The sequence below is a fragment of the Rothia sp. CCM 9419 genome, assembly GCF_048512815.1.
Classification (GTDB): Bacteria; Actinomycetota; Actinomycetes; order Actinomycetales; family Micrococcaceae; genus Rothia.
In genome coordinates, this window is record NZ_JBLXXY010000005.1 from 1 (window position 1) to 57,671 (window position 57,671).

Here is a 57,671-nt window from a genome sequence, read left to right on the forward strand (position 1 = left end):
GGGTCCCCAACTTCTCGTGGCCCCCCCCCCCACCCCCCCCTTTTTTGGAGCGTTAGTTGTTTTGACGTTTATGCGTTAGGAGTGTTTACGTCTGCTTCTTCTTCACGACCGGGGGTTCGTAGATTCCATTTACGGATAACGAAACGGAAGGTGAAGTAGTAGATAACGGCGTAGCACAAACCGATAGGGATAATCCAGATGGAGTTTTGCGAAATACCGAAGTTGAGGAGGTAGTCGATGGCTCCTGCAGAGAATCCGAATCCGGCATGGATACCTAATGCGTTGGTCAGCATCATGGCCGTTCCGGTAAAGACTGCGTGGATAACGTAGAGTGGCCAAGCAACGAACATGAAGGAGAATTCAAGAGGTTCGGTAATACCGGTGAGGAGTGCGGTGATACCGGTGGAGAGCATAACGCCTCCGATGAGTTTCTTCTGTGATGGTTTTGCTTCTTGCCAGATGGCTAGTGCTGCTGCTGGTAGTGCGAACATCATGATGGGGAAGAATCCTGTCATGAAGACACCAGCAGTAGGGTCACCAGCGAAGAATCGGTTAAGGTCGCCTTGTACACCGTTGTAATCGCCGATGAGGAACCAGACGATGGAGTTAAGGATGTGGTGGAGACCAACGGGAATGAGCATACGGTTCAGGAAGCCGTAAATACCAGAGCCGATAATCGCGTTTGCGTAAACGGCTTCACCGACGCTCTTAAGAACTGCGTCAAAAGCAGGGTATAGGAGGCTCATAAGCACACCAAGGACGATGGCGGCGAAGGAGGTGAGGATTGGGACAAGTCGACGTCCGCCAAAGAATCCGAGCCAGTCGGGGAGTTTGGTGCGGTGGAATTTTTGCCAGAGTAGTGCTGCGGTAATACCAATAACGATACCGCCAAGAACACCGTAGTTAATTTTTTCTTGTTCGGCGCCTTCAGCTGCTGCTCCAAGCATGATAGGAGACATTGCGGTGAAGACGTTGTTAAGGACGACGTATCCGACAGCTGCTGCTAGCGCGGTAGATCCGTCACCTTTTTTCGCAAACCCGAAGCTAATGCCAATAGCAAAGAGGAGAGGCAAATTTTCGAAGAGTGCTCCACCTGCAGCGCCGATGACGCTTGCTACATCTTGCATACCAGGAAGTGCGCCGAGAAGGTCTTTTTGTCCGAGGCGTAGAAGAAGGGCAGCTGCTGGAAGCGCTGCGATGGGAAGCATAAGAGAACGCCCAAAACGCTGTAAGACTTTCATGGATTTTCCGTCTTTCAGACTTTTTCGTTCCGTTGTCGCCGGGGTCGACATGGGTCCTCCTTGATAGGGGGTAGGGAGTTATTGATGTGTGTATGACCTCTGGTACTGTTTATAACCAGTGATATAAGATACTATAGTTCATGATGAAGAACCTGCCAAGAGAATATCGAGGATAAAGTTCTTAGATCACCCATAACCACTCCAACCTCAGTTAGGAAAACATCATGTTTGATGCAGAAAAAATTCTAGAAGCACTCGGCGGAGCAGATAACGTCGAAGAAATTGAAGGTTGCATCACCCGCCTTCGCGTAGAAGTTGACGACGCCGAAGCCGTAAACCAAGACGCCCTCAAAGCAATGGGAGTTCACGGAGTCGTCGTTCTTGGATCAGCAGTTCAGGTTGTTGTAGGACCAGTAGCCGACACCTTGGCAGAAGACATTCAAGACCTTCTCTAAACCCCATATACATAAACCTCCAGAAGAAGGAGACTTACCATGACACAGCTCCTCGACGTCTATGCGCCATGCGCTGGCGAACTCAAAAGCCTCTCAGACGTACCAGATGAGGTATTTTCCCAAAAAATTGTTGGCGAAGGCATCGCCATCGAACCGACAATTGAAGACGACGAAACCTTCGAGGTTAAGGCCCCGTTTGACGGCGCGATTCTCAAACTCATGCCTCACGCATTTGTCATCGCAGCTTCAACAGGGGAAGCGTTACTCGTTCACGTCGGTATTGACACCGTAGAGTTTGCAGGTGAAGGCTTTGAACACTTTGTTCAAGAAAAAGACAGCGTTACACGCGGGCAAAAACTTATGAAGGTTGATGCCAGCGCCCTCAAAGAAGCAAAATCTTTGATGTGCCCAGTCGTCGCGCTTAAACCTACACAATGCACGCTGGTTCCAGTAGAAAACTCTACGCTCTCTACAGAAACCGTCGTTTTACAGTTGTCTTCCTAGAACTATTCTTCGAGAATACTCTTATGTTGAAACATGAACGCGTCCGTGCGCAGTTAGAAGAGCTCATACACTCCAACTATCGTTCTGGAGATTGCCTCCCCGGAGAGCGTTTTCTCGAGCAAAAGTTTGGGGTCTCTCGAATTACCGTTCGACGTGCTATCTCTGAACTTGTCCAAGCTGGGCTATTAGTAAGAGTTCACGGTAAAGGCACTTTTGTCTCGCACGGACGCGTTCAATCACATCTACACCTCGCATCTTTCCACGAGGACATACGCAACGCAGGGATGACACCTGGCACCAAAGTCATTGACGCGTATTGGGAAGAACCACCAGAGAATCTTCAAAAATTCTTCCCACAAACACAACGCTTGCTCCACCTTAAACGTCTTCGCTTAGGAAATGGGCTTCCTGTCTCTGTTGATCAAAGTTGGATTCCAGAAGATATTGCTCAACCCTTTGTTCATAGCGACCTTACGTCTTCTCTCTATGAGCTCTTCTCGAGTTCTGGCACCCCAGTAGTTGGAGCGCAACAAACGGTTGAAGCAGGCAAACCGTCAGAAGATTTAGCTCACCTTTTAGAGATATCACCTCGCGAACCGGTACTCATCTTTCACCGGTATTCCTATACGCTCATTGATGACATAAAGTTTCCGATAGAACATACTGTATCTACATATCGTGCAGACCGATACCGTCTATCCATGCATGTAGAGAGCTCTTCCTCGACCTGCTCTGCACGCTAAAGTTATCACCGATATATATTTCAGAACTTATCCAAACGACAGGGAAATCACAGCTACGACAGCCCCAAGAGTCCTCACGCGCCAGTATGATGTAAAAAGACTGAAATATTAAGAAGTGCAACGCGTCTTTTCGTAGTCACATTTCTACTGTTAACTTCATGTACCACTTCTACCGATTGAGAACTATGTCCAAAAAATTTATTACCTGTGCAGCTCTCACAGGACTTCTTGCCCTCAGCGCTTGTGGCGCTCAAAATAGCACGGCTTCCTCTGCGGCCTCTAGCTCGACTCCTAGCAGCACGCCCAGCGCGACCCCATCAGCTACGGCAACCCCAACACCATCAGCAACACCTTCGGCGACCCCCACACCTAGTGAAAAGCCAACACCAACCCCTACCGTAGTTGAAGAAAAACCAGCCGAACCTGAGACAACAGAACCTGCTCAAGAAGAAACACCTGAAGGGCCAACCCCTGAAGAACTAGCTTACGAACAGGCTAAAAAAGATGCAGAAGCTGCCGGTTTCCAAGCGATTAACGCCATCATCGAAGATATGTATTCGCAAGGCCTTGCCGGCTCTGCAGCAGCTAAGAAAAATCTTTCCGACAAAGTCTCCACAGCGTTATCTAATGACATCAAGTCTCGCGCTAACGCCAAAACACCTTACCGTGAGCTACTAGAACACACTCCTGAAGAGAAGCTCATCCCCATCCTTGAGGATGTTAAGAACACTGCCCCCTACGCATCTCGTGTAGACACCACCGGCATGAATACCGCTGACCAGCTTGCACTTTTCATGCTTTTGGCAGATGTGAGCAACGGCGTCAACGACAGCAACTACCGCTACTATGATTTCCAAGCTGCAGATAACACCGAAGTAGACTTCAACGGCGATAACAAAGTCACGCTCAGCAACATCACCAGCAAGGCTAACGACGTTAACGCACGCTTTGTCGATATGTCTAACCCCGAAGAGAACTATAATTTCTCGCTGATTAGAACGGATCAGGGCTGGCAGCTCGAAGGACCAGTCATGCTGGACTATTTCACCGAGCAAATTCACCGCTAAAATATATTTTTATATTACGAAAGCACTCATACCCGACGTTTTCCCTTCTCATTAGGGAGAATACTACTCGGGTGTGAGTGCTTTAGTATTTCTCATAACGTGGGGTCCAATTGTCCTATCCATAGGCTAAAATGATACTCGGCTCACATATTTATTTACGTACACTCAAGGAGTGCTCACCCCAATGGCCCGTATTGTCGTCGACGTTATGCTCAAACCAGAAATCCTTGACCCTCAAGGTAAAGCCATCGCCAACGAACTACCCCGTATCGGACTCACCCAATTCACAGATGTCCGACAAGGGAAACGCTTTGAACTATCCGTCTCCGGCGAAGTTACTGAAGAACTCCTCCAACAGGCTCAACAAGCTGCTCAGGAGCTACTTTCAAACCCCGTCATCGAAGATGTTGTCAACGTTTCGGTAGTGGAGGACTAAACAAACATGGTTGAGTCTCTTAGCGCACACGAAACACCCCTCATCGGAGATTTCACAACACCTGCACCAGAAGAACAACTCAAAGACGTTCGCGTAGGCGTTATCACATTCCCTGGAACACTTGACGACAGAGACGCTATGCGAGCAGTAACACTCGCCGGTGGAACACCCGTACCGCTGTGGCACGATGAAGCCAACCTACATCAGGTTGACGCAGTCATCGTTCCCGGCGGTTTTTCATATGGAGACTACCTGCGCGCTGGCGCCATCGCAGCGAAAGCCGCCGTCATGGAAAAAGTTATCGACGCCGCACAATCCACACAGGCACTACCCGTGCTAGGTATCTGCAACGGCTTCCAGATTCTCACCGAATCACACCTACTACCAGGGTCCATGATTAAAAATGATCATCGAAAGTTTATCTGCCGAGACCAAACACTACGAATCGAAAATAACACCACCCCATGGACACGGCATTATGAGGCCGGTCAAGAAATAGTGGTCCCACTCAAAAACCAAGATGGTCAATACGTTGCAGACCCTAAAACTCTTGAAGAACTAGAAAACCAAGGACGTATCGTCTTCCGCTATGTTGACGTAAACCCCAACGGTTCACGTAACAACATCGCTGGTATCTGCAACGAACGAGGTAACGTCGTTGGACTCATGCCACACCCCGAACACGCTGTAGAACCAGGTTTTGGGCCCTCCTCCTCCGGTGATGGAAGCCGCACCCTACGTGGTGGCGCTGACGGGCTAGGGGTCTTCTCCTCCGTTTTGAGCACACTCGTTACACACCCTTAGTTCAGTTTCTTACCCATCGCAGAGAAGTCTTCTTCGATGGTTTACCACAAGGATCTACCTACTCATGAGCGATAAGCAATTCAACCTAGACACCGTAGAAAATGCTGCGGCAACCCCCAATACACAACTGCCGTGGGCTGAACTTGGTCTCAAAGAAAACGAGTTCAACGACATCGTTGCACTCCTTGGACGACGCCCCACCGCAGCAGAATTAGCCATGTATTCTGTTATGTGGTCTGAACATTGTTCCTATAAATCTTCCAAGATTCACCTTAAACAATTCGGACAAAAAGTCACCGAAGAAATGACCCAAGACCTCATGGTTGGTATGGGAGAAAACGCCGGTGTGACAAACATCGGCAATGGTTGGGCAGTCACCTTCAAAATTGAGTCGCATAACCATCCTTCCTATGTCGAACCATATCAAGGTGCAGCAACCGGTATTGGCGGTATCGTCCGTGACATTATTTCAATGGGTGCCCGACCTGTAGCTGTCATGGATCCACTACGTTTTGGCGCTATTGACCACCCCGACACTCAACGAGTTCTACCAGGTGTTGTCTCAGGTATCGGCGGATACGGCAACTCTTTGGGGCTACCTAATATCGGTGGCGAAGTAGAATTCGACTCCTGTTACCAAGCAAACCCCCTAGTCAACGCTCTTGCTGTTGGCATTATGCGCCATGAAGATATCCGCCTCGCTAATGCTTCTGGTGTAGGCAATAAAGTGATTCTCTTCGGCGCACGCACCGGTGGAGACGGTATTGGTGGGGCATCGGTACTCGCCTCAGAATCTTTTGACGACACTAAACCCTCAAAACGACCAGCAGTTCAGGTAGGAGACCCTTTCGCCGAGAAAGTACTCATCGAATGTTGCCTAGAACTTTTCAAAGGCTCTGTCGTTGAAGGCATTCAAGACCTTGGCGCAGCCGGTATTTCTTGTGCAACAAGCGAACTCGCATCCAATGGTGAAGGCGGCATGCACGTAGACCTCACAAAAGTTCTATTACGTGATCCGACCCTCACCCCAGGAGAGATTCTCATGTCAGAATCTCAAGAGCGCATGATGGCCGTTGTCACCCCAGAAAATCTAGAACGTTTTGAGCAGATTATGCACAAATGGGACGTTGAGTACTCAATTCTAGGTGAGGTAACCGATACTGGTCGCCTCATCATTGAATGGGACGGCGAAATCATTGTCGATGTAGACCCTAAAACTGTTGCCCATGATGGGCCTACCTATGAACGCCCCTATGCCCGCCCTGATTGGCAAGACGAAGTACAGTCCCAACACTTTACAGGCTCTGCGGAGGACGCTCAACGCCCCACCCAAGAGAACCTTGCCGAAGCCATTATTGACTTCATGGCAAGCCCTAATATGTGTTCAAAGAGTTGGATTACAAACCAATACGACCGGTATGTTCAGGGTAATACAGCGTTATCGCAACCTGATGATTCTGGTGTCATTCGTGTTGATGAGCAGACCGGTGCAGGTGTTGCCCTAGCAACAGATTCTTCTCCACGATTTAGCTATCTTGACCCTTATACAGGCTCACAAATCGCTCTAGCAGAAGCATATCGTAACGTATGCACTGTAGGCGCTCGCCCTGTTGCTGTTTCAGATTGCCTCAACTTCGGATCCCCAGAAGACCCTGATATTATGTGGCAGTTCGTAGAATCAGTCCGCGGACTGGCCGATGGTTGTCAAGAACTAGGCGTCCCCGTGACCGGAGGAAACGTCTCCCTCTACAACCAGACTTCTGGGCAAGCTATCAAACCAACCCCCGTTATTGCCATGATGGGCGTCATGGACGACGTAACCCGTCGTGTGCCTTCTGGGTGGCAACAAGAACATGATGGGCAAGCAATCTACCTTCTTGGCACCACCCGTGATGAATTAGATGGTTCTGAGTGGGCGCGGTATTGCGGACACCTTGGTGGCATGCCTCCTCAAGTTAATCTAGCTCAAGAAAAACTTTTAGGTGACATGCTGGTGAACATGTCTCGTGATGGCATGATTGACGCTGCCCACGATGTCTCCTCTGGTGGTATTGCTGCCGCTGTAGCTGAAGCCTGCTTACGTTTTAATGTTGGCGCTCGTATTGGTCTTAGTGAAGTTGCTGAACGAGATGGCGTCGATTTGTTTACGACGCTGTTCTCGGAATCTACCGGACGTGTTATTGTGTCTGTTCCGCGCTCCGAAGAAGTACGTTTCAAAGATATGTGCACGGCACGAAATTATCCTTTTGCACGTATCGGCGTCGTTGATGCGGCTTCTGAAAATCTTGATTTTCAGCAGGTTGTTGTTCCACTCAATCAGCTACGTGAACGTTGGGAAAATACCATGCCACAGTATTTTGGCGAGGTAGCTCAAGGCTAGATACTAGCTACCTAAAAAATATAGGATGAGGGGTGCTCACGTCTTTTGAGGTGAGCACCCCTCAGCTATATGTTCTCTATACGGCAAGAAGCTTAACGTCTTCTGCGTCAGCATCAATTTCCACGACAATGTTTTGTTCGTCTAGAGGTATTGTTGCTACATGGCGGAGATAGAATGTTCCGGATTCTGGAACCTCATGGTATTTCCTTGATTCCCCAATCCTAGACATAACTTTACTTCCAGGTGTTGCATTTACTTGTGCGCTTAGTTCACGCGTAGAACCAGATACGTTTTGACGATACTTAGAATGGGTAATGGTCGTTCTGAAGGGATTCCCAGACGAAATTGGAAGAATGTTATCACGGTAACATATCGAACGATCAGCGACTCCTAATCCTGAAACAGTTAGAACCATAAGTGCGCCTTGATCACGCAGCTGAGCAATATATTCGAGTGTCTTCTTGAAGTCTGTAAAAGACATCTTTTTCTCTTGTCCAACAGAATTCATATGCCACATTAAAACCACCCCCATCTTCCATTCAACAGCTCTATTGATGAGGTCTCGTGCTCTCAAAAAATTATAGGAGTCTAGGGAGTAATGTGTCTGGCCATCTCGCATAATTCCATCAAGAGGGCGAAAATAACTATTTCGTAGATACCCGGATGCTAAACCATGATTTTCGAGGATAAGTTTTCCAGCATAACTATCCCCCCATTTTTCAGGGGAATCTGAAGGCATATGGCCTTCGTACTTTATGCTGTCCCCACCAGGAGGAGCAAAACAGTCTATGGGGATACGTGGCATTTGTCTCCGCAGTTTATTACGGCCACCAAGAATCTCGTAGCGTAGCTTCTCATGAGGGGCATCGGTATGAGTCACTCCGTGGTTCCAGACTTCTCCACCATGGTGAATAACGTAATTCTGGATACTTTCAAAAGTATCTTTTTCTTTAGAATTCTCACCCACTCGGTTTGAGGTAGTAACTCGTGTAAAAGGGAAAGCATATTTCTCGAGGAGAGATAGTGCCATCTCTTTGAACTCTAAAGCTCCATCGTCAAAGCGAAGAGCAATAGCAGCTCTCCCACCAGTTCCTATCTTTCCTCCTTTACGGGCACTAATATTCTGTTGAAGAATAAGATGTTTACCTGATAAACTCAACGATTCTTTAGGTATGACGGTCTTTGCACCCGTATGTTCCTCTTCAGTAAAATACTTTTCCCAAGAGTTCCAACGTATTTTGGGTTGTGGAAGTTTTCCTTTTTTATAGCTATTTAGCGCTGTCCACCCAATAATTTTTGGTTTTTTCTGCTCGCCGAATCGTGCGTACACCTTATTCTTTTTAGATACGACAGTGAGCCTTTGAAAAAGTACTTTCCCAAAATCAAATACTTCTACAATCGAGTCTTTATAGGCCTCTTGAAAGTTTGGCAAACCTCTACAACTTTGCTGTTGTACAAGGTATATTCCTTCACGATTCATAGCGTCAAGGTCATCTACATATTCCATATATTTCCATCCTCATATATTGAGGGATTAGAACATCAGGTGTTCTAATCCTTTCCCATAAAAACGTAGCGGAGATTGTGCCAATAACTCGCGGTCTTCAACATTCCACGCATGAGAGCTGGCATCGCCACTGCGCATTTGCAAGAAGTTAAACCTATCCGAAGAGTAAATCACTCCCCCATCTTGATGCACAGACGATAAGAAGCCCGTATCTTCACCCCGATTTCCAGCAGGAAATGGGTGTTCAAGAAATACTTCGCGAGTGCCTGTAATGGTTGGCCCCATCACGAAGTTCGTGTATTTATGCTCGCGTTCTGGGTTGCGTAGCAACGTCGCGTTATGCGCCTGAAGATGCATATAGTGTGCCTGTTTACCGACGATGTCTGCACCAGAATAAGCAAGAGCAAAAAGCATATCTTGAAGATAGTGTTCACCGTAGAGGTCGTCATCGTCGACTTTTGTGATAATTTTTCCATCTGCGCTACGCACTAGTTGGTTTAAACATTCTCCCAGAGAGAGCGTTGAGTCTGCTCGTAGTATTTGCAGTTCTATTCCGTAGTCGCGTGCTTTAGCTTGAAGCTGTGGTGTTGGTACGTCAAACCCGTGAGTGAGTAGGTTAAGTTGTACTGGAACTGGCGAAAAGCTAGCAACAGTTTTAAATACGTGGTCGATATGTCCGGGTCTGTTCGTTGAAACAATAACGGTTGTCTCAGGTAGTTGGTGTGGGTGTTGTTGAGGTGTTTTCCCAGCAGCTTGCAATACTTGCATAGCACGGTGAGTGTAGGTGTGTGCAGACCAGATTTTTCGTTGTGCAAGGTGCACCGTACGGTCATTGAGCTCTGGAGAGTTTACCAGTGCTTTGAGCATATATTCTGCTTGTTTTTGGGTAGTCGCGATAGGTACTTCTTCATCGGTAAAGAAGCGCGGTATAGCCTCTGAATGAGTCGTTAGTACGGGCGTTCCAGAAGCTGTAATTTCAAAAACTCGTCGGGCACACATACTCGGTGAGTCAGTAACAGAGTTGACGTTTAGAAAGACTTTATACGCCTTATACGCGGTTAACATTTTTGCGTACGAAAGTGATCCAACTATTTTTTGGCTAAAAGGTTCAGGAAACTGGTAGTTTGGGTCGTCGTTGAGGAATCGCGAAAAAATTTCTAGCCCGTGATCCATCGTAGGGCTAACCGCATATGCGGCGCCAAGGAGCATGTCCATTTGTTCACGACGTTCTGGGTATTTATGAGCAAAATACATTCCGGCGAAGGCAATATCTCGTTCGTGGAATCCGTGTGGAGGTCGGGCAGGGTTATGGATCGCTTTTTGTGCGGCAAAGGCGAGCGCAGAGATGTTACGGTGCCCTAGCCGTTTTTGATATTCAGGAATTTTCCGTTCATCTGAGGTGAATACATAATCAAATAATCGTGCGGTAGGAAGAAAATCTTCAAAGTGTGGGGGGTCTTCTTTATTCCAAAAGATGGTGGGAATATGATGCGCCTTGCAATAGTTGATGATGTCTTTTAACGCTGTTGAGGGAGCATTTTTTCCGGTCAGTTGGTATTGCCAGGCGCCGTTATTACCTGCCCATGCTGATTCGACAAAAAGTAAATCTATTCCCGTGTTAAGTTGTTCTTCCCATGTGCTGGGGTCTAGCGCAACGGTATTAAATTCGTAGCCCCATGCTGCAGCTGAAAAATCATCGAGGATGACGGCTACACGATATTCGTTGAAGGTGGGAGTGCGTTCTATAGGACTGGAAAACTCTGGAAAGTCGAGTCTTAGGTGTTGATTCTTCCCTGAAAAGAGTGTTTTCAGCGGGGAGGAGCGAGTAATATGGGGTCGAGCGTCAGCACCTTTAACAACGTGTTGTCTGGTGGTGAAAGCTCGAAGCTGTTTGCGCCCGCCAGTGCGTAAATGCCAGGCAGCTCGTCTAACGTAATTAATCGCTTCAATAAGGTGGGAAGAGGACGACATTGGTTTTCTCTTAGTGACGGTTCTACACTTTATAACAATCTGCTACTAATGTAGCTTGTACTAGTTTTTCATAGAAGTTAGGGAACAAGACGCTGAACAGTACACCGATTCGCACTTTTATCTATGGTTCTTGCGTTTCGCGGGATACCTTTGAACTGGTGCCTGCTCAAGATTATAAGATTCTCAATTATGTTGCTCGTCAATCTGTTATTGCGATGAGTCGAGATGCTAGTGAGCTTTTCCCTTCTGGTGTGTCGTTCTCGTCTAAGTTTCAACAACGCATGGTTGAAGGCGATTGGCAAGGTAACGCTTGGCAAGAGATCACCAGCAATAAGGATAATATTGACCTGCTCATCTGGGATATTTTTGATGAGCGCCATGGCGCATATCGTTTTGATAATGGTGCAACGGTGACGCGTTCCAGTGACTTGTTAGGTTCAGAATTGACAGAGCATGTGTCGCAAGCTTTCCTCTTTGTTTTTGGTACAGACCGGCACTTTAATTTCTGGAAGTATTGTGTCGGTTACTTCGTCAAAAGCCTTAAGAATGCCCGCCTTTTCGACAAGACCGTTGTCATTAAAGTTCCTTGGGCTGAATATTTTGATTCTGGAGAGTCAACGCCATCAAGTATGGGAACTTCAGCTAAAGAAGCAAATAACCTATACGCCCGTTACTATGATTTCTTAGAGTCGTTAGGGTTCCATATGGTTGATTTGAGCGATTATCCTGTGCGCGCAGAGCCCCTCCACCAATGGGGTAAGGCACCATTTCATTACACTTTGGATGTTTATCAGGAAATCATCCGTCAGCTTCAAGAACTAGGGTTCTTGCCTCATCCTGAGAAGAGGAGCCAAGAGTGAACGCCCCTAAAACACGGCGCAGTTTTTCGTCTTGGTTATGGGGCTCTTTCCAAGATACTGACGAGCATGAGTACCAATCAGAACGTGGCTTTCCGGTACCTTATGTACCGTTAGGGCGTCTAGTTCATCGTTCCAACGAAGAAAACATTAAACGTGATTCTGATTCTTTAACTCAGATGATTTTTGGACAGAATCTTCGTCATGCTCCCGAGTGGTGGAAAGGTGCTACTGCTGTCGGTATTGTCAGTAGAGAATTACAAGAAACCTTTTCTGAAGAGTTAGTGAGCTTGTCTCCAGGGTGGTCTTATGGGGTGTTGAACGCTCTTTCTCCTAGTTTTTTTGTGATTGAAACTCGTGCCTTTGAAACAGGCCTATGGGCTTGTGCATTATCGCCTGGGAGTGAGCATCTTTTTGATGAAATATCTACGTTGACGAACCTCTCTCAGCGCAAACTTATTACCGTTATCCTCATTGATAATGCAGAGCTTGATGTTCGGCCAGCGCGCTCTTTTACATTAGCTAGTTCTTTGTCACGGTTACGTAGAGCAACCCCTGGTTCATTAGATTCTTTGGCCAATAACGATCCTTATGCGATACCTTTATCTGGGTTTTTATCTCGCCTTGACCAGTATCTTACGCAGGAGGTGTAGTGTGCTATGGATATTCTAATTGTTTTAGGAAACACTTCTGCACAGAAGACGATGACACAGATGTCTCGTGATCTTGCCGCAGCTTTAGAACGGCATCATATTTCTTATAAGATTCAGCGTTATGAAGGAAGCACTCAAGGTATTGGGCAGTGGATTCGACAGCATAGTATCCAGGAGCAAGCTCAGGCTGTTATTTGTGTTGGGTATACGTTGTGTTTTTACGCAGCACAAGATGCTTCTCTTGATGTGCCTCTAATGTGTGCGCTGCCTGATATACCTGGCACAGCAAATGCTCTTTTCGATGATGCTACTGATAAGTTAGAGACTATCGCCTCCGTTTCGGACCTTCTCTTCGTTGCAGACGAGACGTCACGCTCTCTTTTGGAATATGTTGTTCCAGGCGTTTCTGGTCGGGTACGTTTATGTTCAGATGTGCGCACTATTCGTTCGTTGCTCAAGGAAACTCGTACTTCTCAGAGCAACCACCGCATTTTAGTCAGTAGTCATGATTTTCGTTTTATTTCTGATGCGGTCTATATGCTTCAGCGTATTCCAGGTGTGGAAGTACGTCGGCAACAGTGGCAGTTGAGTTCGGAGACTCCTCCCGTTGATGATAGGAGCGCAGATTCTTTAGAATGGGCAGATACTATTCTGTGTGAGTGGGCAGGACGTAACGCGGTCTGGTATTCGCATCATAAACGTCAAGGACAACGACTCTTTGTTCGTCTCCATGGTTTTGAAAGTCGTTCTGAATGGATAGAGCAGTTAAATCTTTCTGCAGTAGATAAAGTATTTACAGTATCTGAGTTTTATCGTGAATCTCTTATTAATGAGTTAGGATGGTTGCCTTCTCAGGTTGCTGTTATTAATAACAGTATTAGCTACCATTCTTTTGACCGTGTTAAAGATCCTCATGCTGAGTTCCATCTTGGAATGTTAGGGTACACCCCATTGTTGAAACGCCCTCATCTTGCCGTCCGTATTTTACGTCAGCTTCTTGAATGGGATTCTCGTTTTATTCTGCATTTTCGAGGGGAGTCTCCGTGGAATAAGTCATGGATTTGGCAAAATAGCCCGCAAGAAGCCGATGGCTATCGTCAGCTATATCGTCTGATTGGGGATGATCCATTACTTAGAGAGCACATTGTTTTTGAGCCTTCTGGTGCTAACGTTGAATCGTGGTTTACGAAAATTGGTTGGATTTTGTCCCTCAGTGAACGTGAGACGTTCCATCTTGCCGCGGCTGAGGGCATGGCTTCGGGTGCGGTACCTCTCTTTTTACAGCGTACCGGTGTAACCGAAATTTTTGGTGCCCATTGGGTCTTTGAGAAGCCTGAAGATATTGCGTCTTTCATCTATCACACAGTTCAAGCTGGAACATGGCAAGAGCAAAGTGATAAAGCCTCATCATATGCTGCACGGTTCGACTATGTTCAGTCCAATCACCTATGGCGTAAGGTGCTTCTTGGTGAGTAATCCGCTCTTTGACGTCATCATTCCAGCTTCTCACGCCCATGAGACTCTTTCTCGTGCAGTAGATTCGGCATTAGCCAGTGACCTCGTCGGGCAGGTACTGATTGTGGTTGATGGCGGTGAACAAACTGCACAGGTTGCTTGTCGTCTTGGAGTAGAGCAAAATCGTGTCCAAGTGTTGTATACGGGAGAAGACTATAGCCCAGCCTGTCGTGGGGTAAGTGTTGCTCGCAATATTGGGTTAGAGCACGCTCGTTCTGAATGGGTGACTTTTCTTGACGCCGATGATGCATACGATAGTAACTATTTTGAAGCAATCAAAGATTTTCTCGATTATAGTAGTCATCCGCCATCTATCATTCATACTCGCCCGTTAAGGGTGCTTAACCAGCAGGTAGAGGATACACATCCCTTGCGGTATCGTTTTGCTTCTGGTGATTGTTTGGTTTCTTTAGAAGACGATCCTCACATGATTGGTCTTTCAGCAGTGTGCGCTGTTTTCCCTCTACAAGGTCTTAGGGATTATAGTATGCAGTTCAACCCTGAACTTAGGTTTTCTGAAGACGCCGATTTTATTGTTCGGTATCTTCTACAAGCACAAGGGCTAGTAGGTTTTAGTTCCCACGCCCGATACCTCTATTCGGTCGGTTCTTCAGGTTCTCTCAGCACTCGTGCTTGGAGTATGCCTGAGAAGTATCATCTTCCGTTTATTCACGCCTATTACCAGTGGATTAAGCAATGCTCAGGTCAGTTACCTATTTGGCTTCAGAACGTCCTCATCTATGAGCTAAGTTGGTATATTCAAGCTGACAGAGAGGTTTTTCATCCTTCATTAGAGCTTACCTCGACAGTACGTCAGAGCTGTGCTAAGCATATTCGACAGGTCGCTCGTTATCTTTCTGCTCAAACCATAGAAAATTATGCTCTAACACCGCTAAGCCTAGACCGAAGAATGATGTTGTTAGCATGTTCTGAGTCCGTTCGAACTGACAACATACTTAATGGTTATGTCATTCGTTATCAGCAACGCCCATGGCAGAAGAGTCGCAAATATACGTATTTTTTTGTGGGCAGTCTGAGACAGGAAGAATTTTTGACGTCCGATGGATTCCGACTCTTTTCCGAACACAGTACATGGGTTAGTCACACGCTATACGATACGGAGTTTGCACGAGAACGTATCCTTTGGTTTTCTGATTTGGTGTCTCAAGCGCTAGTTCATCATGAAGTCTATGAGGTATCTCCCTATAGGGGATTACCGCAGTTGCCTCGATTAGCTCAAAAGCAAGAGGCAGCACCAGCTGTTATAGATGCTAAAACGGATTCTCAGAAGGTGTCGCTTCGTAGAACTCTTTATAAGTTGCGTCAGAAGTTTTGGCATCTGAGGAAATCTATTACTCATCAGGGTTCTGTTCTTGAAGATACCGCCCAGATACCGTTGTGGCTTTATATGGATAGGGCGCATCGCGCTGGAGATAATGCAGAAGTTTTCTACCAATATGCTCAGCATCATGCACCGCAGGTTCAGCACGTCTTTGTGTTGAGTTATTCTTCCCCTGATTGGGCGCGTTTGGAGGAGCTAGGGTATCACCTTGTTGCGGTAGAAAGTGAAGAGTATGTTCGGTATGTGCGACAAGCACAATTCTTATTTCTAAGTGATATTAGCGATGGGCAAGTTGTATCTGCCATTCAAAAGTTAGGTCAGCACCAGTGTTTAGTGTTCTTGCAGCATGGTGTTATTCGACATCAGATTTGGCGTTGGCTTAATCCTCGTCGTATTGATTTGATGGTAACCAGCACGATTGAAGAAAATGAGCTTCTGCTGGCAGAAGGTTCTCATTACACCATTAGCGCTCCTGAAGTCATCGCTTCTGGGTTGCCTCGTTTTGATAGGTTAAATCATCTTATTCAGCAGCAAACTCACCGGAATATTGTGCTGATTTCCCCTACATGGGATAGCAGTTTATGTGCTCATGGTAGTGGGCAAGATCTTCAAGATTGGGTTAATCACTGGACAGCAGATTGGTTGCCACAAAAATTTTATGACGAGCGCGGTGTGGAGCTTCATCCTGTATTTTTTGTGCATCCAAATATGGAGTCTGCCATCAATAAGTATCATATCGATTTTCCGGTAGAGACTTGTTATGGTCATCAATTTCATGAGTTTCTTGCTCGTTCTTGTGCTGTCATAACAGATCGCTCCTCCATTGCTGAAGACAGTTGGTTTGCGGGTGTTCCTGTTATTCGAGTACTAGAACCTACCGAAGCAGCGCTACCCCATCGTCGGTTGAAGAACGTTCCTCAAGAGCAGGGCCCTGTTGTTGATGGGTTAAGAGAAGTTCCAAGGTTATTGCTTTCAATACATCAGTTATATCGGGGCCCACATAATAATTTGGAGAGACATTCATGCAAAGTTTTATTGAGAACTATTCTTAATAACTATGCTCAATTTTCAATTCCTTCATAAAATCAATTCTTCAGAACTGTAAGGAAGGTAGGATATTCCTTTTTTATCACTTAGACTGGTGTTTACGCATAAACATTTCCCCATATACGTTTCTACGAGGTATCCATGCCGGCAGGCGCCAATCTTCTTACCGTTATTGTCGAATCTCCCAATGGTTTAGATAAAGAATCTGAACTATATCGACGGCTTGTTTCAGCACACCTATTTTGGGAAGACAGATATTCGATAGAAATTGTTGAGGACCTCCTCAACACTGCAACCATTAAGGCTCTCTGCTCAAGAATCAACAGCAAATACATAGTGTTCATGAAAGACACACACCGTATTTCTCTTGAATACATGCCAACCTTGTTAGAGACCCTCGACGAGAAAACCGAATACCTCGTCGAACCAAAAATTTACATGGGAGAAGTGCCGGCGCTCACCTCACGCACCAAAATAGATAACAACTATTTCTATAACCGAGATACCGACGTCTTTGGTATTGCCTACAACACAAAACGCCTTGCCGAATTATTAGAAATAGTCTCCGATTTAGACCGTTCCAGCCTATACATCACCTATCGCCTATACTGGTCCATTAATTCAGCACCACGCATCGATACCGGATATTCCGTATCTTCTGTGACAAAAGTAGCTATCGGAATCGTCCCCGAACAAACCATTGACAGAATGGTTCCACTAATTTCTACTACCTGCCAAGAACTACGTCTTTATATTCTGCGGCTACTCATTCTTTCTCTTCGTGGGCTTCGCGGATCCAAGAAGAGCACCTTATCTATCGGACATATCCGCGAACTCATACGCTTCTTTGGGCTTGAAGAACTCTCAAGTTTCGCAGAGGCGTTAAACCCCTTTGAACTAGGAATGTTCAACTGGTTTGCAGATCCGAATAACTCTCGCTACCTCTTCAAACAGCTCACTGAACGAGACGCTTATTTAGAGTTCCCTTCAGAGGAAGAACGAGATGAATCGTACTATCATTTGTACTCCATCGAGTTCCCAGAACAGACTGTAGAAATTGGGCGTTCTTACCTTTCCAAAGAGTTGCGTGTTGGACGTGAACGCCCCGGATCTTATGACTTCTACTCACGCCCTATTCGTCCTAACTCGACCATCATTTTCTATGACCGCCCCATGCAAGCGGACGATAACGCCGAACACCTCTACGATTATTTCACCAAGAATTATCCAGAATATAACAACGTATATTTTGCGCTGAATAAAAAGTCTCCGGATTGGGAGCGTCTCGAAGAAAAAGGATTCAAGCTTATCCCCTTCTTCAGTGATGAGTTCTATGAGAAATTCCTCATCTCAGATCTTGTCGTAGCTTCACAGATTTATAACATTAGCTACCGCGGGAAAACCCTACAAAATTCACGGTTTGTGTACCTACAGCACGGTATTCAGCTCAACGACATGACCGACTGGATTTTGTCTAAGCACTTTGACATTTTTGTTGCTACCGGAAAGATTGAAGCAGATTATCTGAGCAAGCTTGCAGCAGTAGAAACACTCAATTCTGGCATTCCTCGTCTAGAGACATTAGCTCAGAACATGAAAGACCCCGAACATCTTTTATTCATGCCAACATGGCGTTTTAATTTGCAAACTGCCACTACCGAAAGTTTCATCGAGTCAGACTATTTCAAGTCAATTAACGGTATTATGACAAACCCGAAGTTACTTGAATATCTCGAAAAACACGATAAGAAACTCCTCGTTCAGTTGCACCCGAACACTGAACGACGTGCAGATTGCTTTGAATTCTCTGAACGTGTTGTGCTCTCAGATTTGAGCTATAGCGAGGCTATCGCATCAGCAGAGATGGTCTTTACCGATTATAGTTCCGTCGTTCTTGACGCCGCTTTTGTTGGTATTCCTATCGCATACTATCAGTGGGATCTTGATGATTTCTTTGAAGAGCAGCCTTATGAGTCACGTCTTGATTATGAGAAAGATGGCTTAGGTCCGGTCTTCAAACATTCCGAAGATATTTTGAACTATATTCTCAACGAAACATATCTTCAGCCTTCAGAAGAGTATGAACGTCGCCGTGCGGTGTTCTTTGAAGGAGTCTCAGTAGATCGTATTAGCTCAACAATTATTGAAAGGATGCTGGAACTTTAAGATGGCTCCTCAACAAGATCTTCAACAACCTCAAGAGCCTGAGTCTGAAATTCAGAACTCTCAAGAACCTGAGTTCGAAACTCAAGATTCCCCAAAAACTCAACCTAAACCGCAGAAATCTCAAGAACTTGCAACTATATCTCAAGGTAGTTCTGCACAGGTTGAGAAGAAGACCGCCACGCAAAAAGTTAAAAATTGTGCGCAGAATGCTGTCACAAAGGTATCTTTAACGTTCAACAAAAAACGTGCTCGTAATGCCATCAAGAAAGTAGCCTTCTCACCCAAGAGCCGAGATTTTGCGCGAGTTATCAATAAATATGCTCGACGCAATGAAAAAATTGCTGATTTGCTCCTTGAAAAGGGTGCACACGACCGTTTAGAACGGCTCGGTTCCGAACGTTTAGAAGCCGGAAAATACTTTGCAAAACTCACCATCAAAAATTGGGAAGAGTATCGAGACCAAAAGTTTAGACTCTACCAAAACGGTAAAGTCGTCTACGGTAATCAGATTGAGCCACCAGCTCGTGGCTTCCCCTTAGAGTACCGAAATATTATCGTTACCTCCCGCGATATTGCTAATTTCTCGCTCAGTATTGATGCCCCGTTCACTCTTGCTATTAGTGAAGGTGCTTTCACCACAGAACAACAAGTCAAATACGATATACAATATGGGGTCGAGCAGCACGATAACGTTTTCTACTCTTTGCGTGGAAATACAACAAACCCTTCAAAAATTCTGATTACGTTCCCTGGATTTGGTCCTTCTACAACCCGTGTTTCTTATGCAGTGAGTTACCTTAAAGCACTCAGCGATCAAGATCTCAGCGATACTCTGATGATTTGTTTCCAAGACCGCTACATGGTTTCAGGAACATACATGATGTGCGATAGCAGCCGAAGGGCACTGTACCCCAAGGTCAAAAAAATCCTTGATAATTTCAAAGATAAATACGGTATCGAGGATAACAAGATGCTGTTCTTCGGGGCGTCTAAAGGTGGCTCTATTGCTATCCACTACGCTCAAGAATACCCTCAGGCAACGCTTTTGCTTGCAGTTCCTCAGATGAACCTGCCTTACTATATGAACAAGCCGTTCTTCCGGTATAACCTTTATGGTACGTTCCGTGAAAATCTTGATCAGGCACCAGATATTGGCAAGTTACAGCAGCCAGAAGACCTACTTCGCTCCTATCTTGAGCAAAAACGCACTATCCACTATTTCTATACCACCTCGGATGAGCTGAGCAACCACTCCCTCATTGAACTTGTGCGAGGAGTGCCTAAACTCACCAAGTACCGTATCAACGGTAAACATGGAGAAGTTGCCCGTATCGCGCTACCATCCATTTTGAATATTATCCGAGATTTCTTAGGCACCGGTACAGAACGTTCTATCGCATGTGAAGATGTCCGAACCTTCCATGACGAGCAGTTCCTTTACTCTCAGCTACGTATTGAGTCTGGCCTTCCAGAAAGCGCTAGCTCAGACACTGAAACAAACTGGTTTATTGAAGCTGATGACGAAGGAACAAAACTTCGTGTCTTACTCACAAGCCACTCCTACGACTTTGTAAAGTACACAAAGCCGGCTCAGCGTCTCTACGCAGCTTATGACCCTATCGAAAAATTCGATAAGATAGTAGGTCTCAATACCGACGGAACCCGCTATATAGGAACATTTCCTGAGCGGCTTACCCGTGCAGAAGACCAAATACAAGAGCCTGTCTTTAATGGTGCTCCTAAACTATCTATCGATACACAAGGAAACATCGAACAATACACGATTATCAACGGCGCTAACCTCGGTCGTTTCCAATATAGGGCACACATTATTAATCATGATGGTGTACTTGCAGAGGTTCACATTGTTGATGATATTAACCGTGCGTCTTATGTTCGTGAGTCTTCTTTCCAAGAGACCACTCCAACGAAATCTCTTACCGTTGTAGAGTCCTTAGATGACTTCACTTTCGTTCAGCTCTTTGCATTACGCACCGTCATCACTTCCGGTTGTGAACGTTTACGAATAGTCTTACATAGTGCTCACGCAGATGCTGAAATTGTTAAGAGCCTCGTAAAAACAGACTGGATTAAGGTTCAGGTTGTTGTTGTACGCCCAGTAGAGAACCTTGATATTGATCGTCGCCCATTCGCGAACTGGATTAAAAAACGTCGTCTCAATGTATTAGGTAGTGCACAACGTCAACGCACACTATTGACAGAGACACCTTATCAGAAGACGGTGCTTCCACGACGACGAGCAATAACGCCCGACAAGATTAGTGTTTCAGCAAGTAGCACATCACAAGCTACCGCAAAGAAAAAAGCCAAGAAAACTGTTTCAAAGGCTACCGTTCAAAGTAGTACTGTAGAAACTCTCCCTGAGAGCACTCCCGTAGACACAATGCCTTCTGGCGTGCTTCACAAAGTTTCATACGAACAGCCACCATCAGCTACACATCAGGAGACCAATACGACATCCTCCCCAGACGTCGAGTCCTCCCCCACACAAAAAGCTGAAACACCCCAAGAAAACCCCACCCCAAAAAATAAGAAAACGCGTGGTTCTGCGAGTCATAAGAAAAAGGGGAATCTACTCGCCCGCAAGCGCCGTCGATAGGAATGACGACACATGCACGTTCTAAAAGCTATATCTGAATACACAGATCAAGATGGAAACCGAATTATCTATTCCGGTGAAAAACCACTTGATAACAAAATATCTATCACTTTTCGAGGCAAGAATAATACTCTCGTCGTACACGAAAAGGCACGAATCCGTCTCGTAAACATCCAATTCGACCAAAATAACGGTCGATGCGAAATTGGTGCCAACGACGGTTCAGTAGCACCTTTCAGCGCAAATATTCGTATTGGAGAAGATTCTTCTGCCCTCATCGGTGATAACGTATCAACAACAACCCCCGTACAAATTTCTGCGGTAGAAGGCACAACAGTACGTATCGGTAACGACGTGATGATTGCTGGTAGCGTTAAAGTACGAGGTGATGATGGACATCCAATTTTTGATGTACGCACCAACCAAAGAATTAACACCGCAAAAGATATCACTATCAAAAACCACGTATGGCTGGGAATAGAATCCTACATTATGGGAGGTGCTGATATTAGCGACGGTTGCGTCGTTGGAGCACGTTCCATCGTAAATAAGGCTTTTCCTAATAACTGTATTATCGCGGGTTCTCCAGCAAAAATTATTCGACGTAACATCGCATGGGAACGTCCCCATCTGTCAATGGCATCTCCTGCTTACAAAGATTCTGGAGATACCGTAGAAAAAAGCGATTACTGGAATATCACCGTTGATCTTTAACCCGCAAGCTCACCTTGGGAGTTCTCATGTCTAACCATTCAGTCACCTTTGTCGGCTTGGGGTATATTGGTCTACCTACCGCGGTGATTATGGCAAACCATGGGTTAGACGTGCATGGTTTCGATATTAACGAACAAGCTGTTGATGCTATCAACAGTGGTGAGCTCACTATTGTTGAACCAGGTTTAAAGCAGAAACTCCGTCAGGCACTAGACTCTGGTTGTTTCCGTGCCAGTACAGAGCCTCGGCATAGCGATACTTTTGTGATTGCGGTACCGACGCCTTGTACTGAGACGAAGGAAGGCGATCTTTCGTATATTTTTAGTGCTGGTGAAAAGATTGCTCCGTTATTACGCGGTGGAGAACTCATCATTTTAGAGTCTACGTCCCCACCTCAGACAACGCAGAAATTGGCGCAATATATTCTGTCGTTACGCCCAGATTTATGCGCAGATGGGGCTCCTAATCCTCAGGGGTTGCCTGTCATATATTTTGCACACTGTCCTGAAAGAATTTTGCCGGGGCGTGCGCTAGAAGAATTAGTAACGAATGACCGTATTATCGGAGGACAGTCTCCTCGTGCTATTGAAAAGGCCTGCGAGCTTTACCGGACTTTTTGCACCGGAGAGCTCTTAGAGACTGACGATGTTACTGCGGAGTTAGCTAAGCTTACCGAAAACTCTTTCCGTGATGTCAATATTGCTTTTGCTAATGAGCTATCGCTGATTGCAGAGTCCTTAGGTGTTGATGTCTGGGAGCTTATTGATTTAGCTAACCATCATCCGCGGGTGAATATTTTGCAGCCTGGGCCAGGTGTTGGTGGTCATTGCATTGCGGTAGACCCATGGTTTATTGTCTCTTCTGACCCCAAAAATTCGCCACTGATTCGTACCGCTCGTGAGGTGAACGATAGAAAACCGCAATGGGTTATTGAACAGGTGAAGTCAGCTGTGGCACGTGTAGATTCTGCCCGTATCGCGGTGCTGGGGCTATCTTTTAAAGCTGATATTGATGATTTACGTGAATCTGCTGCTCTAAAAATTGCTCAGCAGTTAGCACAAGAGCTTCCCCATAGTTCTTTGACTGTGGTCGAACCCCATATTTCGGAGCTTCCATCTGTGTTAAGAGACTATCCTCAAGTACATTTGGCTTCTTTAGAGGATGCTTTAGCGGATGCGAATATTGTGCTGTTATTAGTGGATCATCAGGCTTTCTCTTTAGTACCTGCGTGTGCTCTTGCCGGTAAAGAAGTCATTGATACTAAGGGATTTTGGAGATAGCGATTACGAGGTGCTGGGCATTAGTTGATGGTGAATTCTTCACAGTCTGTGCGTAGCCCGAAGAACTTCTCTAGCGCGTGGATAATACGTTTGCTTGCAGCACCGTCGCCGTAGGGGTTTACCGCCACTGACATCTGCCGATAAGCTTCTGGGTCGTCTAGGAGTCGTGCAGTTTCAGAAATAATATTGTCGGTGCGTGTACCTACAAGTTTTACAGTGCCCGCAGTAATAGCTTCAGGACGTTCAGTGTTCTCACGAAGGACGAGTACAGGAATGCCGATGCTAGGAGCTTCTTCTTGTAGACCGCCGGAGTCTGTGAGTACGAGTGTTGAGGCGCGCAGTAAAGCCGTAAACTCTTGGTACGGTAAAGCGTCTAGAACAATAATATTCTTGATACCGGCAAATATCGGTAGCAGGCTCCCCCGAATTTTAGGGTTCATATGTGCGGGGAAAACGAAACGATGCTCGGGATATTTTTGAGCTAAGTAGGCGATGGCTTGCCCGATTCGTTCCATCGGTTCGCCAAGGTTTTCTCGACGGTGAGCAGTAATGAGCACAATAGGTGAGGTGTCGTTGAGAAGTTCTTGCATCTCTTGTGAGAATTCTTCGGGACGAGCTTCTTCTTGAGAGAGCAAAGCGTCGATAACCGAGTTACCCGTTACAAGAATATCGTTAGGTTTAAAGTTTTCGGCAAGAAGGTTATTTTTAGAGCCCTCAGTTGGTGCTAAGTGCAAGCTAGATATTTGGCTGATTAGTTTACGGTTTCCTTCTTCAGGAAAAGGTGATGTGATATTTCCTGAGCGAAGGCCAGCTTCTAGGTGGATGACTGGTATCTGGTGGTTGAACGCAGCTAAAGCAGAGTATAAGGCGGTGCCGGTGTCTCCTTGTACCAGTAGAATGTCTGGTTTTTCTTGGGCACAGAGTTTACCGATTTGATCAAGGATTTTGACAGCGGTGTCGTTAAGACCTTGGTTCTCTTGCATGATATCTAGGCTATAGTCTGGTTCAAGCCCTAGGACAGTGTTAACTTGTTCTAGCATTTGGCGATGTTGCCCAGTAGAAACTACGAGAACATTAAAATGTTCTGAGGTTTTGAGCTGGTGAATGACCGGAGCAACTTTGATTGCTTCGGGGCGGGTACCATAGACGACCATCACGGTATATTTGCCAGATACTTTTTTCATGGTTTTCTTCTCTTAGTCACTCAAGAATGTTCTTCTTATTCTGAGTTCTTGACGTGTCCTTCTCGTCCTAGTTCTTTTGCATCGTATAGTAGTCGGGCTGCTTTACGTTCGTCGCCTTGGGCGATGTTATGGGCGAACCAACGATACTTTCTGGCTACTTCTCGAGCGTCACCGTCCATGACGAGTTCGCCAAAATCGAGCCAGATTGCGCGAGTACACATATTTTCGATGGTTTGAGCAGCATGGCTGACGAGGAATACGGTGCCGGCTTGGTCTAGGAGTTCTTTCATCGCTTGAGCTGAACGATCTGCAAAAGATGCGTCACCGGTTGAGAGGGCCTCGTCGATGAGAGTGATGCGCGGACGATTCGCTAACATGATGGCGAAGCGGAGACGGGCTGCCATACCTGAAGAGTAGGTTCGCATCGGACGGTTAATAGCTTCTCCGATACCTGCTAATTCCATGATTTGGGTTTTTGCATCAGGTAGTTCGGCAGGGGTAAGCCCCATCGCAAGACAGCCTAGCTCAATATTTTCTTCGCCAGAGAGGTCGTTGTTGAGCACACCGTGAACACCGATGAGCGAGGGCGGAGAAGATGCGTATACTTCGCCGCTGGTGGGTGTTTCTAGTCCGGCGATGAGGCGTAGGAGGGAGCTTTTTCCAGAGCCGTTACGCCCTACGATACCGATGAACTCTCCTTCATGGGCGACGAAGGAAAGTGGTTGCAGTGCGTGCACAATCTTTTTAGGGGCAGATTGAGTGATACGGCTTCTACCTGCTGAGACAACGTAGTCTAGAGAGACATTGTTTACAAGTACGTTCGGTGTTTTTGTGCCGAAGACGAGTTCGCTGAGATCAGTTGTTGAGTTCACGACCGTACACCTCCTCTGCATGCCAGAATGTGAAGAAACCAATGAGCAGTAATCCGATGCTCCATGCGCCAAGAGATCCCCAGTGATATAACGTTCCGAGAGAATGATCCATGAGGATATGGCGGTATAGGTCTAAGAAAATATAGATGGGGTTTGATTGGATAATGTGCGTTATGACGGGGTGGTGAATGAATCGTTCGATGGGGAAGATTACTGCTGAACCATACAATAAGAAACGTGTCAGGACGTTAATTACTTGAGATATATCGGGTATGACGTAAGCGATACGAGCAATAATGAGCCCTAGACCAAGGTTGAAAAGAACGTTGAGTAAGAATGCGGGGATAAAGAGTAACCATGTCCATGAGGGGATGACGTGTGGTGGGATGAGCACGATACCGATAATCATGACGATGATAACGGGTATGCTCGAGAGCGCTTCACGAAGCGCTAAGGAGATAGGCACAGTCAGTCTAGGGAAAGAGAACGCCCTCATCATTGAGCGGTTTTGTGACATAACGGTGGAGCTAGTCACGAGTGCTCGTGAGAAGTATTGGAACATTAGCACCCCAATGATGATGTATGCGTTGTAGTTGTGCATACCGCGTGAGGTGTTGAGGATAAGACCAAAAAGAACCCAGAAGAAGATGACGTCAAAGACGGGTTTAATCACGAGCCACCAAGAGCCGAGACGGTGTTGGCGGTTCTGCATTCGGACTTTAGCGCGGGAGTCTTTCCACATGTAGGCGCGACGTTCCCAGGTTTGTCGTAGGTAGACGATGGGACTTTTACGGACACCTACTCGGTAGAGTTTTCCAGACTCGATATAACGTCGGTATTCTTCTACGGATGGATTTAACGGTGAACTCGGCGTGTATTGGGGTTTTTGTTTACTCATGTTGAGAACCCCCTACTATTTTGTGGTATACCTCTGTCATTCGTTCAGCGTTACTCTTCCATGTTCGTGTCCGTGCGAATTCTCTGCCTTGACGTGCTAATTCTGCTCTTAGGGGCGGATTATTCTTGAGGTCAATAATGGCTTCTGCCAAAGATTGGCAATTTTCTACTAAAAACAGTTTACCTGTCGGCGCTGTTACTGTGTTGTTGATAAGCTCTGCTAACGGTGGAATATCGCTACATAGTACTGGGCGTTTGAGCGCCATCGCCTCAATGGGTTTGAGTGGTGTGACAGAACGGCATACTCTTGTGTTTTTTCGAGGAACAACGAAGAGGTCTAACCCTTGATGCGCAATCATCGCTTTATCGGGTGTTATTTTACCGAGAAATACGGTGTGTTCTTGAAGGTTGAGTTCTTTCACGAGAGAACGCAGAGAGGGCTGCGCTGCTCCGCTTCCAGCAAGAAGCACTCGGATGTCTTCTCCTTGAGATCGTGCAATAGCTACTGCTCGAAGAAGAACGTCGAAGCCTTCATAGTCGACGAGGGAGCTTACCGAACCGACCCAGAAGCCTTCGGGGGGAAGCCCTAAGAGCTTGCGTGCTTGTGTTGAACTGAGATTTTGTTCAAAGAGTTCTTCTCGGACGGCGTTAGGGATAACGGTAATTTTTTCAGCGGGAATACCGCGTTCGATGATGAGGTTTTTCATCACGTTGCTGAGTGTCACGATATGGTGGGCTTCATGCATGAGTTGTGTTTCTCGTGCTTGGATGCTTGTGAAACGTTGACTCTGCTCGGCGTCTTTTTGCTGTTGTGGGGTTTTCTTTTGGGAGACCCACGTTTGTTCCATCATTCCTCGTACCTCATAGACCCACGGAATGTTTAGTTCTTGGGAGAGGGCTTTGGCAACGATAGCGTTGGGGTAGTTTGTGGTGGTGTGAATGAGGTTAATTTTTTCTTGTTGAACAATCTGACGGGCATAGTTTGCCCATTGGGTTAGTCGCTGGGCGTGGGTTTTTGCCAGTTTGAGGGGCAACGTACGCTGGTAGGTCACTTCCTCTACATGCACTGTTGGTGTTGCGTTCCATGTTCCAACCATGACGGGGTATCCGGTGCGGGTGAGCGCATGAATAGTCACTCCAGCATGGATGAGGGCGTTGAGTAGGCGTTGAGTGCGTAGAGTGTACCCAGATTGTGTTGCTGGCAGGGAGTTGGTAATGAGGTGTAGTGCGTTAATTTTTTGCCCGTTGGCTGAGGGCATTGTTCGTTGTGGCACATGTTGTGTGCTGCCATTTAGTGGAAGCTGATAGTTGGACTCTAGCAGGTTTTTTTCTGATTCTAGGCGGTGAGCGTATGAGTGTGCTCCTGCAGTGTGTGCGAGGTTAATAGCTTCATCGATTGCTCCGTTATCCCATGCACTGCGGGCACGAGTTTTTGCCGGTATTTTTGGGTCTTTCCAGTGGATGAGTCCGTAGTGGATGGCAGTTTCTGCGGCGATTCTTTGCTGAGTTTTTTGCCATCGTGAGGTGGTGTGTGTAGTGAGTAGTTCTTGTGCTTCGGCAGGAAAATCTTTTCCGAGGAGGTAGGCTCCTAGGGCGTGTGTTCCGGCTCCGGGTAGTTGTGTTAAGAGTTTGCCGATGCGTTCAGAAAGTTGTGCTGGCGCTAAACGAGCAATGTTAATCCCTAGTAGTAGGGGGTCGTCGTTGAGGTGTCTGCCGATAACTTGGCAGGTCATCAAGGTATTGCGCGCGAAGTCTCGTAGGGGCGGTAAGGTCATTTTCTTATGTGAGTTCTGGTTCATGGGGGTGTTTTAGCCGGTACGGTGTTGTTGGCAAAAGTCTAAGGCTTTTTGATAGAGCTTTGCCATGGTGTTGTAGCTGTACCGTTCTTTGAGAAGTTTTACTCCAGATTCTCCGACGATAAGGTCTTCTGGGTGTGCGTTGAGGTCGGCGAGAGCGTCTGCTAAAGCTGAGGAGTTTTGTGGTGGTATCACGGTGGCAACGCCGCTTTGTTCGAGGAGTTTTGCGGCGCTACCGTCGACAAGGGCGATAATTCGTCGTCGAGTTGCTAGTAGTTCAAAGATTTTTGAGGGTATTGTCCATGCGAATGGTTTTGTTTTACGAAGTGATACGAGGTGCACATCTGCCCATGCGTATGCTTCCCCTAGTTCTTCTCGAGGTATAGGGGGAATAAACTGAACCTTAAGGTTTTCTGTTGTGGCGAGTTGTTTCAGGGCAGGGATTTCGGCGCCTTCTCCGATGATACGTAAGATAAAACGTTGCTCTGGTCTTTTGTGTTCGAGTATTTTGAGCGCGTCAAGGACGACGCTCAGACCTTGGCTACGTCCCACGGTACCGAGGTATTGAATACGGAGTTCGTGACGGTGCCGTTCTGTTAGTTGGAGAGGTTGAGCCTGCTCAAATTCTTGAGGTTCGGCCCCGTTCGGAACAACGAATACTGGGTGTATTCCACGTTCTTTGAGCACGTCACTAAAGTGTTCGGTGGTGACGACAACAGCGTCTGCTTGACGTTGGCAGTATGTGATGGTGGCATGAATACTGCGTTTAATGAGGTGACGGTACCATGGAAGTTTTCTGGTCTGAGATGTGATGTCTCCGGTAATGATGTCTGGCCAAGCATCACGCATCTCTGCAATATGTTCAACACCCCATAGTTTGGACACAACAACCCCTGCAAAAAGACTCGGGATGCCAGGAACGGTCGAAATAACAACGTCAAAGGGCTGGTCTATGCTGTTTTCTGAGTTTCGCCATCTACGCAATACGTATTGCACTCGTTGCACGGCACAATAACCTACTGTTCCTGCGGCGGTAATTATTTGGTCTAGGGTTCGTGGTATTGAGTGGTATCCGTGCAGAAGATACGGCATACGAATCAGGGTTTCACCGTGTCTTCCGCTGGCACGGCGGAAGACCTTACTGCTGTTTTTGCGGAGGCTTTGAGTACTTGTTTTATCGGGATAATGCGGAGGTGGGCAACACACAGTGACGCTGTGACCGTCTTGCATCCAGCGTTGGATAAGGGCTGACCAGCGACGCTGAGGTGCGCCAAGTTCTGGCTCATAGTGGTGCGTGATAAGGAGTATGTTCATGTGTGTTGCGCTGTCTGCAGGCATAAGTTGGGGAGCCCGCATTTTTAGCTACTTTTTAGGTTACCCTATAAGACAAAAGAGAGGACAGACATGTCTTATCCATGTCTGTCCTATCGTAGAGTCTATCTAGCAAACATTTGCTGTCGCTTATAGATGGCTGTTTCAGCGAAGAAGGTATGAGATTTAGGCATCCATAGTGCAACGATAATGACGATTGAAGTAATAAATACTAAGACCTGAATGACGGTGTCGAAAGGTTCGGTGCTTGTTATGTCAGAAAATTCTGAGAGGAATGGTTGCATCAGACTTACGAAGAAGAGCCCAACCAGAGATACGAAAATACTCAGACCAGATAGTACCGTCATGACGATTCGCGCCCAGTTAGCGCCCTTAGTGATGAGAATAGCGAGCAGGATATAGAAACCTAGCATTGCGAGACTATACACGGTGCTGACGAGCTTGGCAGCAAATTCTAGGGTTTCATCACCAATTCCGGTATCTGCTGAGGTCAAGAAGAGAGTGTAGATATTGGAGATGAGAGAGAGCCCCACCAGAACGTAAATAGCGGATGCCGCAATTTTGATGGTTTGTGGTGCTACTGGTTTTGTTCGTTCTTGCCCGCCGGTATACCCCATGTATTGAGAGTATGGGGTGGGTTGTTGCCCAGCATAGGGTTGGGAGGCTTGTGGTGTGTACTGAGGTGTTTGGTAGTTCCCCTCAGTGCGAGGGGTATAACCGTTATTTTCTGTCATCGTTGTCTTACCCTTCACAGAGTTTTATGGTGCCTATCTCATACTATCTCAGCTAGTATCAGTGTGCACTCATGAGTTTTCAGGTACCGGATTTCTACTGGTCAGAGACGAAGATTCCGCGTGAGCGGTCTTTGTGTACTTCTTCTGCGGAGAAGACTTTTCCACTCATGCAGATGTAGACTCCGGGGCTCAGTAGATTCATTGCGCCCACTGCCATACCGAAGTTAAAGCCTGCATCAGAACTGCGCATAGAAGCTGGTTGCATGGCACCGCATAGGACAATAACTTTGTTTTCTCGTTGTGCGTATTGGTGGATGTATCGTGCGGTCTCTGGCATGGTGTCGGTTCCATGGGTAATGATGATATGGTCGTCCGTGACTTTTTCAAGGGCGTTCACGAGTACTGCACGATGTGAGTCTTCCATGTCGAGTGAGTCAAGACGGAGTACGGATTCAAGAGTGAATTCGATGTCGGTCAGTACCGGCGCTAATAGTTGTGGGACGGAAGGGTCCCCGATCTCTAGTTCGCCTTGGAGGGAATACACCTTGTCAATGGTTCCTCCGGTGGCAAGAACAGTAATCCTGTCGATTTTATTGATGGTCATAAGGTTTGTTCATCTCCTTGAGATATATCGTCGTTGATGGTCTCTGCCGCACAGCGTTGTTGGGGCAGTGACTATGATTCTATAGCTAAAACTTGGTGCTATTCGTGTTCTATGAGGTGGCGGTTGAGTTCAATAACCGTAGTTTTTCAGAGAGTTCTGCGGTGGCTCGTTCAATACGGCTATTTGTGCGGTGCGAGTCTTCCGCTGAGGGGTTGAGCGAAGTGTTCGTTGTGTAGATTCCGGTAGGTACAAGGTCAGCTTGAAGGTATCTGAATAACGGTATGAGGCTGTACTCAACCATGAGTGAGTGTTTCCAGCTTCCTCCCACCGCAGCAACGATGGTTGGGGTTCGAGCAATGTCACCGAGTTCGGTCATATCCCAGAACATTTTGAAAAGACCAGAATAGCTGGCGTTAAAGACTGGTGTAATAGCGATAATAGCCGAGGCTGAGCGGACTCTTTCAAGCGCTTCTGCTAGGTCATCTGAGGGGAATCCATCTGAGATGAAGTCTGCCATGTCCATGGCATATTGGCCTAGGTATAGTTCATGAAACTCTCGTGAGCGAGCATGATGCTCGTGTTCTGTGGTGAGGCCTTGACGTATTTTTTCTGCGAGCATCGCTGAAGCAGAATGACGTGACCCGGAGCCGATAACGATAAGGATTTTTTCTGTACTACGCACAACCATAGACACTATCCTAAGTCTCTATTGTGTGTAATGGCTCAAAGAATACGCAATCGGGGGTGCGCACCGTATCAAAGATGCACACCCCCGTTTGTGTCACTGCAATGTTAGATAGTATCGCCAGTTTCTTCTAAGAGACGCTGACGAAGCTCTCGACGTTGAGCTTGAGCGTCAGGGTCTGGTAGAGGAACGGCAGCCAGCAGACGCTGAGTGTATGCTTCACGTGGGTGACGAAGAATCTGCTCACGAGAACCTTGCTCTACGATTTCGCCACGACGCATAACGCAAATACGGTCTGCAAGAGCGTCAATGACAGCAAGGTCGTGAGTGACGAATAGGCAGGCGAAGCCCATTTCTGCTTGAAGTTCTTGGAAGAGCTCCAGTACGCGTGCCTGAACTGAAACGTCAAGAGCAGAAGTCGGCTCATCTGCGATGAGCAGTTTGGGTTTCAAGGAGAGTGCACGCGCGATACCAACACGCTGTTTCTGACCTCCAGAAAGTTCGTGTGGGTAACGGTTACGGTATGAACGAGGCAACTCAACACGGTCGAGGAGCGCTTCAATACGTTTTTGTAATTCAGCGCCTTTAGCAACACCTGCCAGTTGCATGGGTTCACCGATGGATTCGCCAATGGGCAAACGTGGGTTCAAAGAAGATGAAGGATCTTGGAAGACCATACCAACTTCGCGACGGACCTTAGCAAGCTGAGCACGGGTTGGTTTGGTGATATCTTCACCGTTGACGGTAAGTTTTCCTTCTGCAACGTCCAAGAATCCAACGGTTGCACGACCAATCGTAGATTTGCCGGAGCCTGATTCACCAACAAGACCGACGACTTCTCCAGCATGAACGGTAAGATTTGCGTTAGAAACTGCACGGAACGGTCCAACGCGTCCTTGTTTTGGGTATTCCAAAGAGACGTTCTCAAGGCTGAGGATGACTTCACCGGTAGGTTGAGGAGCGACTTTTTCGAGTACCTCTGTTGCTGGGCGAATCTGTTCGGCGGCGTCGTCGATAGCTTCATTGACGTCGATTTCGTTACCGCCAAGATGTAGCACAGCATCTAAAAGTGCCTGAGTGTATTCATGTTGAGGGTTATTGAACACCTCATGGATTTCGCCTGACTCAACGATGACACCACGACGCATCACAGCAACACGGTCAGCGAGGTCTGCAACAACACCCATATCGTGAGTAATCAAGATAATTGCTGAGTGAAGTTTTTTCTGCAGGTTGCGCATGAGCTGAAGAATTTCTGCTTGGACTGTTACGTCAAGAGCAGTTGTCGGCTCATCTGCAATCAGAAGTTTAGGGTCGGTCGAGAGTGATTGCGCAATCATGGCACGTTGACGCTGACCACCAGACATCTGGTGAGGATAAGAGTTAAATGCTTTGACGGGGTCTGGCATTTCTACCATTTCAAGCATTTTGAGTGCTTCAGCTTTTGCTTCAGCAGGAGAGATGTCCTTGTGAAGACGTAGAGTTTCGACGATTTGGTCGCCGACGGTCATGACAGGGTTCATCGCTGTCATCGGTTCTTGGAAGATGACGGCGATGTCGTTACCGCGAACGCTTAGTAGTTCACCGTTGCTCAGCCCAATGAGTTCACGACCATTGAGTTTAACGGAACCGGTGACTTTGGCATTTTTTGGGAGTAGCCCAATCATGCCCATTGAGGAAACAGATTTACCGGAGCCGGATTCACCAACGATGGCGAGGACTTCTCCGGGGTGAACCTCATAGTTGAGGTTCATGGCAGCAGGAACCCATTGTTTATCGACACCGAAGTCTACGGAGAGGTCTCGGACGACGAGGACAGGCTCACTGCCTTGACGTGTTGTAGCTGGCTGTGTAGTCATTGGTACTATCCCAACTGTAAAAAAATTTATGGTGTTCTAAAGCGGCAGATCAAAAAGATCAGAACGAAAGCTGAATAAGAATGAGAAGATAGCCTGTATGGCTTCACAATATTTGCACCAACCACCGGTAGTTATTCGTTCTAAGATGTCGTACGTTTATCTAGCTATTGCTATTTTTGGTGCGTTGAGCATCTTAGCTGCTTGGACAAAGACTGGACGAACAGACCTTTTAGTTCGTTCTATCCTGCCTCTGTTCTTTGCTGTCTATGCTACCTGGTATGTGATGTACTACCCCAAAGTGGTTATCGATGTGGAAGATGTTGTGGTAGTTAATCCCTTTGTGACTCACCGCGTTAACTACTCTTGCCTTATCGATGTTTCTACACGCTATGCGTTGACTCTCGTCACCGCTGAAAAAAGTTACTCTTCCTTTGCCGTAAGTGGTTCTGGAATGGCTCATTCTTTCAAAGCTCATCGTTCGGAGTCACAAGGATTGCCCGCCATTACTCCCCAACAAGACGGGGCGATTCGTCCTAGTGACTTACCTTCGACTCTCTCTGGCGCTACTGCACGTATGATTCGTGGGTATTGGCAAGAGCTTGTCGAAGATGGTGCGCTCGAACAGGTAGAACCTGTAGCTTCTAGCGTTCGTGATACCCGCGGAATCATCATTATGTGTGTTCTTGGGGGTCTCACGCTTATTCAGCTGTTCACTCTGTAATTATCAATTCTCACGCCGTTGGTGGTTAGCTCAGGTGTTTTTATCTGAGCTAACCACGAGGCGTCTAGTTATCTCGTGTTTCTTTACGGATAACTTCTTGGTCGTGTTCACGGGTCTCGTCGTCTGAGAGAGGACCAGAACCTTGGAATCCGCCTGATTGCATTTGCAAGGATTCTCCAGCGATACCCAAACCGTTTTCGGCTGAGTGCGCTACACGCTCTTTAGCTTTGCGTGGGTTGAATTTCTTTTGACGCGGGTCAAAGGCATCGCGTAGGCCGTCGCCGATGAAGTTGATGCACAAAGAAATTGCGAGAATAAACAAGCCGGGGAACCAGAAGAGCCATGGGCGGGTTGCAAAAGCAGTTTGGTTCTCGGAGATAAGGCTACCTAGGGACCAGTCAGGTGCTTTAACGCCGAAGCCCAAGAAGCTCAAAGCGGTTTCGGTCAGAATTGCTGAGGACATCAGCAAGGAGATGTTTACGGTAATAACGCCGACGGTGTTAGGCAGGATGTGTTTGAAGATAATACGAGTATCAGATGCACCTGCTAGACGTGCAGCATCCACGAACTCACGTTCTCGTAAGGACAGAAACTCTGCACGGACAAGACGGGCAAGAGAGCTCCAGAAGAAGAAGCCGACAACCACACCTAAGGCGATGATTGCGGTTCGTCCATTGAAGTGGGTTCCTGCAATTTTACCGAGCACTGCGCTGATGAGCAGAAGCGGAATGATAATGATGACGTCGGTAAAGCGCATGATAATGGCTTCAACCCAACCACGATAGTAGCCGGCGAGTCCGCCAAGCACTACACCGATAACACCAGCAAGGATGCTAATAATCATCACAACAAGGAAGGTGTTTTGGATGCCGCGCATCGTCATTGCGAAAAGGTCGCGGCCGGTAGCGTCCTGACCGAACCAATGTTCGGAGCTAGGAGCTGCACCATTGACGATAGGGTGCATGTCGGTGTATCCGGTATTCCACCATCCGGGGATTGGTCCGATTCCAAGTGAAGACCAAGAAAGGAGCAAGATGCCGATAATGATGATGAGTGAAACGACAGCGCCGGTGTTACCGAAGAAGCGTTTACGAACAATTTGTCCCTGAGTTTTTCCCAAGGTTTCGCGCTGGGTGATGTCGATGCTTGCCTCAACTTCGCGTAGTGCTGCAGTTTCGGTTGTCGGTTCTTTACCAGCATTAAAATCAACGTTTTTAGTTGTCATGCTTTCACCCTTACTCGCGGGTCGAGGATTGAGTAGACGAGGTCTGCAATGAGGTTGAAGACAAGCGCCATAATTGCGGTCACGATGAATACGCCCATGACGGGGTTAGGGTCGACTTGAGCAAGACCGTCAAGGAATAGTGTTCCCATACCTTTGAATGCGAAGATACGTTCGGTAATTGCTGCGCCGCCGATAATAGAGCCGAAGTCCAAGGCGACGATGGTTGCTAGAGGAATGAGCGCATTCCGGAAAGCGTGCTTCATGACAACGCCACGTTCGGAGACACCTTTAGCACGTGCTGTGCGGATGTAGTCTTGGTTCATGATTTCGAGCATGGACGCACGAGAGTAGCGAGAGTAGCTTGCTAACGAGATGAGCGTTAGTGCAACGGTCGGAAGCAAGATGTGCGTCATGGTGTCAAGGTTAAGAATCCAGAAGTCACCGGTAAGGTTTGCGGTTGACGCATTTGCGGTGGGAATGGGGCGTCCACGGATACGGGAGTTACTGATGTAGTCCGGCCATGCTTGCATGAAGCGGTCTGTGAAGATTAACAGTGCCATGAGGAAAGCGGTTAGTCCGCCTACTCGCATATTTTGTCCGCGGTCGTATCCGCCAGCGACAAAGCCGAATCCGACACCGAGCAAGGTAAAGCACACGGCGATGATGAAGACCATCAAGAATGTTGCTTGGTTGAGAAGTGTCTGAAGCGGGAAGTAAACGATAAGTCCTAGTGCTACTGCTGCAATACCGCTATAGAGGGCACGGCGGTTTCTAATGCCGGAGACAAGAATTGTCATAACGTATGCGCAGAGTAGTCCAAGTACTGCTAGGAATGGAATGCCTAGTCCGGGGTGCAAGAACCAGTCGGTTACGGAGACGAAGAAAATGATGCCGAAGGTCAGCACGGCACCGAAGACGCCGAGGCTGATACGTGTTTTGAGTTTTCCGTAGGAGGCTGAGTACCAGAAGAGTCCGGCAACGAGAGAGATGAGCAGGTTGCTCATCAAAGATACTTGCGGGTCGGCAAGGAAGTCGTTGAAGCCAATCGCGAGGATTTCTTTGAGTAGTACTGCAATCCAGAAAGATGGCAAGGAGAAGAACAGGAAGCTTGCAAAGGTAATGGTGTAGTCAAGTCCTGAGTACTGGCGTAATGCTGAAACGATACCTAGGCTGATACCGATAAGAATTGCTAGGACGGTGGCAGCAAGAACCAAAATTAGTGTTTGGTAGATAGCGTTTGAGAGTAACTGTGTAACGGGTGTACCCGAGAGGTTTGTTCCGAAGTCACATTGTCCGATAAGGCACTTGGAGACGCCAGTAATCCATAGAACGTAACGGACAGGAATTGGCTTATCGAGGTTCAGCGCTTCAGTACGCTGAGCGATAAGAAGGTCTTTGTTAGGGCTGTTACTGGTACGTAGCTCTGCCAAAGGATCGCCAGACAGAGCGGTGAGTGTAAAGACTAGAAAGGAAGCGGCAAGTAGGATAAAGACCGCTGTTATTAGTCTCCTCACGGTATAGGTCAACATGATGATTCCTGAAGGGGTGAGTCAATGTGGGGAGAGTTTAAACGCACGGCGTGGATGCCCAAAAAGATGAGCATCCACGCCGCCGTTGGCGTATAGCACTCAGTGCTGAGCGCTATACAAGGAACGCTGCACCTGGGATAGTTGTGCTTTTATTACTTGATATCCCAGTCAACGATGTTCCAGGTTGCAGGGTACTGACCGGGTTTAGGATCGATACCTGAAATGGACTTGTTGTAAGCAACAAGGCTTGGGCTCTGGAAGAGAGGTAGGCCGTAGCCATCTTTGAAGAGCTCGCCGTCAGCTTGGATGAGAACCTTCTGGATCTCTTCGTTATCGACGGTGCTCATCACTTTCTTAGCGTCTTCGTCAACGGTTGCGTTGGAGTAACCGGTGAAGTTAGATCCGCCGTCGGTTGCGAAGATCTGTCCGAGGGATTCGTGGCCTACGCCAGGGGAAACCCAACCGAAGATAGAAGCGTCGTAGTAGCCTTCTGGGCCCTTAGAAAGTTCGCTAGCCCACTGCTCAGAGCCAAGAGATTCAACCTTGAAGCCTGCCTTACCAGCTGCTTCTTTAATCATCTGGAAGGTGTTTTCGCGGTTGCTGTTCTTGTTGTTGTAAAGAATCTTCACGGTAGGTGTTGCACCGTTGAGAAGTTCTTTAGCCTTAGCAATGTTTGCTTCAGGGTCGGTAGTGGGGTATTCGCTGGAGTTGTTCTGCTTAACAGCTTCTTCGTATGCTTTGCCCTGAGATACAACGAATAGTTCGGAGTTAAGAACTACTGCGTCTGGCTGCATAGGCTTGATGAGCTTGTCAACAACGTCCTGACGAGGGATGGTGAGCAAGAATGCTTTACGAACGTTCTCGTCTTTGAAGACATCAGAGTGGAAGTTCAAGTCGAGGTGATCGTAGGAGAGGTCTGGAGCAACGTGAGTTTCTGCGTTGTCCAAAGCCTTAGCCTGAGAGACAGTATCAATAGATGCCTGCGGAGTGATAACGTCCACGTCGCCGTTCTTCAATGCCTGAATCTGAGCTGCAGCATCGGGAAGAATCTTGAGGGTAATTTCGGAGATAGCAGGCTTCTTAGGACCTTGGTAGTTTTCGTTTGCTACGAGGGTAACAGACTGGTTTTCGACAACAGCGTCAAGCTTGTATGGGCCGTTGCATACAATGAGGTCTTCGCTTGGCATGGTGGTGGTGTTGAAGCCGGTGTTCCATGCGTCTGCGATTTTACGTAGGTCTGCGTTCTCTTCACCGGGCTTAGCGTTCTTGATAACCTCTACGAGCTTATCTTCGTCCATGCCTGCGAGTTTAGCTACAACGTGAGCGGGGGTAGCGACTATGTCGTATGCAACCTCCCAGTCAGCAAATTTCTGTGGGTAGGTGAAGGTAATGGTCTTTCCGTTGTCAGAGAGAGCGGGAACGCCAGCATTGCCTAGACCAGCGGTGTCGCCAGCATAGGAGAAGTAGGTGAGGTCTTTTTCGGAGTCATCGAAGTGTCCGGAAAGAACAGCCCATGCCAAGAGGAGGTCGCCTTCACCGATTTCGTTACCGTCAGACCACTTCATGTCGTCTTTAACGGTGTACTTAACTTCCATGCCGTCGCCTTTATCGGATTCCTCATAGGTTCCGAACCAGTCGTTATGTACAACCTCAAGCTTATTGTTGATGGAGTAGAAACCGGAGGTGGTCATGTTAGCAATCATGCCGTTGGTGTCGACGTTACCGTCAGCAGAATTGCTATTGAGGGAGCTGAAGGTGTTCACGATTGCCATTGAGACAGATTTTGAACCCTTATCCCCGGAAGATGAGCTTGCGTTGTTTCCGGTGCTTGCACAAGAGGATAGTGCAAGAGCGGATACGGCTGCAAAGCCGATGATGGAGGATCTACGTGAAATGCGCATTCCTTCTCCTTTTTCAATATGAGATGTTGTGTGCGACTACCAGAGCTCATCGTAGATGAACGACAGGCAACCTAAGTGACTGGAAACACATGTAAGTTTCATTGTAAACAAAACTTAACCAGTTGTACATGAAGATACCCTAAAACGAATCTTTATTCATATGATGAGAAAAAGCTAAATAAAGGTAAAATTTTTATTACCAAACACAAGCAACCCTCTTTAACCCTAAATAATCAAACCAATAAATATCACTTGACTAGGTTTTATATGGGTTACATCAATAATTAGTTATTTTCTTCGTAAAAGATTTATGTTCTTTTTAAGTGCCGTTTAACACCCTCTCCAAGCCCAAAAAATAATATGGAATTAACATACAAACAGGCGTGGTGTACACATAGTGGACACTTAAAACACAGAAGCCGGCGAGGAAACACCCCACCGGCTTCATACAGCAAACCTTACATCTTATTACGATAATCAGCAGTTTCGCCACTAGCCTCAGCACGCACAGCACAAAGATTATGCGCAATCAGCTCCTCAGGATTCACCGGACGTCCACCCGCCGAATGAGGAGTAATCACCAAATTCTTCGTACCCCATAGAGGAGAATCCGAAGGCAAAGGCTCTTGCTTCACCACATCAACCGCAGCACCAGCAATAGCACCGCTCTCCAACGCCGCAATCAACGCATCCTCATCAACAGTGACACCGCGACCAACATTCACCACAAATGCACGAGAAGGCAACAACGCCAAACGCTGTTCGTTCAACGCATTCTCCGTCTCAGCAGCAGCCGGAAGAATCATCACCAAAATATCAGTCTGAGGCAAGTACTGTTCAATATCATCAACAGCAATCACGGGAAAACCAGCTCGTTCACCAGCAGAACGCGCCACACCCTGCACCTGAGCACCAAAGGCCTGAAATAAGCGGGCTGTGCTCTGACCGATAGATCCAAAACCCCAAATCAAAACACGAGCGCCCAAAAGAGTTGTGACTTTATCCGCAGGATGAAGCTCCTGAGGACCACCTAACTCCCCCGCCCAACGAGAATTATCTTGCTCCTCAGAAAGCAACGGCAAGAAACGCACAAAATTTAATGTCAAAGCCAGCGCATGCTCAGCAACGGTCAAAGAATGCAAGCCAATACCAGAACAGATAACCGCTTCATCACGGAAACCAGCTGCACGAGCCTGGTCAGGCCCAGCAAGAAGAGCCTGAACCAACTTCACCTGAGATAAATTCTTCGCTGCATCTTGCAACTGTTCATTAGTATTACCCCAGCTAATCATGACATCGGCATCATAGTGCTCTGCAGGTAAAAGCTCAGTAGGGTCATAAGAAACTAGCGTATCTTCTGCCTGAAGACCAAGCTTCTGAGCGTCCAAAGGAATAATAGTAGGAGCAAGGATTTTCATATCAAATCTTCCATATCACGAGAACATTAAACATGCCCTAAGGCACTCTTCTTAGATTATGTCCTAGAGCACACAGAATAAAAATATCAACACCCAAATTACGACAAATACATCCACCCAACACACATACCCCCGAAGAAATATAAGAAAATACACTCTTCTCATCTGAAAAACTTTCTATAAAATAAATCTCGTGGACCCTCTTAACATCTTTGGACTAGCCCATCTACCTACGTGGTTAGCGTTAACACTCTTCATCCTCGATATCACCTTGCGTATTATCGCAATCTGTTGGCTACCCTATAACCGCAAACCCGTGGTTGCTCTCGGCTGGCTCATGGCAATATTCCTCGTCCCATATATCGGGTTTGTTGCCTTCTTGCTCTTTGGATCTTCCCGACTACCACGACACCGAAGAATCCGACAACGCACCATCAACGACATGATGAAAGAGATACTCGCATCCAAAAATGCTGATGAAGAATCCCGTTCCATCCTCGGATCCCATGGAGAACTTCCTGAACCAGCACGAGTAGCAGCGAACCTCAACTACAAGCTCGGAGCGCTCCCCCTCGTCGGTGGCAACACTTTCACACTCATCAAAGATAACCACCAAGCTATCCGACAGATGACAGAAGAAATCAACCGGGCAGAACGATACGTACACTTCGAGTTTTATATTGCCGCCTACGACAACACCACCAAACCGCTATGGGATGCGCTTCTTGCAGCACACCAGCGCGGAGTACTGGTCAAAATCATGATCGACCATTGGGGCTCTCGAAAATACCCCAATTGGAAAAAACTCTGCAAACTCCTTGATGACTCCGGAATCAACTGGCAGCTCATGTTGCCCTTGAAACCATTCCAAGGTAAATGGCAACGACCAGACCTGCGTAACCACCGCAAAATCGTCATTGTTGACGGTCGTATCGCATTCTCCGGCTCACAAAACGCTATCGACCGTTCCTACAATCTATCTGCCAACCTCAAAAAAGGACTCGTCTGGCAAGACCTTACATTCTCATGCACAGGCCCCGTTGTTGAAGAACTTAACGCCGTCTTCATCTCAGACTGGTACTCCGAAACACGAGAACTACCACTGAACGAAATCGAAACAGCTATTCCCCGTGTGCACAGCGGAATGTTGGCACAAATTGTTCCATCGGGCCCCGGATTCGAAACGGAAAACAATCTACGCCTCATCAACTACCTCATTTACAATGCAGAACGACGCATCGTCGTCTGCTCCCCCTACTTCGTCCCAGAAGAAACACTCTTACAAGCACTCACCAACGCAGCACTATCAAAAATTGATGTCACCCTCATCGTCTGCGAAAAAGGAGACCAGTTCCTACCCAACATGGCTCAACGCTCCTACTACGAGAAACTTCTCCATGCCGGAGTCACCATCAAACAATACCCCGGGCCAACCGTATTGCACTCAAAATACATGTTTGTAGACGACCACCTCACGTTCATCGGCTCATCCAACATGGATCCGCGCTCATTTGCGCTCAACCTCGAAGTATCCACCTTCATCGTTGATACAGGAATGGTTAAAGAGTTAGAAAGTATCTCTGAAGAATACATCTCTCAATGCAAAACCCTCCGATACGACGAATGGGTTGCCCGCCCCAACCGTATCAAGGTCGTAGAAAATATCTGTAGGCTCTGGTCATCGCTCCTTTAAAAGATGAGGGTTCTCTCTGATATACCCCCTACACCAAAGAGAACCCTCACACGGCGAATCATGACCAGAAGAAAAACTCTTATAAACGCTCTGCCTGATTCTGAGCCAAGCTCAAAAACTGACGGGCAGGAGTGTCAGCAGCGTTAGGACCACCAGCAAAAGCGCCACGATATGCTGCCGCAGGATGACGCTCATTCACACGTGTATGCCCCACACCAAAAAGATTCTCACGCAATGTATGCCCCTCATACTCCGTACGATACCGGCCCCGCTTTTGAAGCTCAGGAACAACAAACTCCACAAAATCCTCAAAAGAACCAGGCGAAACATGATACGCAAGGTTAATACCGTCTAAATCACCCTCATCAATCCAGCGTTCCAGCTCATCAGCAACAGTCTGAGCAGAACCAATAATCACATCGCCCATACCACCAATAGCGCAATGACGAGCAATATCAGCACGAGTCCACTTCTTCGTCTGAGACTGCAAAGTAAAAGGCGTCAAAAAGGATTGGATGGACTCCGTCTTGACATACTCAAGAATCTCGTCCTCATCAAATAGTGAAAGATCAACACCAGACCAGCCACCAACAATTCCTTGAGAAGACTCTATATCCACATATTTCACATAATCCTGATACTTCTGCTGTGCCTTCTCGTCAGTTTCATCAACTACCACCGAAAGCATGGCAAGAATCTTCACGTCATCACGGCGGCGTCCGGAACGCTCAGCCTCATCACGGATACGAGAGGTCACATGCCTGGTCAAATCTGGACGTAAAGCAGAAATGAAAATCGCTTCGGCATGTTTTCCAGAAAAAGCCTGACCGCGAGAAGACGCACCAGCCTGAAAAATTACGGGAGTACGCTGAACAGACGGCTCGGTCAAAGAAATTCCAGGAACTTGAAAATACTTGCCTTGATGCAAAATAGGATGAATTTTCTCAGGATCTGCAAAAATTCCGCGCTGACGGTCACGTAGCACCGCTCCGTCTTCCCAAGAGCCTTCCCATAACTTATAACAGACGTCGAGAAATTCGTCAGCAATTTCGTATCGTTCATCATGCTCAATCTGACCGGCAAGCCCCTGATTCTCTGCCGCAGATTGAAGATAAGAAGTCACTACGTTAAAACCAACACGACCACCCGTTAAATGATCTAACGTTGCATAAGAACGAGCCAAAGTATAAGGCTGGTTATACGTCACGGCAGCTGTCACCCCAAAACCAAGATGTTCCGTGACCGCTGCCATCGCCGAAATCTGTAAGAACGGATCACCTACCGGCACCTGTGCACCATCACGAAGTACGGGTGCAACAGAATCCTTATACACGTCGTATACGCCCACCACATCAGCGATAAAGACCGCGTCAAAAAGCCCTTTTTCGCACACCTGAGCTAAATCTGTCCAATATTTAATGGTGTTATATTCATCGGCTCGCGAGCGCGGATGACGCCATAAGCCGAAGCTTTGGTGGCTTGTTGTGGTCATATCAAACGCGTTGACAACGATACGTTTTTTAGAAGAAGACGGTGTCGTAGTAGGTTGTTCTGTCGTGGCGGTATGAGTTGCCATAAGTTTTTTCCTTTGCGTTCTTAGAGGAGAGAGCACTCCTCTATGAGGCGTGGCATATTGAGAACCATATTTTTCGGTGTTGATATGCCCGACGCATAGGCGCCGTATTTGCCGTTGTGATTATTTTGAGCCGGATCTTCATCTGGGGCACCCCGCTACGGGAAGAGGGTTGCCGTCCAACAAGCCAGAGCTTGACGTTGGAACTCGTGATCGCTGGGTTTAGCTTATAAAAAGTTCTTCTTGGTACCCAAGAGCTTCAGTGTTTATTGCGGTGGGTGACGTTCGCTAAGGAATATGACTCTATGCAACGTGATGTGTTCATCTGCTGGCAATGGAAAGTAACGTCTAGATGAATGTGTACGGAAGGTATTACGGTAGAACTCGTCTAAACCATCCAGAGCGGCTGAGAGACCTGGCTCTAAGACGTCGCAGCAACCTCGCTTATGCGGTGGTGCTAATGCCAGAAACGATGGGAGTATCGATGTCGTATTGTTCGTCTTTTTCTTATTCAGACCCTCGAAATCAGGTGCAGAATCCGGCAGATGTTTCGGATCAAGAACGTATTGATTTTTGGGCAAGGCAGGCGCGAGAACGTCTTAGTTGGGGAAAGCTATGGGATGAGGATAAAACGCATGAGTTTATTCCTCCTCGTTTAGTAGACGTTCGTGAAGATGGTGTTCAAGAATTTTCTGTTCCAACGATTAAGTGGTTTGAGGGTGGTCAGCTCAACGTTGCCTATAACTGTGTGGACAGGCATGTAGAGCAAGGTTTTGGCGATAAGGTTGCGCTTTTCTTTGAGGGTGAACCTGGTGATCGTGAAGCTATCACTTATGCTCAGTTGCAACGCCGTGTGGCTCAGGCGGCACATGGTTTAGAGCGTTTGGGTGTGGTTAAGGGTGATCGTGTTGTTGTTTATTTGCCGGTGATTCCTGAAACTATTATTTTTACTCTTGCCTGTGCGCGTATTGGGGCGATTCATTCTCTTGTTTTTGGCGGTTTTTCGGCGGAGGCTTTGAAGTTTCGGGTAGAAGATACTGGTGCCAAGGTATTAATTACAACTGATGGTCAGAATCGTCGGGGTAAGGTTGTTCCGGTCAAGTCGATAGCGGATGAGGCGTGTTCGTCTGAGAATAATATTGAGCATGTGGTGGTGGTGAACCGTACCTCAGCTACCGAGCAGGAAAGACAGAGTGTTCCGTGGTGTTTGGGGCGAGATGTTTGGTATCACGATTTGATTGAGGGTGTTCCAGATACACATGATTATTCATTGCATGATGCTGAAGATCCGTTATTTATTATTTATACGTCGGGGACAACGGGCCAGCCTAAGGGTCTTGTTCATACTATGGGCGGGTATTTGACGCAGACGGCGTATTCTCATGCGTTACTTTATGATTTGTTGCCTGATGTTGTTGATGCTGATGGTGTGCTTCGTCCTGATGAGTTAGCTACTTGTAATGATCGGCAAAAAGTTGCGGATACTGTTCATTGGTGCACAGCCGATTTGGCGTGGGTGACAGCTCATACTTATGAGATATATGGGCCGTTGGTCAATGGCGTGAGTCAAGTAATTTTTGAAGGTACACCTGATACTCCTACTTTTGAACGGCATTTTGAAGTGATTGAACGCTATGGTGTCACAAACTATTACACGGCACCAACGTTGATTCGTTCGTTGATGGGGGCTTTCCCGCATGGCCCAGAGTCGGGAAAGTATGATTTTTCGTCGGTTCGTCTTTTGGGTTCTGTGGGTGAGTCGATTAATCCACAAGCTTGGTATTGGTTACGTGAGCATATTGGTTCTGGTCGTGCTTCCTTTATTGATACGTGGTGGCAGTCTGAGACGGGTTCAACGATCTGTTCTCCTCGCCCGCATGATCCTCAGTTTGCGCCTGAGGGAACTTTTGAGCAGGGTACTCCAGGTATAGCTGTCAAACCAGGTTCTGCTACTCGTGCTATTCCGGGGGTTTCTGTGCGTGTTGTTGATGAGCACGGTGAGCCGGTTCAGACGGGGGCTCAAGGGTTCATTGTGGTTGATAAAGTGGGCCCTTCGATGGCTCGTACTGTGTGGAAAAATCCTCAGCGTTATCTTGATTCTTATTGGAGACATTATGGGGAGCGTGGCTGGTTTTTAGCTGGAGATGGCGCAAAGCAAGATGAGGACGGGGATATTTATATTCTGGGCAGGATTGATGATGTTATTAATATTTCGGGTCATCGTCTTTCGACAATTGAAATTGAGTCAGCTTTAGTGCGTCATGAGGCTGTGGTTGAGGCTGGTGTTTGTCCTATTGAGGATGAGTTGACGGGGCATCAAGCAGTAGCTTTTGTGACGCTTAGTGATGAGGGTAAGGCGTTGTCTTCTTCTGAGCTACGTGAGGTGTTGGAGTTGCATATTCGTTCTGAGATTGGACCTATTGCAAAACCTAAAGATGTGGTGGCGGTTGCTGAGATTCCTAAGACTCGTTCAGGGAAGATTACTCGTCGTTTGTTGTCTCAGTTGTATGAGGGGAAACCTCTAGGAGATACGTCGTCTTTGCAAAATGATGAGGTGTTGCGGGATATCGCTCAGGTTTTGGCGTGCTCATAAGACTGGGTAAAAAATTCGTGGTTATTTTAGGGTACGTATTCACTCAATAACATCACACTATTGTTTCCTTATTATTTGTATGGTTAGAATCTTGCATAGTAGGACATCTACGAAAGGTACTATCATGGAAAATATCCTTACTATCCGCTTTGAAGATGATGCTATTGCGTATAAGGCGCTATCTGAGCTTCGTTCTAATGCCCCAACGTACCGCGTTTTAGTGGGTGGAGTTGTTGTTGTAGAGAACGGAAAAGTTACAGCCAAAGACGGTTTTAACTATGATTCTTCTGTTCAAAGCAACTGGGCTTTCGGCGGAATTATTGGTGCCGCTATCGGTATGTGGGGTGGCCCAATTGGGCTTCTCCTTTACGGTGGTGCTGGAGCATTAGCAGGCTCCATGATTGATTCCACTGGTGCGGTTAAGGAAGCAAGACTATTTGATAAAGTCACTCGTTCTCTAGCAGTGGATGGAACAGTACTTGTTCTTCTGGCTCAAGAATCAGATGATCTTCTTGATAAATATCTGCAAGGTCTTGGCGCGGTAGATGTTCAGCGAGATAGTGTTGCTGAAGTTCAGGCCTCTATTTTGCAGGCGGAGAAGGCTCGTAAAGAGCTTGAGAAACAAGCTCAGAAAGAACTTCACGAGCAGAAGCGTGAAGAGTTCCGCCAGAAAGCTCACGAGAAGCATGAAGAGGTTAAAGAGAAATTCCATCATTTCTTCTCTCATACTTCTCATGACAAAGATTCTGCTAAGAGTAGCGAATAATCCTCAATAATTTTGATGATAGAAGAAGGCGGCTTACCATACGTGGTGAGTCGCCTTCTCGCCGTATACCACCTGTACTGGTGGTCTGTACATGCTGTAGCATGTATCGGTATTTATTGAAGTCATTCTATCGATATGAAACATCAGAAAGAGGCATGCGTATGCAGGTATGGGATCCAAGCGTGCTCTTTAGAGTGGTTGATGTAGCAGCAGTTGTTGCTAATGGTTTGCTCGGTGGCGCAGTTGCTCGCGCATTCCGTTTTGATGTTGTGGGTTTTATTCTCTTAGCGGTGCTCTCTGGTATGGGTGGAGGGCTAATCCGTGATGTTCTTCTTAATACTGGGTTACCCGTTGCATTGACTGATTCTGCGTATTGGGCTGGTGCTCTCATCTCAGCATTGTTGGCGTACTGTATCGATTTGGGGAGTCGTTGGGCTAACCGTGTTTTAGTTGTTGTGGATTTTCTGGGTATGGGTTGTTGGGCCGCTACAGGGACTATTAAATCTTTAGGTATTGGGCTTCATTGGCTTCCGGCTATTGCCCTCGGTGTGGTGACCGCGGTGGGCGGTGGTGTATTGCGAGATATGATGGTCAACCGTGTTCCAGCTATCTTGGGAGGTAATTCTCTCTATGCGACAGTAGCGGTTGTTGGCGCGGCAGAGACTGCTCTATGTACGACACTTTTTTCTTCTCCTAATATTGGGATGGGAATATCAATTATTTCGTGTCTAGTGTTTGGTCTTCTTGCGCACACGAGGCGTTGGCAGTTGCCGGAGCCTGTCAAACTTTCTGTTCCTCGACCACGTTTCAGACGTAAAAAACCTGAGACTCATACGATTGCTGGTGAAGGCTGGACACCGGGGAATCCTCTTACCGAGAATTTAGAAGTTATTCCGATGAGTCAGGTCAAAAGAACATCACACAAGTAATGACATACCTGTTTTTAACGGTGATACGTGCAGAACCCCGCAGTTAGTCTGCGGGGTTCTGCATAGGGTTGAGGTGTTGTGGGTGGCAAGAGGTTTTAGCCGTCGATATCCCTAAATTTTGTAGGTGACGACGTTACTCAAAGCGAGCGCTCCGCCGTGTGCGGCATCTTGATAACGCCCAAAATGAACATAAGGCCCACGGTAGGAGGTGTCGGCGATGGGTGTAGAACGTGCCCCCGCAACATCAATAATGATGTTTGATGGTCGGACGATAATTTTGCCGCGAATATCTTCACCGGCAACAAAAGGTTTACGAGGGCGTAGCGTGACCAGTGGCGTCAAGTCTGATGATCCAGCGTCAACACGTAGTAATTGAACCACGTCTCCTGAGAGGTACGAGCCGTTTTCGTCCATGACAGATGCACCGGGGCGAATAGCTAGAACGTATCCGCCGCCACGGGGGTTGGTGGTGTCGAATTTTGCGGCGATACCAAAGGCTGAATCGTCTTCTCGCCCGAAGGCAAGATAACCGTATTGCCAGGTGGTGGTGGGGAGTGCGTCTTTCCACTGCATTGTGAAGTTGATGACGTAACTATCAGCGGTGGATGTGCGGTGAGCTAATGGGCCTAGAAGGATAGAGTCATCATAGGCTTGTTGATGGACGAGTTCACCGTTTTCCCAGCGGGGTAGGTTCACAACGTCTTGTTGTCCAGCCGGTAGCATGCCATGTAGTCGTCGGCCTTGTTCTAGGGCAAGGTTGGGGCTTGTGGTTCTTCCGCTGAGCCAGAAGGGGTCTGGCGACATGAATCCGCGAACACCTAGGGACGCAAAATGTTCTTGTACCCAACGACGGTGAGTTTCCCAGACGATAACGGGTTTTCCGAGGTTGATAATTTGTGATATTTTTTCGTCGCTCATGGAGTCTTCGGTACGTCCGATGACGGTTTCGAAGAAGGGCACTCCCAGCATGTCGACGTTATCTGATGATGCTAATTGTGCGATGTCTTCGAAAGAATCGTGTGCGTCGAAGTAGCACCATGTGGTGAACCCTGCTTCTTTTGCGTACCGAATGAAGCCGTTGTCGCCGTCGAATCCGCCTTTGCCGTTGCGGAACATTTTAATGACGACTTGGTCTTGCATCCCGCGGGCAGTTAGGAGTTCTAGTAACTTGGGTTGTCCGGCAGAGTCTTTTGCTTCGATGAAGAGAACAGCGGAGCCGCCTACGGATTGGTAGGGGCCACCGGCTTCGGTGGCGAGGATGACGCCGAGGGCTTCTTCGAGGGTGGTGATGTGCACGAGGGGTGTGTTAGGTCCGAGGAAGTCTCTCATATCGATGAGGGGGCGTTTGACTTCGGCGAGGGTACTGGTGCTGACGTACCCTGTTTTTTCGGTGGTGGTGCGGCGTAGTGCGTTGTCGTGCATACAGACGAGTTCTCCGTCGGCGGTGGTACGCACTGATATTTCTACAGCTTGAGCGCCTTTGAGGATGGCTTGTTGATAGGCGTAGGCGCTGTGTTCAGGGTTGACGTCTCCTGCCCCACGGTGGGCTATGACGAATTGTTCTTGTGAGAGGAACTGTTCAACGAGTGTGGGTTGTGGTTGTTCTTCTGCGGCGTGGTTCTGTTCTTCTGCGTAGGCTGTTGTTGTGGCTGCGCTGAGTCCGAGTGTTGTGGTGGCTCCGGCTACCCAGCGGAGTGCGGTTCGACGGGATAAGCCATGAGAATGTTGTGGTATCGACATGGAGACTTTCTAAAATATGGGGTTATAGGGCCCTTGAGTATAAGGGTAATGTGGTCAGTTAGTTTTTACCAGATACGGTATCTGGAAAGATTATTCTCTCAGATAATGGTCTTGATGAGTTTTATCTCGTGATGTTTTTCTAGTTCAGGTTTTTCCCTGATTACGGTAAGGATTCTTTTGAGAAAAACACAGAGTTACGTTTTTGATTCTCAAAACTTTTTTATTTTACCAATGGTTTCCAAAGAAAAATTTTCAGTTTTAGAGTTGATCATGAAAGCTGTCAAAACTGAAATCACGATAATACATCGTAGATACTTCAGACAACACTCTGCAAAAAAGTTTCACTATTTTAAAAATCTTTATTTTTGAGCTGACCTGCGACGTCATTGATTTAAAGTTCAATTAATAATGATATTCGTCATCGTGTCGAGATACTCTAGAGAACAATTACCGTATAATCTCTAACGTCAAATATTTAAATATTTGCGACCGCTTCTTGCGGTAATCATCTGTGGACATACCACGTATGAGAATCATGATAAGAATTATTCTCAGAGGTTTTCTTGGGGAAGAGAATCGGTAGTTCACATCTACGCAGGAAGGTGCTGACGTACTTTGGGGAAGGTCATGTCAGCATCTTCCATCGCGTAAGAAACAACAAGCATAAAAGACTCATGCTCCTCAACGCAAGAAGGAACATGAGTCTTTTATGTATCTCAAGAAAACTATGCCATTATGTGACGGCGTGAACTGACCACACCAGTATTAAAACCGGCAAGATGCAAACCCCCATGAAAACGGGCATGCTCAATTTTGATACACCGGTCCATCACCACATGCAATCCAGCCTGCTGGGCAATCTCGGCGGCTTCTTCATTCCACAAACCTAATTGCATCCACACGGTTTGAGCGCCGACCGCAATCGCTTCACGCACCACATCAGGAAGATCCTCATGACGGCGAAAAATATCAACAACATCAGGAGCTTCAGGCAAATCCGCCAAAGTAGCATACACTTTCTGCCCTAACACCTGTTTCCCTTTCTGCGCCAACAGGGGGTTCACAAAAAAGAGCTGGTAATCGGCAGAAGACTGCAAATACGTTGCCACAAAATATGATGAGCGTGAAACTTTATCGCTCATACCAACAATCGCGATACTACGGCTACGACGAAGAATCCCTAAACGTTGCACAGCAGATGGCGCTTGCCATGTACGTTTCGTCAACATTAACGCACCTCCTGAGCAGAGTTACCCTGTGATAATGATTCTTGGGCTTGCAGAATCTTTGCTCCATGATGGTCTTTACCCGTTGCGGCGCTCAACGCCTGATCTAAGTCCCATACAATGTCGTCAAGATCTTCTAACCCCACAGAAATACGAATCAAATCCTCCCCTACCCCAGCAGCGTCAAGTTGCTCCGCGCTGAGCTGCTGATGAGTTGTTGATGCAGGATGCAATACAAGAGTTTTTGCATCACCAATATTCGCTAAATGTGAAGCTAACTGAAGATTCTCAATAAAGCGCGCACCAACTTCACGAGCAGATTCTCCAACGCCTGCAACAACACCAAAGGAAAACACAGACCCAACCCCTAAAGGCAGAAGTTTCTGTGCCCTCTCATAATGAGGGTGCTCAGGAAGGCCAGCATAATTGATATAGCGAATACGGGCGTCTTCATCAAGCCATTGAACAAGACCCTGAGTATTCTCAAGGTGCGCATCCATCCGCTGAGCTAAAGTTTCAACGCCTTGAAGCAAGTTAAATGCTGATTGAGGACTTAGAGAAGGACCAAAATCGCGTAATTGTTCTGAGCGTAGTTTCGTCAAGAATCCATATTCCCCAAAGTTGCCCCACCATGAGATGTTGTTATAAGAGGGAATGGGTTCTGTCATTGTAGGAAATTTTCCATTAGCCCAATTGAAACAGCCAGATTCCACCACAATACCGCCCAAAGTTGTACCGTGGCCACCAAGAAATTTCGTCATCGAGTGAATCACAATATCGGCACCATGTTCTAGTGGACGAATCAGATACGGCGTCGATAACGTTGCATCAACGACTAAAGGAATGTCGTGAGAGTGTGCAACATCAGCAAGGCCTTCAAGGTCAGCTATTTCTCCAGAAGGATTAGCAACAACTTCTGTATAAATAGCTTTCGTCTCGGGACGAATCGCCCTCTTAAAATCTTCGGGGTCTGTGCCTGACACAAAAGTCGTATCAATACCGAATCTTCGCAAAGAGACATCAAGCTGAGTAATCGTCCCACCATATAGTTGGGATGAAGCAACAATATGGTCTCCGCTTTGGCAAAGAGCCGCAAAGGTAATGAACTCGGCTGCCATTCCAGAAGCTGTTGCAACAGCGCCAATACCACCCTCAAGCGAAGCGATACGTTCTTCTAAAGCAGCAACAGTAGGGTTTCCAAGACGTGAATAGATATTGCCGTATTTTTGGAGAGAAAAAAGGTTGGCGGCATCTTGTGCATCATCAAAAACAAAAGAGCTTGTCTGGTAAATCGGTACGGCGCGCGCCCCGTGGATCGCGTCAGGGGTAGCTCCGGCGTGGAGGGCGCGAGTGCGAAAACCAAAGATGTGTTCAGCCACGGTATCTCCTCAAATGATGTAGTACTGACGGGTCAACCCGTCACAAAACGTACCCCTATCTTGGCTGATACACATCAGCAATGCACCATCGTGACGGCACATTGCTGATATTGCGTTTTATTGAGTTTTTATCATCAAAAGTTACATGATGACCGCCCGCTGGCACATCTTTTAGATGTGGTAGTCGGCAGTGTCATAAATGTTCAAGAACTTTTGGATACGCTCCGAGCTTGAGTTGAAGAACCCAGACGGGGCGCCCTCATACACTATTTCTCCTTGGTCTAAGAAGATAATACGATCTGCAACTTTCTGTGCAAACGCCATATTATGTGTCACCACTACCAGAGAGCGGTTCTCTCGCGCCAAAGCAATCAGGACTCTAATCACTTCGGCTTCTAGTTCAGGGTCTAAGGCACTTGTTGGCTCATCAAAAAGTAGATAATCCGGGCTGACAGCTAAAGCACGCGCAATAGCTACACGTTGTTGTTGACCTCCCGAGAGATGATCAGGATAAGCGTCAGCACGATGCTTCATCCCCACTTTTTCCAATAGCTCATAGGCAAGAGCTTCAGCTTTTTCAGCGGTCATCGTGCCGTTGAGTACGGGGGCTAACGCCACATTTTTGAGTGCCGTGTAATGAGCAAAAAGGTTGAATTGTTGAAAGACCATCGCAGAGTGTGAGCGAATCCGGCGGATATCTTCTACCTCAAGGTTTTCATTCAGGCTAACCGTATCAGAACCGATTGTTAGCGTTCCTTCTTCTGGTGTTTCAAGAAGATTCAAACAGCGTAGCAACGTTGATTTACCAGAACCAGAAGGACCTAGGATGACGGTAGTTTCACCATCATGCACATCGAAAGAGAGGTTTTTGAGGATGGTCTGTTCCCCGAAACTTTTTGAGATGTTTTTGACACTAAGCATGGGAACTCCTAATGTACCGGCTACTACGTTTTTCGAGGACTCTTTGCACCGCAGAAAGAGCGGTAAAAATAATGAGGTATATCAGTGCAACCTCAACATACATTGCTAAGGGTTCAAAGGTTCGCGCCGCTACTTGTTTTCCTGCTTGGAAAAGATCAATCAAAGAGATGGTTGAAACAAGTGAAGTACCTTTCACCAAGTCAATGAGGTCATTACCTAATGGCGGTAAAGCAATACGTGTAGCTTGAGGAATAACAACATGTCGTAATGTTTGTTGACGTGTGAAGTTCAGCGTTTGTGCTGCTTCAAATTGCCCACGTGGAATAGATGCAACCGCTGCTCTAAATGTTTCTGCAACATAGGCGCCAGTATTTAGGCTTAAAGCGACGATGGCTGCCGTCCACGGGTCAAAAGTGATTCCTATTTTAGGTAGACCATAGAAGATGAGGAACAGCTGAACAAGCAGTGGTGTCCCTCGAAAGAACCATACGTATCCTCGTGACATCCATTGGAGAAGGAAGAAGCGATGTGTTCTTAGGGCGGTTGCCACCAACCCAATAAGCAGTGCAAGAATGAAGGAAACAACTGCTAATGGGATGGTGACTTGAATGGTTGCGATGAGTAGTTGAGGTAAGGATTCTGTCCAGAGATTTAAAAAGTGGTCCATAATTTATGAGTTTTTAGGGGTAAGGTCTATACCCACGTATTTTTCGTAGATGGCTTTGATGTCGCCATTGGTCAGGTGACGTTCTAAGGAGTCGTCAATAGCTTTTTTGAGTTCTGGCTGGTCCTTAGGCATGAGAATTGCAGCTTCTGAGGTTCCGCCGAGTTGCCCGTCAAGAAGTCGAATAGGCGCTTCGGGGTGCTGTTGTTTGTAGATTTGGAAGGTGACAGCATCATTACCGCAGCAATCTACACGTCCGGAGAGGACTTGTTCGATAGCCTCATCAAAGCCGGTAACGGTGACGATTTGCGCTCCGGCAGCTTCTAGGAGTGTACGGAAGTTTGAGGTCTCAGATGAGGCTGCGGTATGCCCTGGAATGTCAGAGATGTTGCGTAGTTCTGAGGAGTCAAGAACAGCTACTTTGCCTTCTGAACGAACATAGGTGGTAGAAAAGTCGTATTTTTTCTGTCGTTCTTCTGTTGGGGAAACATTGTTGATGACGATGTCGTAGCGGTCTGCGTCTACTCCTGCGATGAGCGAGTCCCAGAGTGATTCAACATATTCTGCTTTAACACCTAGGTCTTGGGCGATGAGGTCTCCGATTTCTTTTTCCATGCCGACGAGGTTTCCGGATTCATCGTGGTAATTCCAGGGGCGGTAGGTTCCTTCCATACCGATGCGGATAGTGCCTCGTTCTTTAATCTGTTCCAGACGGTTGGTTTTTTGTGCCGGTTGGGAGGATGAGCATGCGGAGAGTAGTCCGGCTAGGCTGAGGGCTCCGGTCAGGGCAATGGCAGAGCGTCTGTTCAAGGTGGTTTTCATGGGGTATTCCTCACGGTGTTGTTGATTTTTATATGGGATAGAAATTTTAGGATGCGTTGAGTGCTGTGGTGAAGTCTTCGAGCAGGTCTTCGTAATCTTCGATTCCTACGGCTACTCGGATAAGCCGTGGGTGCACTCCAAACATGTCAAGGTGTTCTTGGGTGTAAGCGCCTTGAGTCATTGTTGCAGGTAGACATACAAGAGATTCAATACCGCCAAGGCTTACAGCAAAGCTGAAGATATTGAGGGCTTCAATGAATTTTTGTATATCGTGTCCTTCTGCAAGGATGAAGGAGAACACTGCGCCTTGACCTTGTGCTTGTTGAGATTGAATACTTGCTTCTTCTGCACTTGCTGAGCCGGGGTAGAGGACGCGCTCTACGGCGGGGTGTTTTTCTATTGTTTGAATCAGGCGTTGGGCGTTGTCTTGTTGGCGGTCTAAGCGTAGTCCGAGAGTTTTAACGTTTTGGAGTAGACGGTATGAGTCTGTTGGTGGAAGTATTCCACCAAGAATGAGTTGCGCTTTGTGAAGTTCTTCAGCTAGCTCAGGGTTATTGGTCGAGGCGACTCCGCCGAGGAGGTCAGCGTGCCCAGCAAGATATTTTGTGGCTGATTGTACGGTGATATCGGCACCGAGTTCGAGGGGGCGTTGTAAGTAGGGGGTAAGAAAGGTGTTGTCTACGACGACGATGGCGTTGTTTCGGTGTGCAATCTCGCTAATGCGTGCAATGTCGCTGACTTTGAGGGTGGGGTTGGTGGGTGTTTCGAGGAACACCATGGTGACATTGTCTGAGAAGTCTGCGTCAGAGAGGGTGGAGAAGTCTGCGATAAATTTGACGTGTGCTCCGCGTTTGGGAAGCTCTATAGTGGCGAAGCGATAATTTCCGCCGTAGCTGGGCATTCCCATGAGGAGTGTTTCGCCGTTGCGTACGAGTCCTAGTGCCGCTGAGCTTGCTCCCATTCCGGAAGAGTAGACATAGCTGTATTGTGCGTTTTCAAGCTGTGCCAGTGTGGTTTCTACGGCGGTTCTGGTGGGGTTTGAGCCGCGCTGATATTCGTATTCTCCCGGTGTTCCGTCACTAGGCTGTATGAAGGTGGAGGCCAGATAGATAGGAGGAACTATGGCGTTTTTTTCAAGGTCATGTACAGCATGTATTGCTCGTGTGGTAAACCCTGCCATGTTTTCTCCTGAGGTGTAGGCGTGCGTTATCTTTGTGAGAACTAGCCTATATCCTCAGCAGTCAAATTGACGAGTTTTTATGACGCAATTGTTACGAAAGTAATTTATCCTAGTCAAAAGCGTTTTTATAGATGATAAAAAATATTCCCTCAAAGGTATTTATTTTCTTTTCCCTCAATTAGCGCCAGAAACGGTTCCGCGCATGAATAAAAGACGGGCGAATCTGAACCCATGAAGGACATTCCAAACGCACAGCCCTATCGCACTCAGTCAACGCCACAATAATTGACTCACACCGCTGATTGAACGCGTTCACATTCCCCTTAGCAACCACCTGCCCCGGAAAATGGCGGTGCATTTTTGATACAGAATCCGAAGACTCTTGAAAACGATGACCAGAATGCCCAGGAATATGTCTCACCACAACACGTCGATCACGAATCGCCTCAGTAAGTTTTGTCATCTCAGCAACCACTAAAGCGTCTTGAACGCCCTCATTAACCCAATTCTCAAAAGACCAACGATTATGAGCAAGCCGCAGAACAAACGTCAACGCACCCACTGAATCAGTGTGAATAACGAGCTGTCGTCCAGGGTGATAGAAAATATTAAATGCCGCCAACATAGCAGACAGCTCACCAGTCATAATATTTATCGCATCATAGTGCAAGTGAAAATAAAACCCCTCCTCACTGACACCACCAATACCCATGCGCCCACCACGAGAATATTGTTTGTTATTCGTTGAACGAAAAGAACAGTCCGTAAAAACCTCATACACAGGCAAATCTTCTACCGGACGTTTCTGTTGATCTTTCTCTTTTTCTGCATGAGCTAACTCAGTAGCACATTGAATATGCTCATCCACAATTTTTCGATCATCGTCACTGGTCAAACGGATATGCAACTCCCCCAAAGAATATGGATCTTGAGGGTTTAATAATTTATCAATAGGACGATACTGCATAATGGTACGCAAGGTTGGAAACTGTTGAAAAAGAAGCTTCACATAGTACGGGTGAGCAGTTACCGTCACCAGATTGTTCTTATATAAATCAGGAATATGTTCCCAACATTTAAGAATGACTCGGCCAATCATACGAACATGCGCATCAGAGCACGGTTCTAGAAGTGAATGAGAACAAGAATCCGTAATCGGCTCAACCTCAATCATTTCGCGGTCACCGTTCTCACGGGAGACAAACATGAGACATGATAGCCCCGTATAACATCGCCCTTTTTCCTGTACCGATTCCATCAAAACCGCAATAACAGCCACCCCTATATCCATAAACCCTTCTGGATACGAGGATGTATAGTCTGGTGCTTCCCATGTAAGCGTAGTTTTTTTAATATGTGCTGGCGATATTTTCATCTTCTCCACCTCCTCAAATTGGAATGTTCCATCATTAAATATCTGGCCTAATACCATCAATAGGGTCCGTTAGGTCCTCTTCGTCATGTTCTGATGACGCTTGCTTGGACTTTTACTGATAAAACACTACGCAGGTGTCCGAAAAATTACTCAAGATTTAAGGTGGGTACCAGCAGATACACTCTCACTATTGAGATTTCTCATCAGGTGGTTGAGACATCACGCTATCGTCATGTGCTGTTACCATCTACACCTAGCTGCGTCATGTCTATCAGCTATTTCCTCAGCACTGCGCGTGTACTCACAACAGGCGCGTACGCACGATGAAGACCTAAAAAACTGCGAAAAGAACGTCGCATAAACTGCTCTTATGAAAATCTAGAGCAGCAACTTGTACCTTAGATACGACAGAGTATATAACCATATTTCTACCCCTAACGTTCTTTCAAAACAGTTATCCCATATATATCTTTTATATCTTTTCTATGTGAACGAATCAACACTTTTTCTCTCCAAGGGCAAAAAGACAGAACATCCTCAGACAGCTATCATGGAATGTCCCACGTGCTGATACACCCCTCGTCATCAGCCTCAAGCGGTGATAGGTTGATACCCCACACACAAGGAACCAAAACACCCATATACCTAAGGAGCATCATGATCGGCGTGTACGCACAAGCAATCATCAAAACCCGCTATGCCCAAGAATTTGAAAAAATAGCACAGCACCTTGTTGACAAAGCTCAAAAAG

The 57,671-nt window shown here is 47.1% G+C and carries 46 protein-coding genes and 2 riboswitches (1 of these 48 running past the window's edge); of the genes, 21 read left to right on the forward strand and 25 right to left on the reverse strand.

What is annotated here, in order from left to right:
• Positions 1-68 precede the first annotated feature (68 nt).
• On the reverse strand, positions 69-1,292 hold the full coding sequence (locus tag ACN08W_RS05470; protein ID WP_419103840.1) for a PTS transporter subunit EIIC: 1,224 nt from the start codon (positions 1,290-1,292) through the stop codon (positions 69-71).
• 173 nt (positions 1,293-1,465) lie between these two features.
• On the opposite strand from ACN08W_RS05470, the gene ACN08W_RS05475 reads away from it, so the two are divergent.
• The 7 genes from ACN08W_RS05475 (at position 1,466) to purL (ending at position 7,630) form a co-directional block, all read left to right on the forward strand.
• On the forward strand, positions 1,466-1,696 hold the full coding sequence (locus ACN08W_RS05475) for a glucose PTS transporter subunit EIIB (protein WP_419102335.1): 231 nt from the start codon (positions 1,466-1,468) through the stop codon (positions 1,694-1,696).
• Positions 1,697-1,735: 39 nt separating this feature from the next.
• Positions 1,736-2,200, forward strand: a complete 465-nt coding sequence (locus tag ACN08W_RS05480; protein ID WP_419103841.1) for a PTS sugar transporter subunit IIA — start codon at positions 1,736-1,738, stop codon at positions 2,198-2,200.
• A gap of 23 nt (positions 2,201-2,223) precedes the next feature.
• Positions 2,224-2,943, forward strand: coding sequence for a GntR family transcriptional regulator (locus ACN08W_RS05485; protein ID WP_419103842.1), 720 nt, complete (start codon positions 2,224-2,226; stop codon positions 2,941-2,943).
• Positions 2,944-3,128: 185 nt separating this feature from the next.
• Positions 3,129-4,010, forward strand: a complete 882-nt coding sequence (locus tag ACN08W_RS05490) for a hypothetical protein (RefSeq protein ID WP_419108987.1) — start codon at positions 3,129-3,131, stop codon at positions 4,008-4,010.
• Between the two features lie 184 nt (positions 4,011-4,194).
• A complete protein-coding gene (gene purS, locus ACN08W_RS05495) occupies positions 4,195-4,446 on the forward strand; it encodes a phosphoribosylformylglycinamidine synthase subunit PurS (protein ID WP_419102331.1) in 252 nt (83 codons plus the stop codon).
• A 6-nt stretch (positions 4,447-4,452) separates the two neighbouring features.
• Positions 4,453-5,250 carry a phosphoribosylformylglycinamidine synthase subunit PurQ gene (gene purQ, locus ACN08W_RS05500; RefSeq protein WP_419102330.1) on the forward strand — a complete coding sequence of 266 codons (798 nt, stop codon included), beginning with the start codon at positions 4,453-4,455 and terminating at the stop codon, positions 5,248-5,250.
• 64 nt (positions 5,251-5,314) lie between these two features.
• Positions 5,315-7,630 carry a phosphoribosylformylglycinamidine synthase subunit PurL gene (gene purL, locus ACN08W_RS05505; protein ID WP_419108988.1) on the forward strand — a complete coding sequence of 772 codons (2,316 nt, stop codon included), beginning with the start codon at positions 5,315-5,317 and terminating at the stop codon, positions 7,628-7,630.
• A gap of 76 nt (positions 7,631-7,706) precedes the next feature.
• On the opposite strand, the gene ACN08W_RS05510 is transcribed toward purL, so the two are convergent.
• Both ACN08W_RS05510 and ACN08W_RS05515 read right to left on the reverse strand, forming a co-directional pair.
• Positions 7,707-9,137 (reverse strand): polysaccharide deacetylase family protein, encoded by a 1,431-nt coding sequence (locus ACN08W_RS05510; protein ID WP_419108989.1) that lies wholly within the window; start codon positions 9,135-9,137, stop codon positions 7,707-7,709.
• 27 nt (positions 9,138-9,164) lie between these two features.
• Positions 9,165-11,108, reverse strand: a complete 1,944-nt coding sequence (locus ACN08W_RS05515) for a glycosyltransferase family protein (RefSeq protein WP_419108990.1) — start codon at positions 11,106-11,108, stop codon at positions 9,165-9,167.
• Positions 11,109-11,227: 119 nt separating this feature from the next.
• On the opposite strand from ACN08W_RS05515, the gene ACN08W_RS05520 reads away from it, so the two are divergent.
• The 8 genes from ACN08W_RS05520 (at position 11,228) to wecC (ending at position 23,302) form a co-directional block, all read left to right on the forward strand.
• Positions 11,228-11,968 (forward strand): DUF6270 domain-containing protein, encoded by a 741-nt coding sequence (locus tag ACN08W_RS05520; RefSeq protein WP_419103867.1) that lies wholly within the window; start codon positions 11,228-11,230, stop codon positions 11,966-11,968.
• Positions 11,965-12,618 carry a hypothetical protein gene (locus ACN08W_RS05525; RefSeq protein WP_419103846.1) on the forward strand — a complete coding sequence of 218 codons (654 nt, stop codon included), beginning with the start codon at positions 11,965-11,967 and terminating at the stop codon, positions 12,616-12,618. The genes ACN08W_RS05520 and ACN08W_RS05525 overlap by 4 nt, the downstream gene beginning before the upstream one ends.
• A gap of 6 nt (positions 12,619-12,624) precedes the next feature.
• Positions 12,625-14,094 carry a hypothetical protein gene (locus tag ACN08W_RS05530; protein WP_419103847.1) on the forward strand — a complete coding sequence of 490 codons (1,470 nt, stop codon included), beginning with the start codon at positions 12,625-12,627 and terminating at the stop codon, positions 14,092-14,094.
• Entirely contained in the window at positions 14,087-16,558 is a 2,472-nt protein-coding gene (locus tag ACN08W_RS05535) for a bifunctional glycosyltransferase/CDP-glycerol:glycerophosphate glycerophosphotransferase (protein WP_419108991.1), read from the forward strand. Before ACN08W_RS05530 ends, ACN08W_RS05535 begins: the two co-directional genes overlap by 8 nt.
• Positions 16,559-16,663: 105 nt before the next feature.
• Entirely contained in the window at positions 16,664-18,688 is a 2,025-nt protein-coding gene (locus ACN08W_RS05540) for a CDP-glycerol glycerophosphotransferase family protein (RefSeq protein ID WP_419107087.1), read from the forward strand.
• A gap of 1 nt (position 18,689) precedes the next feature.
• Positions 18,690-21,308 carry a hypothetical protein gene (locus ACN08W_RS05545; protein ID WP_419108992.1) on the forward strand — a complete coding sequence of 873 codons (2,619 nt, stop codon included), beginning with the start codon at positions 18,690-18,692 and terminating at the stop codon, positions 21,306-21,308.
• A 12-nt stretch (positions 21,309-21,320) separates the two neighbouring features.
• Positions 21,321-22,022: an acyltransferase gene (locus tag ACN08W_RS05550; RefSeq protein WP_419103851.1), complete on the forward strand. Its 702-nt coding sequence runs from the start codon at positions 21,321-21,323 to the stop codon at positions 22,020-22,022.
• Between the two features lie 26 nt (positions 22,023-22,048).
• Entirely contained in the window at positions 22,049-23,302 is a 1,254-nt protein-coding gene (gene wecC, locus ACN08W_RS05555; protein ID WP_419103852.1) for a UDP-N-acetyl-D-mannosamine dehydrogenase, read from the forward strand.
• A gap of 20 nt (positions 23,303-23,322) precedes the next feature.
• On the opposite strand, the gene wecB is transcribed toward wecC, so the two are convergent.
• From wecB to ACN08W_RS05600, 9 genes are all read right to left on the reverse strand, one after another.
• Positions 23,323-24,486 (reverse strand): non-hydrolyzing UDP-N-acetylglucosamine 2-epimerase, encoded by a 1,164-nt coding sequence (wecB, locus tag ACN08W_RS05560; protein WP_419108993.1) that lies wholly within the window; start codon positions 24,484-24,486, stop codon positions 23,323-23,325.
• A gap of 35 nt (positions 24,487-24,521) precedes the next feature.
• Positions 24,522-25,358, reverse strand: a complete 837-nt coding sequence (locus tag ACN08W_RS05565) for an ABC transporter ATP-binding protein (RefSeq protein ID WP_419108994.1) — start codon at positions 25,356-25,358, stop codon at positions 24,522-24,524.
• On the reverse strand, positions 25,342-26,256 hold the full coding sequence (locus ACN08W_RS05570) for an ABC transporter permease (protein WP_419102318.1): 915 nt from the start codon (positions 26,254-26,256) through the stop codon (positions 25,342-25,344). The genes ACN08W_RS05565 and ACN08W_RS05570 overlap by 17 nt, the downstream gene beginning before the upstream one ends.
• A complete protein-coding gene (locus ACN08W_RS05575; protein WP_419103854.1) occupies positions 26,249-28,054 on the reverse strand; it encodes a glycosyltransferase family 4 protein in 1,806 nt (601 codons plus the stop codon). Before ACN08W_RS05575 ends, ACN08W_RS05570 begins: the two co-directional genes overlap by 8 nt.
• 9 nt (positions 28,055-28,063) lie before the next feature.
• Positions 28,064-29,365: a glycosyltransferase family 4 protein gene (locus ACN08W_RS05580; protein ID WP_419103855.1), complete on the reverse strand. Its 1,302-nt coding sequence runs from the start codon at positions 29,363-29,365 to the stop codon at positions 28,064-28,066.
• 122 nt (positions 29,366-29,487) lie between these two features.
• Positions 29,488-30,117 (reverse strand): hypothetical protein, encoded by a 630-nt coding sequence (locus ACN08W_RS05585; protein WP_419107094.1) that lies wholly within the window; start codon positions 30,115-30,117, stop codon positions 29,488-29,490.
• 94 nt (positions 30,118-30,211) lie between these two features.
• A complete protein-coding gene (locus ACN08W_RS05590) occupies positions 30,212-30,721 on the reverse strand; it encodes an asparaginase domain-containing protein (RefSeq protein WP_419103857.1) in 510 nt (169 codons plus the stop codon).
• A gap of 109 nt (positions 30,722-30,830) precedes the next feature.
• Positions 30,831-31,409, reverse strand: a complete 579-nt coding sequence (locus tag ACN08W_RS05595; protein ID WP_419107095.1) for an NAD(P)H-dependent oxidoreductase — start codon at positions 31,407-31,409, stop codon at positions 30,831-30,833.
• A gap of 104 nt (positions 31,410-31,513) precedes the next feature.
• Positions 31,514-33,265 (reverse strand): ABC transporter ATP-binding protein, encoded by a 1,752-nt coding sequence (locus tag ACN08W_RS05600; RefSeq protein ID WP_419102312.1) that lies wholly within the window; start codon positions 33,263-33,265, stop codon positions 31,514-31,516.
• A gap of 97 nt (positions 33,266-33,362) precedes the next feature.
• Between ACN08W_RS05600 and ACN08W_RS05605 the strand changes: the two genes are divergently transcribed.
• Complete coding sequence (locus tag ACN08W_RS05605; RefSeq protein ID WP_419108995.1) at positions 33,363-33,986, forward strand: hypothetical protein; 624 nt, start codon at positions 33,363-33,365, stop codon at positions 33,984-33,986.
• A 64-nt stretch (positions 33,987-34,050) separates the two neighbouring features.
• On the opposite strand, the gene ACN08W_RS05610 is transcribed toward ACN08W_RS05605, so the two are convergent.
• The 4 genes from ACN08W_RS05610 to ACN08W_RS05625 all read right to left on the reverse strand — a co-directional run bounded on the left by ACN08W_RS05610 (position 34,051) and on the right by ACN08W_RS05625 (position 40,059).
• Complete coding sequence (locus ACN08W_RS05610) at positions 34,051-35,211, reverse strand: ABC transporter permease (protein WP_419102310.1); 1,161 nt, start codon at positions 35,209-35,211, stop codon at positions 34,051-34,053.
• Entirely contained in the window at positions 35,208-36,740 is a 1,533-nt protein-coding gene (locus tag ACN08W_RS05615) for an ABC transporter permease (protein ID WP_419103860.1), read from the reverse strand. Before ACN08W_RS05615 ends, ACN08W_RS05610 begins: the two co-directional genes overlap by 4 nt.
• Positions 36,741-36,892: 152 nt before the next feature.
• Positions 36,893-38,641 (reverse strand): ABC transporter family substrate-binding protein, encoded by a 1,749-nt coding sequence (locus ACN08W_RS05620; protein WP_419108996.1) that lies wholly within the window; start codon positions 38,639-38,641, stop codon positions 36,893-36,895.
• Positions 38,642-39,099: 458 nt separating this feature from the next.
• On the reverse strand, positions 39,100-40,059 hold the full coding sequence (locus ACN08W_RS05625; RefSeq protein ID WP_419103862.1) for a phosphoglycerate dehydrogenase: 960 nt from the start codon (positions 40,057-40,059) through the stop codon (positions 39,100-39,102).
• A 193-nt stretch (positions 40,060-40,252) separates the two neighbouring features.
• Between ACN08W_RS05625 and cls the strand changes: the two genes are divergently transcribed.
• Positions 40,253-41,752: a cardiolipin synthase gene (gene cls / locus ACN08W_RS05630; protein ID WP_419108997.1), complete on the forward strand. Its 1,500-nt coding sequence runs from the start codon at positions 40,253-40,255 to the stop codon at positions 41,750-41,752.
• Positions 41,753-41,831: 79 nt separating this feature from the next.
• Here cls and ACN08W_RS05635 read toward each other — a convergent pair whose 3' ends face one another.
• Positions 41,832-43,328: an LLM class flavin-dependent oxidoreductase gene (locus tag ACN08W_RS05635; protein ID WP_419107097.1), complete on the reverse strand. Its 1,497-nt coding sequence runs from the start codon at positions 43,326-43,328 to the stop codon at positions 41,832-41,834.
• A 99-nt stretch (positions 43,329-43,427) separates the two neighbouring features.
• Positions 43,428-43,540: riboswitch (SAM riboswitch) on the reverse strand.
• A gap of 175 nt (positions 43,541-43,715) precedes the next feature.
• Positions 43,716-43,804, forward strand: a riboswitch (SAM riboswitch).
• Positions 43,805-43,809: 5 nt separating this feature from the next.
• Between ACN08W_RS05635 and ACN08W_RS05640 the strand changes: the two genes are divergently transcribed.
• From ACN08W_RS05640 to ACN08W_RS05650, 3 genes are all read left to right on the forward strand, one after another.
• Positions 43,810-45,918: an AMP-binding protein gene (locus ACN08W_RS05640; protein WP_419109037.1), complete on the forward strand. Its 2,109-nt coding sequence runs from the start codon at positions 43,810-43,812 to the stop codon at positions 45,916-45,918.
• Between the two features lie 124 nt (positions 45,919-46,042).
• Positions 46,043-46,684, forward strand: coding sequence for a hypothetical protein (locus ACN08W_RS05645; protein ID WP_419103865.1), 642 nt, complete (start codon positions 46,043-46,045; stop codon positions 46,682-46,684).
• Positions 46,685-46,845: 161 nt separating this feature from the next.
• Positions 46,846-47,613, forward strand: coding sequence for a trimeric intracellular cation channel family protein (locus tag ACN08W_RS05650; RefSeq protein ID WP_419103866.1), 768 nt, complete (start codon positions 46,846-46,848; stop codon positions 47,611-47,613).
• 111 nt (positions 47,614-47,724) lie between these two features.
• Here ACN08W_RS05650 and ACN08W_RS05655 read toward each other — a convergent pair whose 3' ends face one another.
• From ACN08W_RS05655 to ACN08W_RS05690, 8 genes are all read right to left on the reverse strand, one after another.
• Complete coding sequence (locus ACN08W_RS05655; protein ID WP_419108998.1) at positions 47,725-49,353, reverse strand: glycerophosphodiester phosphodiesterase; 1,629 nt, start codon at positions 49,351-49,353, stop codon at positions 47,725-47,727.
• 725 nt (positions 49,354-50,078) lie between these two features.
• Positions 50,079-50,582, reverse strand: a complete 504-nt coding sequence (locus tag ACN08W_RS05660) for a CoA-binding protein (RefSeq protein ID WP_419108999.1) — start codon at positions 50,580-50,582, stop codon at positions 50,079-50,081.
• Positions 50,582-51,958: an O-acetylhomoserine aminocarboxypropyltransferase/cysteine synthase family protein gene (locus ACN08W_RS05665; RefSeq protein ID WP_419109000.1), complete on the reverse strand. Its 1,377-nt coding sequence runs from the start codon at positions 51,956-51,958 to the stop codon at positions 50,582-50,584. Before ACN08W_RS05665 ends, ACN08W_RS05660 begins: the two co-directional genes overlap by 1 nt.
• A gap of 171 nt (positions 51,959-52,129) precedes the next feature.
• Positions 52,130-52,879 (reverse strand): amino acid ABC transporter ATP-binding protein, encoded by a 750-nt coding sequence (locus tag ACN08W_RS05670; protein ID WP_419104004.1) that lies wholly within the window; start codon positions 52,877-52,879, stop codon positions 52,130-52,132.
• Positions 52,872-53,546 (reverse strand): amino acid ABC transporter permease, encoded by a 675-nt coding sequence (locus ACN08W_RS05675; protein ID WP_419102298.1) that lies wholly within the window; start codon positions 53,544-53,546, stop codon positions 52,872-52,874. The genes ACN08W_RS05670 and ACN08W_RS05675 overlap by 8 nt, the downstream gene beginning before the upstream one ends.
• Positions 53,547-53,549: 3 nt before the next feature.
• Positions 53,550-54,365: a transporter substrate-binding domain-containing protein gene (locus ACN08W_RS05680; RefSeq protein ID WP_419104003.1), complete on the reverse strand. Its 816-nt coding sequence runs from the start codon at positions 54,363-54,365 to the stop codon at positions 53,550-53,552.
• A gap of 46 nt (positions 54,366-54,411) precedes the next feature.
• A complete protein-coding gene (locus ACN08W_RS05685) occupies positions 54,412-55,545 on the reverse strand; it encodes a trans-sulfuration enzyme family protein (protein WP_419109001.1) in 1,134 nt (377 codons plus the stop codon).
• Positions 55,546-55,723: 178 nt separating this feature from the next.
• Positions 55,724-56,920: an RNase H family protein gene (locus ACN08W_RS05690; RefSeq protein ID WP_419109002.1), complete on the reverse strand. Its 1,197-nt coding sequence runs from the start codon at positions 56,918-56,920 to the stop codon at positions 55,724-55,726.
• 657 nt (positions 56,921-57,577) lie between these two features.
• On the opposite strand from ACN08W_RS05690, the gene ACN08W_RS05695 reads away from it, so the two are divergent.
• A protein-coding gene (locus ACN08W_RS05695; RefSeq protein ID WP_419107103.1) for a putative quinol monooxygenase crosses the window boundary here: on the forward strand, positions 57,578-57,671 show its beginning. It continues 215 nt past the right edge of the window; 94 of the gene's 309 nt are visible here — the first part of the coding sequence; its start codon is at positions 57,578-57,580; its stop codon lies off the right edge, out of view.

Bases quoted from the DNA above. Each gene is read 5' to 3' on its own strand.
- ACN08W_RS05470 (WP_419103840.1), bottom strand. From the start codon at position 1,292: ATGTCGACCCCGGCGACAACGGAACGAAAAAGTCTGAAAGACGGAAAA.
- ACN08W_RS05475 (WP_419102335.1), top strand. From the start codon at position 1,466: ATGTTTGATGCAGAAAAAATTCTAGAAGCACTCGGCGGAGCAGATAAC.
- ACN08W_RS05480 (WP_419103841.1), top strand. From the start codon at position 1,736: ATGACACAGCTCCTCGACGTCTATGCGCCATGCGCTGGCGAACTCAAA.
- ACN08W_RS05485 (WP_419103842.1), top strand. From the start codon at position 2,224: ATGTTGAAACATGAACGCGTCCGTGCGCAGTTAGAAGAGCTCATACAC.
- ACN08W_RS05490 (WP_419108987.1), top strand. From the start codon at position 3,129: ATGTCCAAAAAATTTATTACCTGTGCAGCTCTCACAGGACTTCTTGCC.
- purS (WP_419102331.1), top strand. From the start codon at position 4,195: ATGGCCCGTATTGTCGTCGACGTTATGCTCAAACCAGAAATCCTTGAC.
- purQ (WP_419102330.1), top strand. From the start codon at position 4,453: ATGGTTGAGTCTCTTAGCGCACACGAAACACCCCTCATCGGAGATTTC.
- purL (WP_419108988.1), top strand. From the start codon at position 5,315: ATGAGCGATAAGCAATTCAACCTAGACACCGTAGAAAATGCTGCGGCA.
- ACN08W_RS05510 (WP_419108989.1), bottom strand. From the start codon at position 9,137: ATGGAATATGTAGATGACCTTGACGCTATGAATCGTGAAGGAATATAC.
- ACN08W_RS05515 (WP_419108990.1), bottom strand. From the start codon at position 11,108: ATGTCGTCCTCTTCCCACCTTATTGAAGCGATTAATTACGTTAGACGA.
- ACN08W_RS05530 (WP_419103847.1), top strand. From the start codon at position 12,625: ATGGATATTCTAATTGTTTTAGGAAACACTTCTGCACAGAAGACGATG.
- ACN08W_RS05540 (WP_419107087.1), top strand. From the start codon at position 16,664: ATGCCGGCAGGCGCCAATCTTCTTACCGTTATTGTCGAATCTCCCAAT.
- ACN08W_RS05545 (WP_419108992.1), top strand. From the start codon at position 18,690: ATGGCTCCTCAACAAGATCTTCAACAACCTCAAGAGCCTGAGTCTGAA.
- ACN08W_RS05550 (WP_419103851.1), top strand. From the start codon at position 21,321: ATGCACGTTCTAAAAGCTATATCTGAATACACAGATCAAGATGGAAAC.
- wecC (WP_419103852.1), top strand. From the start codon at position 22,049: ATGTCTAACCATTCAGTCACCTTTGTCGGCTTGGGGTATATTGGTCTA.
- wecB (WP_419108993.1), bottom strand. From the start codon at position 24,486: ATGAAAAAAGTATCTGGCAAATATACCGTGATGGTCGTCTATGGTACC.
- ACN08W_RS05570 (WP_419102318.1), bottom strand. From the start codon at position 26,256: ATGAGTAAACAAAAACCCCAATACACGCCGAGTTCACCGTTAAATCCA.
- ACN08W_RS05575 (WP_419103854.1), bottom strand. From the start codon at position 28,054: ATGAACCAGAACTCACATAAGAAAATGACCTTACCGCCCCTACGAGAC.
- ACN08W_RS05580 (WP_419103855.1), bottom strand. From the start codon at position 29,365: ATGAACATACTCCTTATCACGCACCACTATGAGCCAGAACTTGGCGCA.
- ACN08W_RS05585 (WP_419107094.1), bottom strand. From the start codon at position 30,117: ATGACAGAAAATAACGGTTATACCCCTCGCACTGAGGGGAACTACCAA.
- ACN08W_RS05590 (WP_419103857.1), bottom strand. From the start codon at position 30,721: ATGACCATCAATAAAATCGACAGGATTACTGTTCTTGCCACCGGAGGA.
- ACN08W_RS05595 (WP_419107095.1), bottom strand. From the start codon at position 31,409: ATGGTTGTGCGTAGTACAGAAAAAATCCTTATCGTTATCGGCTCCGGG.
- ACN08W_RS05600 (WP_419102312.1), bottom strand. From the start codon at position 33,265: ATGACTACACAGCCAGCTACAACACGTCAAGGCAGTGAGCCTGTCCTC.
- ACN08W_RS05605 (WP_419108995.1), top strand. From the start codon at position 33,363: ATGGCTTCACAATATTTGCACCAACCACCGGTAGTTATTCGTTCTAAG.
- ACN08W_RS05610 (WP_419102310.1), bottom strand. From the start codon at position 35,211: ATGACAACTAAAAACGTTGATTTTAATGCTGGTAAAGAACCGACAACC.
- ACN08W_RS05615 (WP_419103860.1), bottom strand. From the start codon at position 36,740: ATGTTGACCTATACCGTGAGGAGACTAATAACAGCGGTCTTTATCCTA.
- ACN08W_RS05620 (WP_419108996.1), bottom strand. From the start codon at position 38,641: ATGCGCATTTCACGTAGATCCTCCATCATCGGCTTTGCAGCCGTATCC.
- ACN08W_RS05625 (WP_419103862.1), bottom strand. From the start codon at position 40,059: ATGAAAATCCTTGCTCCTACTATTATTCCTTTGGACGCTCAGAAGCTT.
- ACN08W_RS05635 (WP_419107097.1), bottom strand. From the start codon at position 43,328: ATGGCAACTCATACCGCCACGACAGAACAACCTACTACGACACCGTCT.
- ACN08W_RS05640 (WP_419109037.1), top strand. From the start codon at position 43,810: ATGTCGTATTGTTCGTCTTTTTCTTATTCAGACCCTCGAAATCAGGTG.
- ACN08W_RS05645 (WP_419103865.1), top strand. From the start codon at position 46,043: ATGGAAAATATCCTTACTATCCGCTTTGAAGATGATGCTATTGCGTAT.
- ACN08W_RS05650 (WP_419103866.1), top strand. From the start codon at position 46,846: ATGCAGGTATGGGATCCAAGCGTGCTCTTTAGAGTGGTTGATGTAGCA.
- ACN08W_RS05655 (WP_419108998.1), bottom strand. From the start codon at position 49,353: ATGTCGATACCACAACATTCTCATGGCTTATCCCGTCGAACCGCACTC.
- ACN08W_RS05660 (WP_419108999.1), bottom strand. From the start codon at position 50,582: ATGTTGACGAAACGTACATGGCAAGCGCCATCTGCTGTGCAACGTTTA.
- ACN08W_RS05670 (WP_419104004.1), bottom strand. From the start codon at position 52,879: ATGCTTAGTGTCAAAAACATCTCAAAAAGTTTCGGGGAACAGACCATC.
- ACN08W_RS05675 (WP_419102298.1), bottom strand. From the start codon at position 53,546: ATGGACCACTTTTTAAATCTCTGGACAGAATCCTTACCTCAACTACTC.
- ACN08W_RS05680 (WP_419104003.1), bottom strand. From the start codon at position 54,365: ATGAAAACCACCTTGAACAGACGCTCTGCCATTGCCCTGACCGGAGCC.
- ACN08W_RS05685 (WP_419109001.1), bottom strand. From the start codon at position 55,545: ATGGCAGGGTTTACCACACGAGCAATACATGCTGTACATGACCTTGAA.
- ACN08W_RS05690 (WP_419109002.1), bottom strand. From the start codon at position 56,920: ATGAAAATATCGCCAGCACATATTAAAAAAACTACGCTTACATGGGAA.